At 67.4% G+C, this 56073-nt stretch carries 49 protein-coding genes, 1 tRNA gene, 1 other RNA gene and 2 pseudogenes (1 of these 53 only partly in view); 22 read left to right on the plus strand and 31 right to left on the minus strand.

What is annotated here, in order from left to right:
• Nucleotides 1–219 precede the first annotated feature (219 nt).
• A complete protein-coding gene (locus HNO81_RS15245; protein WP_175318959.1) occupies nucleotides 220–696 on the minus strand; it encodes a MarR family winged helix-turn-helix transcriptional regulator in 477 nt (158 codons plus the stop codon).
• Nucleotides 697–771: 75 nt separating this feature from the next.
• On the opposite strand from HNO81_RS15245, the gene HNO81_RS15250 reads away from it, so the two are divergent.
• Nucleotides 772–1014: a hypothetical protein gene (locus tag HNO81_RS15250; protein WP_175318960.1), complete on the plus strand. Its 243-nt coding sequence runs from the start codon at nucleotides 772–774 to the stop codon at nucleotides 1012–1014.
• A gap of 117 nt (nucleotides 1015–1131) precedes the next feature.
• Nucleotides 1132–1347, plus strand: a complete 216-nt coding sequence (locus tag HNO81_RS15255; RefSeq protein ID WP_175319011.1) for a hypothetical protein — start codon at nucleotides 1132–1134, stop codon at nucleotides 1345–1347.
• A 131-nt stretch (nucleotides 1348–1478) separates the two neighbouring features.
• Here HNO81_RS15255 and HNO81_RS15260 read toward each other — a convergent pair whose 3' ends face one another.
• The 4 genes from HNO81_RS15260 to ffs all read right to left on the minus strand — a co-directional run bounded on the left by HNO81_RS15260 (nucleotide 1479) and on the right by ffs (nucleotide 7489).
• Nucleotides 1479–2837 (minus strand): aspartate kinase, encoded by a 1359-nt coding sequence (locus HNO81_RS15260; RefSeq protein WP_175318961.1) that lies wholly within the window; start codon nucleotides 2835–2837, stop codon nucleotides 1479–1481.
• Between the two features lie 238 nt (nucleotides 2838–3075).
• Nucleotides 3076–3675, minus strand: a complete 600-nt coding sequence (gene recR, locus HNO81_RS15265) for a recombination mediator RecR (protein WP_175318962.1) — start codon at nucleotides 3673–3675, stop codon at nucleotides 3076–3078.
• A 75-nt stretch (nucleotides 3676–3750) separates the two neighbouring features.
• Nucleotides 3751–7341 carry a DNA polymerase III subunit gamma and tau gene (locus HNO81_RS15270; protein WP_175318963.1) on the minus strand — a complete coding sequence of 1197 codons (3591 nt, stop codon included), beginning with the start codon at nucleotides 7339–7341 and terminating at the stop codon, nucleotides 3751–3753.
• Nucleotides 7342–7392: 51 nt separating this feature from the next.
• An RNA gene (gene ffs, locus HNO81_RS15275) (signal recognition particle sRNA small type) lies at nucleotides 7393–7489 on the minus strand.
• Nucleotides 7490–7877: 388 nt separating this feature from the next.
• Here ffs and HNO81_RS15280 point away from each other — a divergent pair.
• Nucleotides 7878–7962, plus strand: a tRNA-Ser gene (locus tag HNO81_RS15280).
• Between the two features lie 79 nt (nucleotides 7963–8041).
• Here the strand turns inward: HNO81_RS15280 and HNO81_RS15285 are convergent.
• Entirely contained in the window at nucleotides 8042–8977 is a 936-nt protein-coding gene (locus HNO81_RS15285) for an oxygenase MpaB family protein (protein ID WP_175318964.1), read from the minus strand.
• A gap of 596 nt (nucleotides 8978–9573) precedes the next feature.
• On the opposite strand from HNO81_RS15285, the pseudogene HNO81_RS20480 reads away from it, so the two are divergent.
• A pseudogene (locus HNO81_RS20480) lies at nucleotides 9574–9927 on the plus strand (M23 family metallopeptidase); the annotation flags it as partial.
• Between the two features lie 74 nt (nucleotides 9928–10001).
• Here the strand turns inward: HNO81_RS20480 and HNO81_RS20485 are convergent.
• Nucleotides 10002–10667, minus strand: a complete 666-nt coding sequence (locus HNO81_RS20485; protein ID WP_371818287.1) for a hypothetical protein — start codon at nucleotides 10665–10667, stop codon at nucleotides 10002–10004.
• Nucleotides 10668–10825: 158 nt separating this feature from the next.
• Between HNO81_RS20485 and HNO81_RS15295 the strand changes: the two genes are divergently transcribed.
• Both HNO81_RS15295 and HNO81_RS15300 read left to right on the plus strand, forming a co-directional pair.
• Entirely contained in the window at nucleotides 10826–11338 is a 513-nt protein-coding gene (locus HNO81_RS15295) for a glutathione peroxidase (RefSeq protein WP_175318965.1), read from the plus strand.
• 159 nt (nucleotides 11339–11497) lie between these two features.
• Nucleotides 11498–12427, plus strand: coding sequence for a phosphodiesterase (locus HNO81_RS15300; RefSeq protein WP_175318966.1), 930 nt, complete (start codon nucleotides 11498–11500; stop codon nucleotides 12425–12427).
• Nucleotides 12428–12492: 65 nt separating this feature from the next.
• On the opposite strand, the gene HNO81_RS15305 is transcribed toward HNO81_RS15300, so the two are convergent.
• Nucleotides 12493–14130, minus strand: coding sequence for a stealth family protein (locus HNO81_RS15305; protein WP_175318967.1), 1638 nt, complete (start codon nucleotides 14128–14130; stop codon nucleotides 12493–12495).
• Between the two features lie 68 nt (nucleotides 14131–14198).
• The gene (locus HNO81_RS15310) at nucleotides 14199–15128 is read right to left on the minus strand and encodes a hypothetical protein (protein WP_175318968.1); all 930 of its coding nucleotides are present in this window, start codon (nucleotides 15126–15128) and stop codon (nucleotides 14199–14201) included.
• A gap of 146 nt (nucleotides 15129–15274) precedes the next feature.
• On the opposite strand from HNO81_RS15310, the gene HNO81_RS15315 reads away from it, so the two are divergent.
• Both HNO81_RS15315 and HNO81_RS15320 read left to right on the plus strand, forming a co-directional pair.
• Nucleotides 15275–15574: a type II toxin-antitoxin system VapB family antitoxin gene (locus HNO81_RS15315; RefSeq protein WP_026264985.1), complete on the plus strand. Its 300-nt coding sequence runs from the start codon at nucleotides 15275–15277 to the stop codon at nucleotides 15572–15574.
• A complete protein-coding gene (locus HNO81_RS15320) occupies nucleotides 15567–16241 on the plus strand; it encodes a LytR C-terminal domain-containing protein (RefSeq protein ID WP_175318969.1) in 675 nt (224 codons plus the stop codon). Before HNO81_RS15315 ends, HNO81_RS15320 begins: the two co-directional genes overlap by 8 nt.
• A gap of 9 nt (nucleotides 16242–16250) precedes the next feature.
• Here the strand turns inward: HNO81_RS15320 and HNO81_RS15325 are convergent, their stop codons facing one another.
• Nucleotides 16251–16901, minus strand: a complete 651-nt coding sequence (locus HNO81_RS15325) for a TetR/AcrR family transcriptional regulator (RefSeq protein ID WP_175318970.1) — start codon at nucleotides 16899–16901, stop codon at nucleotides 16251–16253.
• A gap of 34 nt (nucleotides 16902–16935) precedes the next feature.
• Nucleotides 16936–17634, minus strand: coding sequence for a DsbA family oxidoreductase (locus HNO81_RS15330; protein ID WP_175318971.1), 699 nt, complete (start codon nucleotides 17632–17634; stop codon nucleotides 16936–16938).
• A 214-nt stretch (nucleotides 17635–17848) separates the two neighbouring features.
• On the opposite strand from HNO81_RS15330, the gene HNO81_RS15335 reads away from it, so the two are divergent.
• Nucleotides 17849–18910 (plus strand): glycosyltransferase family 4 protein, encoded by a 1062-nt coding sequence (locus tag HNO81_RS15335; protein WP_175318972.1) that lies wholly within the window; start codon nucleotides 17849–17851, stop codon nucleotides 18908–18910.
• A gap of 59 nt (nucleotides 18911–18969) precedes the next feature.
• Nucleotides 18970–21117, plus strand: a complete 2148-nt coding sequence (locus tag HNO81_RS15340; protein WP_175318973.1) for an amylo-alpha-1,6-glucosidase — start codon at nucleotides 18970–18972, stop codon at nucleotides 21115–21117.
• Nucleotides 21118–21160: 43 nt separating this feature from the next.
• Here HNO81_RS15340 and HNO81_RS15345 read toward each other — a convergent pair whose 3' ends face one another.
• Together HNO81_RS15345 and HNO81_RS15350 are read right to left on the minus strand one after the other, a co-directional pair.
• The gene (locus HNO81_RS15345; protein WP_175318974.1) at nucleotides 21161–21694 is read right to left on the minus strand and encodes a GNAT family N-acetyltransferase; all 534 of its coding nucleotides are present in this window, start codon (nucleotides 21692–21694) and stop codon (nucleotides 21161–21163) included.
• A 16-nt stretch (nucleotides 21695–21710) separates the two neighbouring features.
• Nucleotides 21711–22670: a D-2-hydroxyacid dehydrogenase family protein gene (locus HNO81_RS15350; RefSeq protein ID WP_175318975.1), complete on the minus strand. Its 960-nt coding sequence runs from the start codon at nucleotides 22668–22670 to the stop codon at nucleotides 21711–21713.
• A 142-nt stretch (nucleotides 22671–22812) separates the two neighbouring features.
• Between HNO81_RS15350 and HNO81_RS15355 the strand changes: the two genes are divergently transcribed.
• Nucleotides 22813–24006: an MFS transporter gene (locus HNO81_RS15355; protein WP_175318976.1), complete on the plus strand. Its 1194-nt coding sequence runs from the start codon at nucleotides 22813–22815 to the stop codon at nucleotides 24004–24006.
• 220 nt (nucleotides 24007–24226) lie between these two features.
• Here the strand turns inward: HNO81_RS15355 and aceB are convergent, their stop codons facing one another.
• Both aceB and aceA read right to left on the minus strand, forming a co-directional pair.
• Nucleotides 24227–25879, minus strand: a complete 1653-nt coding sequence (gene aceB, locus HNO81_RS15360) for a malate synthase A (protein WP_175318977.1) — start codon at nucleotides 25877–25879, stop codon at nucleotides 24227–24229.
• Nucleotides 25880–26134: 255 nt separating this feature from the next.
• Entirely contained in the window at nucleotides 26135–27451 is a 1317-nt protein-coding gene (gene aceA, locus HNO81_RS15365) for an isocitrate lyase (RefSeq protein ID WP_175318978.1), read from the minus strand.
• Nucleotides 27452–27600: 149 nt separating this feature from the next.
• On the opposite strand from aceA, the gene HNO81_RS15370 reads away from it, so the two are divergent.
• Complete coding sequence (locus HNO81_RS15370; RefSeq protein ID WP_175318979.1) at nucleotides 27601–29112, plus strand: helix-turn-helix transcriptional regulator; 1512 nt, start codon at nucleotides 27601–27603, stop codon at nucleotides 29110–29112.
• A 137-nt stretch (nucleotides 29113–29249) separates the two neighbouring features.
• Here HNO81_RS15370 and HNO81_RS15375 read toward each other — a convergent pair whose 3' ends face one another.
• From HNO81_RS15375 to HNO81_RS15385, 3 genes and pseudogenes are all read right to left on the minus strand, one after another.
• Nucleotides 29250–30260 carry a TAXI family TRAP transporter solute-binding subunit gene (locus tag HNO81_RS15375; RefSeq protein ID WP_175319013.1) on the minus strand — a complete coding sequence of 337 codons (1011 nt, stop codon included), beginning with the start codon at nucleotides 30258–30260 and terminating at the stop codon, nucleotides 29250–29252.
• Nucleotides 30261–30305: 45 nt separating this feature from the next.
• Nucleotides 30306–31703 (minus strand): annotated as a pseudogene (locus tag HNO81_RS15380) (sensor histidine kinase); the annotation flags it as partial.
• Entirely contained in the window at nucleotides 31700–32371 is a 672-nt protein-coding gene (locus HNO81_RS15385; protein WP_175318980.1) for a response regulator transcription factor, read from the minus strand. The gene HNO81_RS15385 and the pseudogene HNO81_RS15380, both read right to left, overlap by 4 nt.
• Before the next feature lie 233 nt (nucleotides 32372–32604).
• On the opposite strand from HNO81_RS15385, the gene HNO81_RS15390 reads away from it, so the two are divergent.
• A complete protein-coding gene (locus tag HNO81_RS15390; RefSeq protein ID WP_175318981.1) occupies nucleotides 32605–33999 on the plus strand; it encodes an MFS transporter in 1395 nt (464 codons plus the stop codon).
• A gap of 120 nt (nucleotides 34000–34119) precedes the next feature.
• Here HNO81_RS15390 and HNO81_RS15395 read toward each other — a convergent pair whose 3' ends face one another.
• Entirely contained in the window at nucleotides 34120–34437 is a 318-nt protein-coding gene (locus HNO81_RS15395) for a hypothetical protein (protein ID WP_371818286.1), read from the minus strand.
• 99 nt (nucleotides 34438–34536) lie between these two features.
• On the opposite strand from HNO81_RS15395, the gene HNO81_RS15400 reads away from it, so the two are divergent.
• Together HNO81_RS15400 and HNO81_RS15405 are read left to right on the plus strand one after the other, a co-directional pair.
• A complete protein-coding gene (locus tag HNO81_RS15400) occupies nucleotides 34537–35151 on the plus strand; it encodes a TetR/AcrR family transcriptional regulator (protein ID WP_175318982.1) in 615 nt (204 codons plus the stop codon).
• A gap of 99 nt (nucleotides 35152–35250) precedes the next feature.
• Complete coding sequence (locus tag HNO81_RS15405) at nucleotides 35251–36999, plus strand: pyruvate dehydrogenase (protein ID WP_175318983.1); 1749 nt, start codon at nucleotides 35251–35253, stop codon at nucleotides 36997–36999.
• A gap of 27 nt (nucleotides 37000–37026) precedes the next feature.
• On the opposite strand, the gene HNO81_RS15410 is transcribed toward HNO81_RS15405, so the two are convergent.
• The 4 genes from HNO81_RS15410 to HNO81_RS15425 all read right to left on the minus strand — a co-directional run bounded on the left by HNO81_RS15410 (nucleotide 37027) and on the right by HNO81_RS15425 (nucleotide 39958).
• Nucleotides 37027–37884, minus strand: a complete 858-nt coding sequence (locus tag HNO81_RS15410) for a hydroxymethylpyrimidine/phosphomethylpyrimidine kinase (RefSeq protein ID WP_175318984.1) — start codon at nucleotides 37882–37884, stop codon at nucleotides 37027–37029.
• 71 nt (nucleotides 37885–37955) lie between these two features.
• Nucleotides 37956–38366, minus strand: a complete 411-nt coding sequence (locus HNO81_RS15415; RefSeq protein WP_175318985.1) for a hypothetical protein — start codon at nucleotides 38364–38366, stop codon at nucleotides 37956–37958.
• Nucleotides 38363–39274 (minus strand): TIGR01777 family oxidoreductase, encoded by a 912-nt coding sequence (locus tag HNO81_RS15420; RefSeq protein ID WP_175319015.1) that lies wholly within the window; start codon nucleotides 39272–39274, stop codon nucleotides 38363–38365. Before HNO81_RS15420 ends, HNO81_RS15415 begins: the two co-directional genes overlap by 4 nt.
• 27 nt (nucleotides 39275–39301) lie before the next feature.
• Nucleotides 39302–39958 carry a TetR family transcriptional regulator gene (locus HNO81_RS15425; protein WP_175318986.1) on the minus strand — a complete coding sequence of 219 codons (657 nt, stop codon included), beginning with the start codon at nucleotides 39956–39958 and terminating at the stop codon, nucleotides 39302–39304.
• A gap of 194 nt (nucleotides 39959–40152) precedes the next feature.
• On the opposite strand from HNO81_RS15425, the gene HNO81_RS15430 reads away from it, so the two are divergent.
• A complete protein-coding gene (locus HNO81_RS15430; protein WP_175318987.1) occupies nucleotides 40153–40914 on the plus strand; it encodes a queuosine precursor transporter in 762 nt (253 codons plus the stop codon).
• Between the two features lie 118 nt (nucleotides 40915–41032).
• On the opposite strand, the gene HNO81_RS15435 is transcribed toward HNO81_RS15430, so the two are convergent.
• The 6 genes from HNO81_RS15435 to HNO81_RS15460 form a co-directional block, all read right to left on the minus strand.
• Nucleotides 41033–41782 carry a dienelactone hydrolase family protein gene (locus HNO81_RS15435; protein ID WP_175318988.1) on the minus strand — a complete coding sequence of 250 codons (750 nt, stop codon included), beginning with the start codon at nucleotides 41780–41782 and terminating at the stop codon, nucleotides 41033–41035.
• A gap of 35 nt (nucleotides 41783–41817) precedes the next feature.
• Nucleotides 41818–43104: a tRNA guanosine(34) transglycosylase Tgt gene (gene tgt, locus HNO81_RS15440; RefSeq protein ID WP_175318989.1), complete on the minus strand. Its 1287-nt coding sequence runs from the start codon at nucleotides 43102–43104 to the stop codon at nucleotides 41818–41820.
• A 54-nt stretch (nucleotides 43105–43158) separates the two neighbouring features.
• A complete protein-coding gene (locus tag HNO81_RS15445; RefSeq protein WP_175318990.1) occupies nucleotides 43159–43887 on the minus strand; it encodes an SRPBCC domain-containing protein in 729 nt (242 codons plus the stop codon).
• Between the two features lie 82 nt (nucleotides 43888–43969).
• A complete protein-coding gene (locus tag HNO81_RS15450) occupies nucleotides 43970–45001 on the minus strand; it encodes a DUF6707 family protein (protein WP_175318991.1) in 1032 nt (343 codons plus the stop codon).
• Between the two features lie 88 nt (nucleotides 45002–45089).
• Nucleotides 45090–45629: an NUDIX hydrolase family protein gene (locus HNO81_RS15455; RefSeq protein WP_141158190.1), complete on the minus strand. Its 540-nt coding sequence runs from the start codon at nucleotides 45627–45629 to the stop codon at nucleotides 45090–45092.
• A gap of 9 nt (nucleotides 45630–45638) precedes the next feature.
• Entirely contained in the window at nucleotides 45639–46394 is a 756-nt protein-coding gene (locus HNO81_RS15460) for a VOC family protein (RefSeq protein ID WP_175319016.1), read from the minus strand.
• 105 nt (nucleotides 46395–46499) lie between these two features.
• On the opposite strand from HNO81_RS15460, the gene HNO81_RS15465 reads away from it, so the two are divergent.
• Together HNO81_RS15465 and HNO81_RS15470 are read left to right on the plus strand one after the other, a co-directional pair.
• Entirely contained in the window at nucleotides 46500–47102 is a 603-nt protein-coding gene (locus tag HNO81_RS15465; protein WP_175318992.1) for a YdeI family protein, read from the plus strand.
• Nucleotides 47103–47233: 131 nt separating this feature from the next.
• Nucleotides 47234–48907 (plus strand): glycoside hydrolase family 32 protein, encoded by a 1674-nt coding sequence (locus HNO81_RS15470; RefSeq protein ID WP_175318993.1) that lies wholly within the window; start codon nucleotides 47234–47236, stop codon nucleotides 48905–48907.
• Here HNO81_RS15470 and HNO81_RS15475 read toward each other — a convergent pair.
• Nucleotides 48904–50199, minus strand: coding sequence for a glycoside hydrolase family 76 protein (locus tag HNO81_RS15475; RefSeq protein WP_175318994.1), 1296 nt, complete (start codon nucleotides 50197–50199; stop codon nucleotides 48904–48906). The genes HNO81_RS15470 and HNO81_RS15475 overlap by 4 nt on opposite strands.
• A gap of 140 nt (nucleotides 50200–50339) precedes the next feature.
• Here HNO81_RS15475 and HNO81_RS15480 point away from each other — a divergent pair, with 140 nt between their 5' ends.
• Nucleotides 50340–51134: a 3-hydroxyacyl-CoA dehydrogenase gene (locus HNO81_RS15480; protein ID WP_175318995.1), complete on the plus strand. Its 795-nt coding sequence runs from the start codon at nucleotides 50340–50342 to the stop codon at nucleotides 51132–51134.
• Nucleotides 51131–52336: an acyl-CoA dehydrogenase family protein gene (locus HNO81_RS15485; RefSeq protein ID WP_175318996.1), complete on the plus strand. Its 1206-nt coding sequence runs from the start codon at nucleotides 51131–51133 to the stop codon at nucleotides 52334–52336. The genes HNO81_RS15480 and HNO81_RS15485 overlap by 4 nt, the downstream gene beginning before the upstream one ends.
• A gap of 12 nt (nucleotides 52337–52348) precedes the next feature.
• Here the strand turns inward: HNO81_RS15485 and HNO81_RS15490 are convergent, their stop codons facing one another.
• The gene (locus HNO81_RS15490) at nucleotides 52349–53188 is read right to left on the minus strand and encodes a DUF1684 domain-containing protein (RefSeq protein ID WP_175318997.1); all 840 of its coding nucleotides are present in this window, start codon (nucleotides 53186–53188) and stop codon (nucleotides 52349–52351) included.
• 102 nt (nucleotides 53189–53290) lie between these two features.
• Between HNO81_RS15490 and HNO81_RS15495 the strand changes: the two genes are divergently transcribed.
• On the plus strand, nucleotides 53291–53989 hold the full coding sequence (locus HNO81_RS15495) for an NADPH-dependent F420 reductase (RefSeq protein ID WP_175318998.1): 699 nt from the start codon (nucleotides 53291–53293) through the stop codon (nucleotides 53987–53989).
• Nucleotides 53990–54112: 123 nt separating this feature from the next.
• Nucleotides 54113–56073, plus strand: partial view of a phosphoenolpyruvate carboxylase gene (gene ppc / locus HNO81_RS15500; protein ID WP_175318999.1) — the 5' portion only. It continues 847 nt past the right edge of the window; the window shows 1961 of its 2808 coding nt (coding positions 1–1961); its start codon is at nucleotides 54113–54115; its stop codon lies beyond the right edge, outside the window.

Genomic DNA, 56073 nt, shown 5'->3' on the forward strand with positions numbered 1-56073 from the left:
GTGGGGGAACTTCCCGGTGCGGTTGATGCGGGGGCGGAGGAAGATGCTGTTGGCGCGGAGGTGCCGTCAGGGGTGCTGCTGCAGCCGGAGATCAGCCCGGTGCCAACTGCCATGACCACCGCGAGCATCCCAAATTTCCGCATCAGGCCACCTCTCTTCCGTCCAGTAAATTCTAGTCGCTCGGCTAACGCCGGCAGGTTGCTGTTTGGCCGCAATCGCTCACGGGGCGGTAGCAGCGATCAACCCCATCATGGAGGCGTGCAGCTCGGTGACCTGGTCCCGCGTCAACCCGAGCCGCTGCATCATGGTCCCCGGCACTTGGAGCGCCTGCTCCCGGAGGGCGGCACCCCGGGGTGTCAGCTCGACGGCGAGTGCGCGTTCGTTTCCGTCCGCCCGGCGGCGCGTGATGAGGTCCGCCGCTTCCAACCGGCGCAAAAGCGGGGAAATGGTGGCCGGCTCCTGGGCCAGGGCTTCGCTGATGTTCCGCACGGTGCGGGGACTCTCCTCCCAGAGGCAAAGCATCACCAGGTACTGCGGATGGGTGAGGTTGAGCTTCTCAAGGACGGGCTTGTAGGCGCCCACAACACTGCGCGCAGCCACCGTCAGCGCAAAGCAGAGCTGATGTTCCAGCAGCAGGTCTTCGTCAACTGCTGCTGCAGCCGTGTCCTGCGGGTTTGTCGCCGCTGTGGCGGTCATTGGTCCTCCAATTGTTAGTGCACTAATCATTAGTGTACATTTATGGCAGGTTGAACAGTGAGTGGAAGGAACCCCATGGGCAGGGACAAGTCCGCGGACAAGGGCAACGCCTCCCAGCGCTTCATGCGCGCCACCGGAAAGTTGCGGGCCGTTTTCGGTCCCGCCAACCGCTCCGCGCTGGCCCACGACATGACGGAGGAGAACCGCCGCCTGCTGGCCCAGCGCCAGGCCGAAACCCAGCAGTGGGAAACCATCACCAGGCCGGACGGCAGCACGTACGTGGTGCCGCGGAACCCGGAAGACCGCTCCCTGCGTTAGCGATTCTCCCGCCTTTGGCCCGGAGCCTTTTTCGCGTCACAGGCATAAAATTGGGGCACTGGCCCCCGCCGGGGCCGGCATCACTTTCGCCCTAGGGACAGGAAGGGGGTGGAAACAGTGGCACATGTCCTCAACAGCTTCATGGGCCTGACTGAGAGGCTCCGCTTCTTGTTTGGTCCTGCCACCCGGCTGGACGCCGACGCGCCCGTGGTGCACAAACACGACGAATTCGAGCAGGCCTCCGAAGAGGACCTGTCGCACTTCGTAGTGGAGACCGACTCGACCGGCCACCACTACGCGGTACGCCGCGAAGACCTGGAACGCGAAGCCTGACTTTCCCTGGGTGCTTCCAGAGACGGAAAAGCCGGGCCGCCTTCTCCTTTTGAGGAGAGGGCAGCCCGGCTTTTCGTTTGCGCCTAGCGGCCTCCTTTTGAGGAGAGGGCAGCCCGGCTTTTCGTTTGCGCCTAGCGGCCGGTGCCGCCGTAAACCGTGGCTTCGCTTTCGGTGTCGAGCCCGAACGCGTTGTGGATGACGCGCACAGCCTCGTCCAACAGGTCAGCGTGCGTGACCACCGAGATACGGATTTCCGAGGTGGAGATCATGTTGATGTTGATCCCGGCGTCGGACAGGGCCTTGAAGAACGTGGCCGAAACTCCGGGGTGCGACCGCATACCGGCGCCGATCAGCGACAACTTGCCGATCTGCTCGTTGTATTCGATGGCCTCGAAGCCGATCTGGTCCTGCGCGGCGTGGAGGGCGGCCAGGGCATCGGCACCCTCGACGATGGGCAGGGTGAAGGAGATGTCGGTCTTGCCCGTGCCGTGGGTGGAGACGTTCTGGACGATCATGTCGATGTTCGAGTGCGCGTCGGCGATCACCTGGAAGATCGCGGCGGCCTTGCCGGGGATGTCGGGGACGCCGACCACGGTGACTTTCGCTTCGGAACGGTCATGCGCAACGCCGGAGATGATTGGCTGCTCCAAGGCAACTCCCTCTTGTGTGGTGATCTTGTCGTCGGCGCTGGGGATGACCCAGGTACCTTCGTGCTGGCTGAATGAGGACCGGACGTGGAGCGGGACGCCGAACCGGCGGGCGTATTCCACGCAGCGCAAGTGGAGGATTTTGGCGCCGGAAGCCGCGAGTTCCAGCATCTCCTCGCTGGAGATCGTGTCGATCTTCTGAGCTGACGGGACAACGCGCGGATCCGCGGTGAAAATGCCGTCCACGTCGGTGTAGATCTCGCAGACGTCCGCTTCGAGCGCTGCCGCCAGTGCCACGGCCGTGGTGTCGGACCCGCCGCGGCCCAGCGTGGTGATTTCATTGGTGGCCCGGCTCATGCCCTGGAAGCCTGCCACGATGGCGATGTTGCCCTTGTCCAGGGCAGTGCGGATGCGGTGCGGGTCGACGTCGATGATCCGGGCCTTGCCGTGGATGCCGTCGGTAATCATGCCGGCCTGGGAACCGGTGAAGGACTGGGCGGAGGCGCCGAGCTTGTTGATGGCCATGGCCAGCAACGCCATGGAAATACGCTCACCGGCGGACAGGAGCATGTCCATTTCACGGGCGGGGGCCGAATCGGTCACCTGCGCCGCCAGGTCCAGGAGTTCGTCCGTGGTGTCGCCCATGGCAGAGACCACCACCACTACCTCGTTGCCGGCCTGCTGTGCATCCACGACGCGCTTTGCAACGCGCTTGATGCCGTCAGCGTCCGCAACGGAGGAGCCGCCGAACTTCTGCACGATGAGCTGTTTGGTCACCGCGCCGGAGGCGGGTGCCGCCAGCGGCTGTGTTGCGTTGTGCACTTCGGTGGTGGGCGTACTCATGCGCGTACCTTCATCGGATCAATTGGAGTTCTGGAGGCCAGGCAGCCTGACGCTGGACGGCGCGGCAATCCTTGGGACAGTTTATCGCCGCGCCCGGAGGGACGTTGAATTGTGACCACATACCGGCCATGAAACGCGGTGCCGCCTGCAGCGGCACTGCCCGCGGACCCAACGCCGGGCGAGGCGGCCGCGGTTTGAGCCGGGAGTGGCGCACGACGGCGGGAGGCCACCGGGTGCCTTAGCTCAGGGCGTTCCGGCGGCCCTCGAAAGCACGGCCCAATGTGACTTCATCGGCATACTCCAGGTCGCCGCCCACCGGGAGGCCCGAGGCCAGCCGGGTGACGGCGATGCCGATCGTCTTCAGCATCCGGGCCAGGTAGGTGGCCGTTGCCTCACCCTCCAGGTTGGGGTCGGTGGCGATGATGACTTCCTGGATCTCGCCGTCGTTGAGCCGGGTAAGCAGCTCGCGGATCCTCAGCTGTTCCGGTCCCACGCCGGCGATGGGGTTGATGGCCCCTCCCAGCACGTGGTACCGGCCGCGGAACGAACGGGTGCGCTCCACAGCCAACACGTCCTTTGACTCCTCGACAACGCAGATGACGGCGGGGTCGCGGCGCGGGTCGCGGCAGATGTTGCACAGCTCCTGCTCCGTGACGTTGCCGCAGACAGTACAGAACTTCACCCGTTCCTTGACGGTGGTGATGGCTTCAACCAGCCGCTTCATGTCCTGGGGATCGGCCTCAAGGATGTGGAACGCCAACCGCTGTGCGGACTTTGGCCCCACGCCCGGAAGGCGTCCAAGCTCATCGATCAGCTCCTGGACAGCACCTTCGTACACGTTTCCCTCTTTAGCTTGGTGTGGATAGCGGATGGATCAGTCAGTGTGCACTGCCCCGGCGGCAGTTCCCGGCCCTCAGTAGCGTGGCGGAACGGGGCTGCCGTCCAGGGACCGCTCCTCGATCAGTTTCCCGCCCAAGATGCGTTCAACGGCTGCCCGGCCGAACACGCCGGATTCCTCGATGGTTTCGTCATCGGCGCTTGGTATGTCCTGCACATAGGCGCTCGGGGCGGCGGCAGCCCTGGCCGGCGCCTTGGCGCGTCCAGCCTCGGCCTCGGGGCTGTTGGACAACCGCTGGTAAAGGCTTTGCCGCGTTTCCGTCCGTCCGGGAGCCTGCGCAGCGGCCGGCGCAGCACTTCCGGGCTGGGGCCGGGCAGGTGCAGCCGGCGCCTGCGTAACGGACGCATGCATACCGGCGGTCTGCGTCGGGGCCTGGGCCGTGGGGGCCGGTGCAGAAGCGTGTGCCCCCGGAGCGGGCGACACCGACGCCTGTGCCGCCGCCGCTTGGGCGACAGCACCGTGTGCGGAGGCGCCGGGGGCGGTGGCAGCCATGGCAAATTCCCGTACCAGGGCGTGCCCGGGGGATGCCTGGTCAGTTCCCGAATCGGAGGCCACCTGCCCGGGGCTGGAAGCCGCGGCGGGGCCCCAGTCCGGGCCTGCGGCACCGCCACCGGGCGACGGTGGAGTTGCCGGGATGGACGGCGGTACCTGCGCTGTCGCGGGGGCGTAATGGGGGACGTCGGCAGACGCGCCGATGTTCTCCTTGCCGGAATCCGGCGCTGGCCGGGCGCCCACGTTGCTCTTGTCCCCCAGGACCCAGATGCCTGGTGCCTGTTCCACTGCCCGGGTCCACGGATCGTGCGCGGCATCAGCCGGTTGGGCCGTGGACGCGGCAGGGACAGCGGAGTCCGGGCCGCCGGGGGCAGTCCTTTCCGGGCGTGCAGTGTCACCAGGGTTGCTGCTGCCACCTGGTTGGCGGCTGCCCGCGGAAGGGGATGCTGGTGCTGTCCGGCTGCCGGAACGAGCCGAGGGCTCCCAGTCCATGGGGGGCTCTTCGTCCAGCGGGGGAGCGTCCTCATCGCGCGGCGGACCCCAGTCGTCATCCGAGTAGGAGTAGTCACCTCCCGCGGAAGGGTACGCGGGCTGGGCGTCGACTGTGCGTGCGGTGCCGGCTGCGGGGCGTTCGGCGGCCGATGAAGGTGCCGGAGACGGTGCACGCCGATTCACGACAGCGGCAGGAACCGCGGCAGGAGCCGGTTTCTCGGGTGCTTGCGAGCCAGCGGATACCACCGAGCCTGTGGAGCCCGCATCCTTCGGCGTCCCTGGGGCTGCCGCGGCTGCGGGGATCTGCACCTGTGGGTCCGCTTGGGCGAGGGTAGGGGTGGGGGCAGGGGCAAGCCCCCACGCAACGTCAGCTGAGGTGGCCGGAACCACCGGGCTGGCGGGAACTTTTGGGTTTGGCTCAGAGCTCGTTTGGCTGGCTCCGCCGGCACCTGCCTGGGTGCCGCTGCCGGCAACCGCCTGGATCTGGCAGTCAATGCCCACGGTTTTGTTGATTGCCTGGCGCAGGTTGTCCGAATGGTCTGCCCTGCCGAAGGCGCCGGCCAGCCCGGAGGTGCTAAAGGACAGGGTGAGGACAGAGCCGTCGAATGCCTGAACCTGCGCATTGGGTTCCACAAGGGCCCAGGTGCTGCGCTTGATCTTGGAAAGTGCCTGCAGGACATCTGGCCAGGCCCTGCGGAGGACCTCCACGTCGCCCATGGCCGGGGGAGTGGCTGGGGCAGAAGCGCCAGGTGCGCCGTGGTGTGCCGCAGGGCCCTGGGCCGCGGGGCCCCGCGGTCCTGGTACCGGCTGGTGCGGCGCCTGGGGGCCGGGACCGTTGCCTTCGGGGGCCTGGTTTCCCGGCGCGTGGATTCGCTGCTCCGGTTGGCCCGGCGCTTGGCCTGCCTGCCCTGGGTTTCCGGCCGCTGCGCCCTGGCCCTGTGGCCTGTCCTGGTGGCGAGCTGCCGCATCCTGGCCGCTAACCTGCCGATCTGGGTGCGCGTGCGGGGCTGCGGCACCGTGCTCCTGTGGCCTGGGAGTGGCTTCTGCCGTCTGCGTTGGGGGCATCTGCGTTGGGGACGTCTGAGCTGGGGGCATCTGCGCTGCGGGGGTCTGCGGCGCGGAAGGGCCCCGCTGGGCGGTGACGGTTTCCGCGCCGGCGGAGCCTTGCGGGCCCTCCGGTGTCCGAGGCCGGCCCGGTTCGTCGACAGGCCAGTCGCTGGTGCTGACACGCGGTGGCGTGAGGGGGCTGCGGGTGCCGTCGGAGGGGGCAGAAACCCGCCCGTCCCCGGGTCCGGAAACAGCGGGGCCGGAACCACCGGGTGCCGAACCAGCGGGAACAGCCGATCCGGCCTGCGAGGGTGCTGCCGGGATCGACGGTGCCTCTGTTGAGGCGCCCTGGGCCGGAGCGTTCTGTGCAGGACCGGGCAGTGCCGGAGCGCCGACGTCGTTCCCTGCATAATTCAGGCGCCGTTCCACCCGGTCGATCCGGGCTGCCATGCCGCGCTCGTTCTGTTCGGAGCTTGGCAGCAGGATGCGCGCGCAGAGCAGTTCAAGGTGCAGCCGCGGGGATGTGGCGCCGGTCATTTCGGTGAGGGCCGTGTTGGTGACATCGGCAGCGCGGGAAAGCTCTGCTGCACCGAGGTTGTGTGCCTGGTTCTGCAGGCGGGCGATCTGGTCTGCCGGCATTCCGCGCAGGATGATGTGGGCGCTCTCCGGCATCGCCTGCACGATGATGAGGTCGCGGAAACGCTCCAGCAGGTCCTCCACGAACCTGCGGGGATCATGGCCGGTTTGGATGACACGGTCCACGGCGCGGAAGACGGTGGCGGCGTCGGAGGCAGCCACGGCCTCCACGACGTCGTCCAGCAGCGAGGCATGCGTGTAGCCGAGCAGGGCCACGGCGAGCTCGTAGTCCAGTCCGTTGGGCCCGGCGCCTGCCATGAGCTGGTCCAGGACGGAGAGGGAGTCGCGGACGGAGCCGCCGCCGGCACGGATGACCAGCGACAGGACTCCGGGGGCCACCGGGACGTTCTCCTGACGGCAGAGGAGCTCCAGGTAAGCCATAAGGGGCTCCGGGGGCACCAGCCGGAACGGGTAGTGGTGGGTCCGGGAACGGATGGTTCCAATGACCTTGTCCGGCTCCGTGGTGGCGAAGATGAACTTGATGTGTTCCGGCGGCTCTTCCACGATCTTGAGCAGGGCATTGAACCCTGCGGACGTAACCATGTGGGCTTCGTCGATGATGAAAATCTTGTAGCGGTCCCGCACCGGGGCGTAGGTGGCGCGCTCGCGGAGGTCCCGGGCATCGTCGACGCCGCCATGGCTGGCGGCGTCGATTTCGATCACATCGAGGGAACCTGAGCCGCCGCGGGCCAGTTCGACACAGCTTGGGCACACGCCGCAAGGGGTGTCCGTGGGGCCTTCAGCACAGTTCAGGCAACGGGCCAGGATGCGGGCTGATGTGGTTTTGCCACAGCCCCTGGGGCCGGAGAAAAGGTAGGCGTGGTTGACGCGGTTTTTACGCAAAGCCGTCATCAGCGGCTCGGTGACATGCTCCTGCCCGATAACGTCCGCGAACGAGTCTGGACGGTATCTGCGGTACAGGGCGGTAGTAACTGTCACAGAGAAAACCCTACCAATCCGGGCTGACATCATGCCGCCCTGTGGGGGAATAGTAAAGACCCCCCATGCACCCGCCAGAGCCCGTCTACCCTTGCTACCTTCCGGTCCTGGGGGAGTTCAACAGGATGACGCCACATGAGGGGCCGTCAGATACTTTACCCGATCATCCGGCCCGACTCGAATCGGTCAGCGGCGGCGCGACCGGACGGGCATTCGTGTCCCAGCCGCCTTGGCTGGGGCGGGTATGCGGTTTTCCATTGCTTATCTCTGCCACACCCGGGATCATGGTTATGTACACCGATTGGGGCAATCTCAAGGTTGTGAGCTGCGTGGCCTGGCTTCACGGGTGGACCCGGCAGCTCAACGGTGAACAGGGAATGGGCGCATTGGGGGCGTCCATTTTCAAGTTAAAAGGGTCCCGGACGCCTGCGTCCCCTCACCGATCCACCAGGCGAAATACGGTCACCGGATGGCCCAATTGGGCGATGCGGAAAACTTCAGGTAATCTAGTACCTGCTTTTGATTCAGAAGCAGATGGAGAATTCGCCTAGCGGCCTATGGCGCACGCCTGGAACGCGTGTTGGGTTAACGCCCTCGGGGGTTCAAATCCCCCATTCTCCGCCGGTCAAGAACCCGGCCCCGCATACCGCGGGGCCGGGTTTTTGCTTTTTCGCCGCCGTCACGTTCCCTTCACTGCTGGTCAGGCGACGTCCGCGACGGGTTCACCAAGCCGCTTCAACCGCTGCCTTGCCGCCGTTTCGCTCGGACCCATCTGCCTCCGTGGACCGCCCAGGGCTAAATGCACGACGCCGAGCACCACCTTTGTGGTGAGCCGCACCGGCAGGGGAAACCGGCCCAGCCGTGGCACGGAGAGCCCCAGCATCTCCCGGTACCGGGGTTCCAGGCTGTAAACCGCGGCGGCAAACAGGATCCGGTAACCAGGCCTCAGCAGCGGGTGCAGCGGCGCATCGCGAATGAACTCCACGGTTTCCCTGACCCGGGCGTCCGCCCGCAGCCCGCCCTGCGTGTACCAGCGGTCCAGCTGGCTGCGCAGCTGCGCCTCCGTCAGCGGCGGGTCTTCCACCCCCATCAGCCGACCGGCCTGAGCCCACTCCCGGACGTAGGCATCCGCGCCGCCGGGGACGTCGCCGCCCCACAACTTATGGGCTGCGAGGAAACCGTCCGTGAACGCGAGATGGATCCAGTTGGCCAGCGCCGGGTCGTTGGCACTGTAGGTGCGCACTTCGCCGTCGTTGTTCAGGTAATTGCCCTGGACCGGCTCATGCAGGCGGCGGACGCGCCGTGTTGCCTCCTCCGCTGCTGCGGTGGAGCCGTAGGTCACGGTGAAGATCCAGCGGATGGTGTTGGCCAGCCGGCGCAAGGGATCGTCCCGGAAGTTGGAGTGCTCGTGCACCCCTGCCAGTGCGCCGGGGTGAAGGGACTGCATGAGCAGCGTCCGGATGCCACCCACAATGGGCGTCATGGACCCATGCACGGCCCACACCGCGGAACCGGGCAGGTGGTAGCCGGCGTCGTCGCCGTCGGCGAGCCTGACGGTCCAGTCCGGTGGGGCGTCGGCCCTGCCCGAGAAGGTCTTTTTGATCTCGTCCCGCCAGGTACGAAGGACATTGCGCATGAGCCATTGTTGCCCATTTCCGCAAGGCAGGTGGATCCAGCCGCGAAACGCGGATCCCCACCCCCTAACGACCCACAAAAAACCCGCATAGTCCGGCGATGGGGTTTCAACGCCTGCGGTCCTGTGGTCCCATGGGACATACCGTCGAGACACCGTGCGGCAGGCCACGTCGTGGAGTAAGTCAATTGGGCCAGAATCTTGTGCCCGGCAACCGTAAGCCGGACCACCGTACCTTTCCGCCCGTTGCCCGCGCAGTCGCCGCGGCTGGGGTGCTGGCGGCCTCAGTTTGCGCCGTCAACCTCTCAGCCGGTCCCGGAGCGGCACCGCAGCTGGCACGATTGTCCGCCGGCACCGGGACCACTTCCGGCAGCGTTTCCCCTGCCGGAACGTCCGCGTCTCCCGACGGCGGGCAGGCGGTTGGCGGGCCGGCCGCGACCGGTACGGACCAATTGGGCGCCGCAGCCTTGCCGACGGCCATTTTCTCCAGTCCGCAGGCCGCGCTGGCCTTTCCGCGCACGTCCTTTGGGGGAGCCGACCAGGCGGCGGCCATGACGGTGGGCCCCGCGGGTGCGGGCAGGCCCGTGGCCGGTTTCCTGATGGCGCCCCTGCAGCTCCTGGACCCCAGTTCGCCGTTTGGTTTCCGGGTCAGCCCGATCAGCGGGTCCGCGGGAGACTTCCACCTTGGCCAGGACTACGCTGCGCCCTGCGGAACCCCTGTCTATGCGGCGGATTCCGGTGTTGTGCGGGCAGCTGGCTGGCACCCCTGGGGCGGCGGAAACCGGATTGAAATCGACCATGGTGACGGGCTCATCACCACGTACAACCACCTGGAATCCATTGGCGTCAACACCGGCGACCAGGTGCGGGTGGGCCAGGTCATCGCGCGCGTGGGCACCACCGGGTGGTCCACGGGCTGCCACCTGCATTTCGAGTCGATCCTGGATGGCCGCTACACCAACCCGCTGAGATGGAGATTCCTGCAGCTGCGCGCCCTGGATCAAACCCTTCCGGCCGGCATGGTTTCCTACGCTCCGGGCTCGGGTGTGTCCGGCGGCAGGGTCAGCTGGACCATCCCGCTCCAGATCGACTCCGGAGGCGGATTCCCTGCTGCCGGACTCCAGGTTTCGCCGTTCCCGCCGATTTTCTTGCCTGGCCCAGCGCCGTCGCCGTCGCAGGCAACGGGCATTGTGCTTCCTCCTCCCAACGTGCAACTGACGACGACGGCGCCGCCAACTGCTGAGCCTTCAGCAAGTGCCGTGCCAACTTCGCCCGGGCCGGTCGCCAGCGATCCATCGACTGCCACGGCAAGTCCATCGCCTACCTCCCCAACTACCGCCAGCCCGTCGCCGTCGGCTACTGAACCTGGGAGTCCTTCGCCTTCTCCCACCCCGACGTCTACGCCGTCGCCAAGTCCTTTGCCGACCATAACTGAGCCGACCCCCAGCGAACCGGCACCCAGCGAACCGGCTCCGGCACCCACGACGGTCGAGCCGGCGCCCAGCGAACCGGCTCCGGCACCTACGACGGTCGAGCCGGCACCCAGCGAACCGGCTCCGGCACCCACGACGATCGAACCGGCACCCAGCGAACCGGCTCCGGCACCCACGACAGTCGAGCCGGCCCCCAGCGAACCGGCTCCGGCGCCCGCTCCGGAACCTGTTCCCGTGGAGCCGGCACCAGCACCGACCACCCTTGCCCCTGAGCCTGTACCGACCGTGCCGCCGTCGGAGCCAGACCCAACGCTGACACCCACCCCTACTCCGACCGAAACAGCATCCACGCTGCCCCCGGCCTAAGGGAATTTTCTTCCAGACCCGTACATCGGGCCGCCGGCACCGAATAACCGGCATGAGCAACTCTTCCCTGACACGCAGCCAGCGGTCCCTCTACCCGATCCCGCTGATCCTGAACGATGGCACGAGGACGAACTTCGGCCAGTTCAAAGGAAAGGTGGTGTTGGTGGTCAACGTGGCCTCCAACTGTGGCTTCACCCGGCAGTACGCGGGGCTGGAGGCCCTCTACGGCCAGTTCCGCGAGCGGGGCTTCGAGATCCTGGGCGTGCCGTGCAACCAGTTCGCAGGGCAGGAGCCGGGAACCGACAGTGACATTGCCGAGTTCTGTGAACGGAATTTCGGTGTCTCGTTCACCCTCACTGCCAAGGCAGACGTCCGTGGCAGGAACCAGCACCTGCTCTATTCCGAGCTCACCAAGTTCAAAACCGGCCTGCTGCCGGGCCTGGTGAAGTGGAATTTCGAGAAGTTCCTGGTCAACCGCGAAGGGGATGTGGTGGCCCGGTTTGCCCCTACGGTTGAGCCGGACTCACCGGACGTCATCGCTGCGATCGAGCAAGCGCTCGGATAAGTGGCGACCGGCCGAATTTGCCCTGCAAAAGCGCAGTTCTTACAACTTTTTCCACATCAGCAACGGAGATTCACCCCAAGTTTGCCAAATGTCTGATTGGATAAATATTACTGAAGGGTACAAGGGAAGAACGGCTTCCCACCGACCATAGAGGTAGCAATGGAGAACATCGAGGCCGAACACCCCCGGCCACGCCACTTCCTACTCCACCTGAGTGACCCCCACCTGTTGGGAGGTCCAGAACCCCTCTACGGAACCGTTGACAGCGAAGCCAGGCTCATCCAGCTTTTCGACGAAGTCAAAGCGTCAGGGGCCAGGCCGGAAGCCGTCATCTTCACGGGCGATCTCGCGGACAAAGGCGATGCAGACGCGTATGTGAAGCTCCGGGCCATCGTGGAGCCGGCCTGCAAGGAAATGGGAGCCCAGGTCATTTGGGCCATGGGAAACCACGACGACCGGGCCAACTTCCGCAAAGGCCTCCTCGACCAGCCCGGCAGCACCGAGCCCGTGGATCACAGCTACTTCATCAACGGGCTGCGGGTCATCACCCTGGACACGACGGTCCCGGGGTTCCACCACGGCGAGCTCAGCCCGGCGCAGCTGGAGTGGCTGGCCCGGCAGCTGGAAACGCCTGCGCCGGACGGCACCATCCTTGCCCTGCACCACCCGCCCGTCCCCTCGGTGCTGGACCTTTCGGTGCTGGTGGAACTGCGAGACCAGGCGTCACTGGCAGCAGTGGTGCGCAATTCGGATGTCCGCACCATCCTGGGCGGCCACCTGCACTACTCCACCACAGCGAGTTTCGCCGGTGTTCCCGTCTCGGTGGCATCCGCCTCCTGCTACACCCAGGACCTGAACGTGCCCGTGGGCGGAACCCGCGGGCAGGACGGCGGCCAGGCCTTCAACCTGGTGCACGTGTATGAACACACCATCGTGCACTCCGTGGTGCCCATGGGCAGCGCGCCCACGGTGGGCGAGTACGTCTCGCCCGAGGAGACGGCCCGGCGGCTGAAGGCTGCCGGGGTAAGGATCCCGGAAACCACCAAACAACGCGCCAGCACCAAGCGCGGCGTGCCCACCCGGCAGTAGGGGCCGCCCCCGCGAAAGGGGACCCCCGTGTGCCCGAGCCGTCCGGCCCAAGCACAGTGGGTGGCTTACTTCTCCCAGGGTGCCTTGATGGGAAAGTACTGCTCCAGGAAATTCGTCACTACCTCGGCGCGTTCGTCGGCGCTGACCTCGGGGAAGCTGCCGTCGTTCAGGCAGAAGAAATCCATATTCCGCTTGGACAGCAGCTTGGGCAGGTACTTGAGGCCTGAGCGCATGGTGGTGTCCACATAGCGCACCTTGGCCGCAGTCTGCGTGACGGCGCGGCCCGTCAGCAGGGCGTAGTAGTGGTAAAAGGAATTGGTCACGGAGATGTTGTCCGCGGCCCGGAACCTGCTGGCCGCCGTCTTGCGGAACTCCTCGGGGAACTCCTCCTCCATCTGGCCCACCACGCTCCGCCGCAGGGGCGCGGCCGTGTGTTCCAGGTGCCGGGTGGTGATTCGGCCGAACCGGTTCCACAGAAGCTTTCGGTTTACCCGGGCCGCATTTTCGAACCCGCTGCGCTCGGCGTCATTTTCGCCCAGCCCAATCCGGGTTTCCGCCTCGATGAACTTGGTGATGCCACCCGGGGTAAAGAACATGTCGGGTCCCACCGGACGGCCGAAGAACATGTCGTCGTTGGAATAGAGGAAGTGCTCGGACAATCCCTCGATGTGCTGGAGCTGGCACTCCACGGCCTGTGAATTATGCGTGGGAAGCACCGAGGGATCGGAGAAGAACTCCTCGCTCCGGACGATGGTGACCGAAGGGTGCTCGGCCAGCCAGGCCGGGGCGGGCGAGTCCGTGGCGATGAAGATCCGGCGGATCCAGGGCGCAAACATGTACACGGACCGCAGGGCGTACTTCAGCTCGTTGATCTGCCGGAACCGGGCTTCATGGTCGTCGCCCTCGCCCAGGACATGGCCCTGTTGCTGGGCACGGCGGGCCGCGATGTATTCGGGCGAACTGCCGTCCACCCAGGAGAACACGATGTCGATGTCGAAGCTGATGTCGCTGGCGTGGTCGGCGAACATGTTCTCGATCGTGGGCCAGGTGTGCCCGTAGCGTTCCACCGTTCCCCGGACCGCATCCTGGCGCAGCAGGGTCCTGCGGGTCAGGGAGTTTTCGATGGGGAGGATGAGCTGTTCGCCCTCAAAGGACCACAACTCGATCTGGACGCCGGCGGAGGCGCCGAACTCAAAACCGCCCACCGGCTCCACCCGCGGACGGTACAGCCGGAAGATCCGTGCCTGCCGGTTGGGCGACAGTTCGCCGTCCGCCACCAGCACGGACGTCTTCTTCTTGGCGTCCACGGTCATGGAGTAGAAGGGCTCGTCCCGGCAGGCTTCCACCAGGGCTGCCCTGAGTTTCTTCCGGTCCTTCCAGTCCAGGGCCAGTACGGGCCGGTGGTTGTTGCCGCGCACCAGAAGGTACGACAGGCCGGCATTGGCCAGGACATTGCGCAGGAAGAGAAGGTCCTCCACCATGGCCTGGTAGGGAGTCCTGGTGTCATTGATCAGGGCATAGCGGCCCTTGTGCCGGACGACGTCCGCCCGGTGGCTCAGCCGCCGCTCTGCTGCCGCCGACGTGATCTCGGCGTGAAATTGTTCCTCCACGGACGGTTGGGCGCCGTAGTAGACCTCGTCCTGGACCGGTGCTTCTGTAATGGTTGTCTCCGTGCTGGTGGAAGTGGGCACTCTTACCTGCATGATAGTCCTGCCTGGGTAACGGAATGTTTCGGGGCCTTATTGCGGCTCCCCGGCGGGCCGGAAGGGGCTCAGCCGTCCAGTGCCGCGCGCCACGCGCGCAGGAAGGCTCCGCCGGCGTCGTCGTGGATCACTGTTGACTCCAGACCCAGGTCCGCCGCCGTCAGCACGGGGTAGGGCTTGTGGGGAACGCCGTCGGCGGGCCGCACGTCCACGTGCTTCACCGGATGGTCATTGTGGTGCAGCCAGTCCGCCATGGCGTAGTCGGTGCGCGAATCTCCCACCGTCCGCCACGCCTGCGGCGTGATGCCCTGTGCCGCGAGCAGCTCCACGGCGCGGCTCGCGCCCAGGTCCTTGCCCAGCCGCACCGACTCGATGTCCGTGGAGATGATGGTGGGATCCACGCGGTAGTCCACGTCGTCGTCGGAATTTGGCACATGGTGGTCAAGCCGGACCACGCCCAGCCCATGCCGGGCCATGAGTTCCATCGCCCGGGCGTCGAACAACTTCTGCTCTGCGAGGTAGTCGGCGCTGGGCACGTCGATGTGCTGCTCTACGGAGACCATGGCGCGCTTGGTTTCGTCAAAAAACATATGGGCGGCAAAGTCCGCAGCCACCAGCCGGCGGATGTCGTCCCCGTACGCTGACGGTACGGCAAGCTCCCGGTCCACATGGACGGGGCCCGGGCCGGCGGATGTGTAGCTGAACCAGACGGCGCCCTTTTCGCAGACGGCGTGGATGACGGTCCCTGCCGGGATGCCGGCAGCGATCATTGGTTCCATGACCTGCTCGCGGATGAAGGCGTCTGAGCGGCCGGTGTTGAAGATGACGGGGATTCCGGCTGCCGCGAGGGCCACCAGGTCCTCGATGATGCCGGGCTTGACGTCCCGTGTCACGGGGCTGGCCACCGGCCCGTCCACATCCAGCAGCAGCGCCAGCGGCGGGGCGGAGGGCAGGCGGGTTCCGGGCGCGGGCACGGCTGGGGACTCGGAGGCTGTCATGGGTCCATTCTGTCAGCAGGACCGGTGCTGCCCCGTAAATGCGCCCCCGGAGCGGCCACAGAGCGGATGGTTACTGTTTGGCCACAACCTGGTGCGGGCCCGCCCTGCCACTTTCGCTGGGGCACCGCGGTGCCTACTGTGGCATGGTGATATTCAAAGCTGTGGGCGAGGGCCGCCCTTACCCCGACCATGGTTACAGCACTCCCAAGCAGTGGGCCTCGCTGCCGCCGCGGCCGGTCCGTCTGGACGAACTCGTGACCACCAAACGCACCCTGGACCTGGAAGCGCTGCTGGCGGAAGACTCCACATTTTTCGGTGACCTGTTCCCGCATGTAGTGCAGTACCAAGGGACCCTCTACCTGGAGGACGGCCTCCACCGTGCGGTGCGGACCGCGCTGCACCAGCGCACCGCGATCCACGCCCGCGTCCTGGTGCTTGATGGCTAGCAAGCGGCTAAAGGACCCCGGCATCCTTCATGGCCACCATGTTGTTTCCGGACCTGAGCTGCGCGCCGCCATCGAAGTGGCGGGGGAGGGCGACGGGACCGCCAGGATCCGCCGCCGCACACTGCACGGCGTAGTGCTGGTGCTCCTGATCGGCCTGATCGCCGCAGGCATTATTCTGGCCCTGGCCATCATCAACGGCCGGCTGAAGCTGCCGTCGGCACAACCGGCCCCAACCCCTGTGGCCTCCTGCCCGGCGTCGATGTTCGACTACACGCCCACGGGCACGGTCAACGTCAACGTCTACAACTCCACCAGCCGGCCGGGCCTTGCCCGCTCCGCGGCGGATGAACTCCTGGCGCGGAGGTTCGTGGTGGGGAACGTGGCGAACATCAGCGCCGGTTACCGGGGCGTGGCCGCTGTCGTATCAGGCTCCGCAGGGCAGGCGTCGGCCTTCACGGTGCAGCGCCACGTGCCGGGATCCGACTACTTCCAGGACGGCAGGACCGACGCCAGCGTGGACGTCATCCTGGCGCAGGACTTCAAGGCGCTGGTCCCGCCGGAGCTGGTGGACCAGACCCCCGGCAGGCTCAGCTGCCCCCGGGAAAACCGGCGCACGGCGGATACGGACAAGCTGCCGGTCCTTCCCGCAGCAGCTCCCACTCCCTGACCGCCCGGCTCAGCCGGCCACAGCCGGAAGCTGGCCCACGCGGACGGGCCGCCCGCCGTCGTCGAACCTTGCTCCCGCGCCCAGCTGGATGAAGCGCACGGTCCGTGCCACGCGTGCCTCCAGTTCAGCCGTCTCGTCGCTGCCCCTCGCGGCGCTGGAGGACAGGGTGCCGAGGATCAGCTGGGACTGTTGGCCCACGTCCGCGGCCGGCAGGTAACCCTGCTCCATTCCGTCACGCAGGATGCCCTGCAGCAGGACGCTCAACTCGCCCACATGGTCGGAGAGTTTGGCGAACGACGACGGCGACAGCACCGCCCCCATGGCCGGCCCCGGCGGGAGGTGGCGCCGGCTGAGGTCAACCACCTGGGCGCGCACGTACAGGGCCAGCCGCTCCACCGGATTCTCCAGGCGGTTCAGCGATTCGCGCAGGTCGGACAGGAATTTTTCCGTCTCATCCAGGGCGTAGGAGATCAGGAGTTCCTCTATGTCCGCGTAGTAGTTGTACACGGCCGTGCGCCCCACGCCCGCATGCCGGGCCACGTCTGTCATGGTCAGCCCGGGGAGGCCGTGGGTGAACAGGAGCTCGCCAAAAGCGGTGAGGATACGGCGCTGGGTGTCTGCACGTTGTTCGGCATTCGTGGCCGCTGAAATCCTGGGCATACAGACACTTTACCGTGATGTGTCAGTAAAAGAGCTACATCGTGCAGCCGTCGGGACCGCAGGCTTGTGCGTCGGACGAATTGACCAGGACCAGGGGATGCGCGTCTTCCCATGCCTGGTTGAGGGCACTCGTGAACGTTTCGGTGGGCTGGGCGCCGGACAGCCCGAACTTCCGGTCGATCACAAAGAATGGAACGCCGCTGATTCCCAGCCCCCGGGCCTCCTGGAAATCGAGCCGGACCTCGTCCGAGTATTTGTCGGTGGTGAAGAGCTCCGCCACTTCTCCGGCGGGCAGGCCCAGGTCCCGGCCCAGGGAGGTCAGGTAATCCCGGCTGCCGATGTCCTTGCCGTGCTCGAAGTGGTCGCTGAGCAGGCGTTCCTTCGCCGCATCCTGCGTGCCATGGGCTGCCGCGAGGTGGATCAGGCGGTGGGCGGTGAAGCTGTTGGCCACCACCACCTGGTGGAACCGGTAATCCAGGCCTTCCCCCTTGGCCTGCTGGGCCACGTGGTCAAACATCTGCCTCACCTGGTTCTCCGGCATGCCCTTGCGGCTGCTCAGGTAGTCCAGTTCGGTCCCGTCATAGTGCTCGGGCAGTGAGGGGTCCAGCTGGTAGCTGCGCCACACCACCTCCACGGCTTCACGGTGGGGGAACGCAGCCAGGGCAGCCTCGAACCGGCGCTTGCCGATGAAGCACCACGGGCACGCAACGTCCGACCAGATCTCAATCTTCATGCCTTGCATAACCGGGGCGCCGGAGCGGCCATTCCGGCGCCTGCCGTGAGATGGGGCACATTCGGCCCTTGTGGCCGGGGACGTCCTGGGCAATAGTTCTGAGGTAGGTGAAGCAGACGCCATGGAAGTGCCGAATACCGCAGGACAGGTGTGCCCTGCAGATCTGTGTGCCTGGCGGCTGGGAGTCCGGGCCTCGTTTTTCTGGAGGCCGGAGATGCGTATCGGAGTTGTCGCAGGGCCGTGGATCCCCATTCCGCCGGTCACCTACGGCGGCATTGAAAGAGTGGTGGACACCCTGGCGCGCGGTTTCAGTGCGGCCGGACACGAAGTGCTGCTGGCGGCCCCGTCCGAAAGCACCTGCCCCGTTCCGCACGTGCCGGGAATGCGGCCGGCATCCCGGGACGAGCTGGGCCTGACGATGTCTGAGCTCAGCCACGTCATCCGGGCCTACCAGGGACTCCAGGATGTTGACATCATCCACGACCACACACTGGCCGGGCCGCTTCACGCACAACGGCCAGCGGCCATTCCCGTGGTCAGCACCATCCACGGGCCGCTCCACCAAGACGCCAGGGACGTGTACCGTGCCATGTCCCGCAACACCGCCATCGTGGCAATATCGCAGGACCAGGCCTCGCATGCCCAGGATGTCCCCGTTACACAGGTGATCCATCACGGGATGGATGTTGCCGATGTTCCGGTGGGAAGCGGACGCGGCGGTTACCTGTGCTTCGTTGGCCGTGCCTCCAGGGACAAAGGCCTGCTGGAGGCAATCACCATTGCGCGGCAGGCCGGCGTGCATCTCAAAATCGCGGTGAAAATGCGGGAACCTGATGAGATCCGCTACTTCCGAGAGGTCATCGAACCCATCCTTGGCCCCAACGAGGATTTCGTGGGGGAAGTGGACGATCACGCCAAGTACCGGCTGATGGGGGAGGCCATGGCATTCCTGACCCCTATCCAGTGGGCCGAACCATTTGGCCTGATGATGATCGAGGCGCTGGCCACCGGCACCCCTGTCCTCAGCACACGCATCGGCTCTGCCCCGGAAATCGTGGAGCATGGCCGCACTGGATTCCTGGGGGACACCCAGGAATTGACGGGCCTGGTGGGGGAAGCAGCAGGCCTGAGCAGGGAACGGTGCCGTGCCTCGGTGGAGGAGAGGTTCAGCGCCGGGCGGATGGTTGCCCAGTACCTGGGGCTTTTCCAACAACTGCTCGCCGGCAGATCGCCGGGAGGGGTTCCGGATGCCGCCCCCGTGCACCAGAATCGATAGGGCCATCACCGCATGTCCCGGTTCCCGGGATAGTTTCCCCTTGAGAAGGGAGTCCTCCCATGACCGCCTGGAACGAAGACATTGAGGCAGCCCGGACAGAATCGGGCTCTGTCACCGTGCTGGAGGGTTCCTCCTTCTGCATCTCGTCGGGCAGCGGTGACATCAGCCCCGACGCAGGCACGAACGGCGTCTTCTACCAGGACACCCGGATCATTTCCCGCTGGATGTTGAGGATCAACGGATCGCTGCGCGAACCCCTTTCCGCACAACGCCCGCAGCCGTTCGAGGCCACCTTTGTAGGCCGGGCGAAGTGGCCCGGCGGCAGGTTCGACAGCCCGCTGGTGGTACGCCAGGTCCGGCACATCGGGCCGGGCCTGCAGGACGACATCTCGCTGGAGAACTACGCATCCGAACCGGTGGAATGTGACATCGAGCTGCTGGTTGACGCGGACCAGGCAGACCTCTTCGACGTCAAGGGCGGACGCGCAACTGGGCCGGATGACACCACCCGGACCGTGTCGGAAGGCCGCCTGATCATCGAGGCCGCCAGGCATGGCCAGCAGCGGGGTTCCGCGATCGGGGCGCGGGGCGCGGACGTCAGCACCGATGGGTTGCGCTTCCGTGTCACCGTCCCGGCCCGGGGCAAGTGGGCCACCAGCGTCATCGTGGTGCCGCTGGTGAACGGGGAAGCACCCGAAAAGCCGTTCAAGGAAGGCCAGCTGCCCCACCACCGGGAGGGCGTGCAACGGCACCTGGCCTGGGAAGAGGGCGTGCCGCGGATCAGCATCCAGGACGCCCACCTCCAGGAAGCGCTGAACCGCAGCCAGAGCGATCTGGGCGCCCTGCGGATTTTCGATGCGCACCACCCGGAACGCGCCGCCGTCGCCGCCGGTGCGCCGTGGTTTATGGCGCTGTTCGGCAGGGACTCGCTGTTGACCTCCTACATGAGCCTGATGGTCAACCCCAACCTGGCGCTGGGGACCCTGCAGACCCTCGCCGGGATCCAGGGGAAGAAAGTGGACCCGGATTCGGAGGAGGAACCCGGCCGCATCCCGCATGAGGTCCGGCTGGGCGTCACCGCGGGCCTCTCCCTGGGCGGCAGTGCGTACTACGGTACCGCGGACGCCACCCCGCTGTTCGTGGCGGTCCTCGGTGAACTGAGCCGCTGGGGACTGTCCAGGGAAAAGATCCAGCCGCTCCTGGCCCACGCCGACCGTGCGCTGGAATGGATCGAAAAGTATGGCGACCGGGACGGTGACGGATTCGTCGAATACGCCCGCGCCAACGAGCACGGCCTGGTCAACCAGGGTTGGAAAGACTCCTGGGACGGGATCAATTTCGCGGACGGCACCATCGCCGAAGCACCGATTGCCCTGTGTGAGGTCCAGGCCTACGTCTACTCGGCCTACCTGGGCAGGTCGCTGCTGGCCCACTGGAGCGGCGACACCGCGTTGGAGATGCGGTGGGCGGACAAGGCAGCGGCGTTCAAAGAGGAATTCAACAAGAAGTTCTGGCTGCCGGACAAGGGATATTATGCCGTGGCGCTGGACAAGGACAAGCGGCCCGTCGACGCACTGACGTCCAACATCGGCCACTGCCTCTGGGCCGGCATCGCGGACGAAGACAAGGCGGTGTCCGTGATGGAGCACCTGATGTCGCCACAGATGTTCACCGGCTGGGGGATCCGCACGCTGGCCTCCGACATGGGCGCCTACAACCCCGTCAGCTACCACAACGGCTCCGTCTGGCCGCACGATACGGCGCTGGTTGCCACCGGCCTGATGCGCTACGGGTTCGTGGACGAAGCCAAACGGGTCGCCTTGGGAATCTTCGATGCGGCCGCGCATTTCAACGGCCGGCTCCCTGAACTGTTCTGCGGCTTTGACCGGGGCGAGTTCGCCGGCCCCGTGCCGTACCCCACTGCCTGTTCCCCCCAGGCGTGGGCTGCTGCCGCTCCTGTGCAGCTGGCGCGGATCCTGCTGAGGCTCGATCCCGTCTTTACCCGCGGGGTGGTGCACCTGGCGCCGATCCTGCCGGAGATCGTGGGCGCCTTCCGGGCGGAGAACGTCCTGCTGGACACCAGCCGGGTCACCATCACTGCGGAGGGAACGAAGGGAAACATCGAAGGGCTTCCGCCCGGGCTTAAGCTCCTGACGGAACCCCGCCCGCCCCTGGCCTACCCGCCCAACGGTGTGGCTGGCAGGTAGGCGCAGGGGCCGGGGCTTGGGTTGAACGGCGCCCTGGGCAGGGTCAGGGCAGGGCGCGTTCCAGGACGAAGTCGTGCTCAATGGTGCTGCCCAGCCCGAACGACTTGGTGCCCACTTTGTGGAATCCCGACTTCCCGTAGAAGCGGATGGCCCGGGCGTTCTGGCTGTTGACGCCCAGCCAGGCCCCGGCGGCACCGGATTCCGCGGCCGCCTCGAGGCTGGCGTGCATGAGTTCGGCAGCCGCGCCCAGTCCGTGATAGTCGGGGTGGACATAGCATTTGCTGATTTCCACTGACGGCAGCAGGGCCAGGACGGAGGCCACGTCCGGATCCGCTGCCGGCCTGTCCACCAGCAGGCTGTAGCCGAACAGCTCCCCGTCGCGGTCGATGACCAGGATGGTGACGTCCGGGTCTGCGAGATAGCCGCGGAAGTGCTCCTCGCTGAGCGTGTTGGCCAGGTGGGCGGCAATGTCGGCAGGCGACGACGACGGCGGGCAGGCCAGCGGAAAGGTGACAGCCGCCAGCGCGGCGAGCGGGCCGGCGTCGTCCGCTGTTGCCCGGCGGATGGTGTGGGTCATGCGGTGCCTCTCCAGGTCAGGCGGTGATGGTTCGGATGGGCGAGCCGGCAAGCCAGGCGGTGACGTCCTCCAGGGCGCCGCCATAGAACTGCCGGTAGCTTTCCTGCGTGACGTAGCCCAGGTGCGGGGAAAGCACCGTGTTCGGCGCGGCCAGGAGCGGGTGGCCGGCCTGGAGGGGTTCCTGGTCGAAGACGTCCAGGGCGGCGCCGCGGATCCACCCTTCGTTCAGGGCCTTGATCAGGGCCTCCTGGTCCACCAGCGGTCCACGGGCGGTGTTGACCAGGATTCCTTCGGGGCCCAGCAGCCGCAGCTCGGCCTCGCCCACGGTGTTCTCCGACCTGGGGGAGAGGCGCAGGTGGAGGGTGGCGACGTCGGACGCTGCGAAAAGCTCTTCCTTGGACACCATGCGTGCACCGGCCTCCGCGGCTGCCCCGGCTGTGAGGTTCTGGCTCCAGGCCACCACGTCCATGCCGAACGCCTGCCCATACGCGGCGATCCGCCGGCCAATCTTGCCCAGCCCCACGATCCCCAACGTTTTGCCGGCCAGCTCAAAGCCCACCGTCGACTGCCAGGTGCCCGCCCTGAGCGAGTTCTCCTCGGCGGGGAGGTGCCGGGCGATGGCCAGCAGGAGGGCCCAGGTCAGTTCGGGCGCGGCAGTGGGGGAGCCGGGCGTGCCGCACACCGTCACTCCATGCTCAGCCGCGGCGGCAACGTCGATGGCGGCGTTGGCCATGCCGGTGGTGACCAGCAGCTCAAGCGCCGGCAGTTGCTCGAAGACCTCACGGGGGAACGCTGTCCGCTCGCGCATGGCGATCACCATGGTGGCGTCACCCAGTGCCGAGACCAGGGCCTCCCGGGAGGCAAAGGGCTTCCGGTATGACGTCACTGTGACCCCTTGCGCTTCCAGCGCTGCGAAGTCGGCGAAGCCGCTGGCCACGTCCTGGTAGTCGTCGAGGATGGCTAGGCGGTGGGTCATCAGTGTCCTTCGCGGGGTCCTGCGTCCTGGGGTCAGGTTCATCGTATGGCAGGCCCGGTCCGGAGGGAGCCTGAAACCCCAGCAACGCGGAGCGTGATAGCAATGGAGTGATGAAGCCACGCCCATTCCCGATTATGGCCCTGTGAGCGGCCGCGTCCTGTCCCGCATCCCGAAAAGCTGGGTCCTGCTGGCCTGCATCGGCCTGCTGGCGCTGAACCTCCGGGGTCCCTTCGTTGCCGTTGCACCGCTGGTGGACCTCATGCAGGCCGAGCTGCACTTTTCACCGGTCATGCTGGGGCTGCTGACCAGCATCCCCGTACTGTGTTTTTCGCTGGCGGCTCCGCTGGCGTCCCTGGCGGCCCGGAAATTCGGTGCCGAGTTCGCCGTGACGTTAACCATCCTGGGGGTGCTGGCGGGCGTCCTGCTCCGCTCCGCGGGAGGACCGGCCCTGGTGGTGGCCGGAACGGTGGTCATTGGAGTGGCCATCACCGTGGGCAACATTGCGGTGCCGCTGATCATCCGCCGCGATTTTGCGCCGCGGCGGCAGGGGACCGCGATGGGGATCTATACGGCAGCGCTGAACATCGGGTCATTCCTGACCTCGGTGATCATGGCCCCGCTGGCGGCAGTGACGGGATGGCGGCTGGCCCTGGCCGCTGTGGCCGTCCTGGCCGTTGCGGCGGTGGCGGTGTGGGTGCTGGCCGTGGGGCCGCGGACGGCTTTCCTGGCCAAGGCCGAGGACGGCGGGGACACGCCCCGGGTGCCGGCAAACCGGTCCGGATGGACTACCTTCGGACTCACTGCCGGCTTCGGCGGCCAGGCTTTCTCCTACTACGGCGTCACGGCGTGGCTGCCCAGCTACCTGCACGACGAACTGGGAATGAACGCGGCCCAGGCCGGCGCCGCGTCCTCCATTTTCCAGATCCTGGCCATCGTGGGCGGGCTCGGCGTGCCCTTCGCGGCCAAATACCTGAGTACGACGGCGGTGGCGGTCACCCTGGGTTCGCTGTGGCTTGCCGTCCCGGTGGGACTGCTTTTCCTGCCGCAACTGTGGTGGCTGTGGTCCACGTCCGGCGGCATCGCGCAGGGCGGCGGCATCACGCTGATCTTCATTGCCATCATCAAGCTGGCCCGCGACCAGGCCTCGGCAGGCCGGATGTCCGCAACTGTCCAGGGCCTGGGTTACTGCCTCGCCGCCGTGGCGCCCCCGCTGGTGGGCTTTGTGCACGACAACTCCGGATCGTGGACGCCGGCCCTGCTGGTCATCCTGGCGTCGGTGCTCACCTTCTTCGTCAGCACCACCCTGTCCGTGCGGCAGGTGCCCAAGGGGCGCTGAGGCGAGGCCCGCCGTCGTACGTTCCCCTGCACGCCCGCTCACTTAACGCAACACAAACGACGACGCCCGCTCACCTATTGCAGCCAATACGACGACGCCCGCTCACTTTCCTGGCGAAAGTGAGCGGGCGTTGTGGGTGGTGCTCCGCCGCCGGGCCGGCGCCCCGGATTTCGGGGAGCCTGTTGCGGAGGGCGTGCCGGCCCGGCAGACGGAATTCCGGTTACGCCGCGGCGAGCTCCTCGACGGTGGCCTTTTCACGGGCCTCCGTCAGGTAGCGGGCGTAAGCGGGGAGGGTGAGGAAAGAGGGGAATTCGCGGCTGAGCGTGACCTCTTCGAAGATGTCGCGGGCGTCCTCGAAGCGGTCGCCGTCAAAGCGCTCCAGCCGGGCGAATTCCTCGTCCAGCAGTTCCTCCACCCACTCATGGCTGACGATCTCGCCCTGGTCCGTGATGGCCCGGGCGTAGATCCATTGCCACAGCTGCGAGCGCGAGATCTCGGCCGTGGCGGCGTCCTCCATGAGGTTATGGATGGCCACCGCACCGTTCCCGCGGAGCCAGGATTCGATGTAGCGGATGCCCACTTCGATGTTGTTCCGGATGCCCTGTTCGGTGATCGTGCCGGTGGTGGCGGCAACGTCGATCAGGGCGCGGTCGTCCGGGATGACATCCTCGCGGAGCCGGTCCAGCTGGTTCGGCTTGCTGCCCAGGACGCCGTCGAACACTTCGCGGCACACGGGCACCAGGTCCGGATGCGCCACCCAGGAGCCGTCGAAGCCGTCATTGGCCTCGCGGGTCTTGTCTGCGCGGACCTTCTCCAGGGCGTTGGCGTTGGCCTCCGGGTCCTTGCGGTTGGGGACGGCTGCTGCCATGCCGCCGATGGCCATGGCGCCGCGCTTGTGGCAGGCGCGGACCAGCTGTTCGGTGTAGGCGCGCATGAAGGGCTGGGTCATGGTCACCTGGCCGCGGTCCGGCAGGACGAAGCGGGGGCCGCGGGTACGGAAGTTCTTGATCAGGGAGAAGATGTAGTCCCAGCGGCCGGCGTTCAGGCCGGCGGCGTGGTCGCGCAGTTCGTAGAGGATTTCCTCCATTTCGAACGCTGCGGTGATGGTCTCGATCAGCACCGTGGCGCGGATGGTGCCCTGCGGGATGCCGAGCAGGTCCTGGGCCAGGATGAAGATGTCGTTCCACAGCCGGGCTTCGAGGTGGTTCTCGATCTTGGGCAGGTAGAAGTAGGGGCCCTTGCCCTGGGCGAGCAGGCGGCGGGCGTTGTGGAAGAAGAACAGGCCGAAGTCCACGATGCCGCCGGCGATGGGCTGGCCGTCCACGAGCATGTGCTTCTCCGGCAGGTGCCAGCCGCGCGGGCGGACCACAATGGTGGGCAGGTCCCCGGCGGGCTTCAGCTTGTACTCCTTGCCCTCTTCGCTGGTGAAGTCGATCCGGCGCTCCAGGGCGTCCGTCAGGTTCAGCTGGCCCTTGAGGACGTTCCGCCACGTGGGGGTGGAGGAATCCTCCATGTCCGCCAGCCACACCTTGGCGCCCGAGTTCAGCGCGTTGATGGTCATCTTTTTGTCCACCGGGCCCGTGATTTCGACGCGGCGGTCCTCCAGGCCCGGTGCCGGGGGAGCGACCCGCCACGAGGAGTCATTGCGGATGTGCTCGGTCTCCCGCAGGAACCGCGGGTCCGCTCCAGCGGCGATGTCAGCCCGCCGGGTGCGCCGCGCCTGCAGCAGTTCCTGCCGCCGTTCGGCGGTAGCCCGGTGCAGCTTTGCAATGAAGGACAGTGCATCCGGGGTCAGAACCTCGTCCTGCCGGCAAATGGGCTGGGCAGTCATGGTGATGCCGTTGATCGTGAAGCTGTCGGTGAAGCTGTTCATCTCAGTCTCCTTAAAGACGGAAGGGAAGTTCGACGGCGGGACTTGCCTGGGTGGGGCCGGGAAGGGAAATCCTCCGCGTGCCATCCCCATCCCCGGCGTAAGACCTCGCAAAGCTCGGTCGACGCCGGGGACAGGGCCCCTTTACGCACGCTTCCGGATTCCCCCTCCCGGCCCTCGACGGCCACGCTTGGGCGAGTGCCGCCGTCGTGCCTCTTCGGTGAGCGAAGCGAACGGCTCACCTTGGGCGGCTGGGGATTAGTGGAACTGTCCCTCTTCGGTCGATCCGACCAATGCGAGGGTGGACGCGTTCGGGTTTAGCGCCGTGGAGATGGTGTCGAAGTAGCCGGTGCCGACTTCGCGCTGGTGCTTGGTTGCGGTGTAGCCGCGGGACTCGGAGGCGAATTCCTTTTCCTGGAGTTCGACGTAGGCGCTCATGCCTTCACGGGCGTAACCGTGGGCGAGGTCGAACATCGAGTAGTTCAGGGCGTGGAACCCGGCTAGGGTGATGAACTGGAACGTGAAGCCCATGGCGCCGAGTTCGCGCTGGAACTTGGCGATGGTGGCGTCGTCCAGGTGCTTGCGCCAGTTGAACGACGGGGAGCAGTTGTAGGAGAGCATCTGGTCCGGGAACTCGGCCTTGACGGATTCGGCGAACTTGCGGGCCAGTTCCAGGTCCGGGGTGCCGGTTTCCATCCAGATGAGGTCGGAGTACGGGGCGTAGGCCTTGGCGCGGGCGATGCAGGGTTCGATGCCGTTGCGGACCTTGTAGAAGCCTTCCGCCGTGCGCTCGCCGGTGATGAATTCCTGGTCGCGCTCGTCCACGTCGGAGGTGATCAGGGTGGCGGCTTCGGCGTCGGTGCGGGCGATGACGACGGTGGGAGTGCCGGCGACGTCGGCGGCGAGGCGGGCGGCGTTCAGGGTGCGGACGTGCTGCTGGGTGGGGATCAGTACCTTGCCGCCGAGGTGGCCGCACTTCTTCTCCGAGGCGAGCTGGTCCTCCCAGTGAACACCGGAGGCGCCGGCCTGGATCATGGATTTCATGAGTTCGTAGGCGTTCAGCGGGCCGCCGAAGCCGGCTTCGGCGTCGGCAACGATCGGGACCAGCCAGTCCTCGACGGTCTGGATGCCTTCGGAGAATTCGATCTGGTCCGCACGGAGCAGGGCGTTGTTGATGCGGCGGACCACGGTGGGGACGGAGTTGGCCGGGTAGAGCGACTGGTCCGGGTAGGTGTGGCCGGAGTTGTTGGCGTCCGCGGCGACCTGCCAGCCGGAGAGGTAGATGGCGCGCAGCCCGGCTTTGACCTGCTGCACGGCCTGGTTGCCGGTAAGGGCGCCCAGGGCATTGGTGTAGCCGCCGGTCTTGTGTTCTTCGGTGAGCTGCTTCCACAGCTTTTCCGAGCCGCGGCGAGCCAGCGTGTGCTCTTCGGAGACGCGGCCGCGGAGACGGACGACGTCGGAGGCTGAGTAGTCCCGGGTCACACCTTCCCAGCGGGGGTTGGCGGCCCACTCGAGCTCCAGGGCGGCGGCCTGCTCTTCGGGCGTCTGCTGGGTGGGCTCAAATGCTGCAGTCATCGTTGATCTCCTTGATTGAGCTCCGGACGGGGTAGGTGGGAACCGCCTCGTTGAGGTTCCCACCGGCTCTTCCGGTGCGGTGTTTCTTTCCGTGACAACTACTTTTCAGCACTTTCAACCCCCTTTCTAGAGAAAAACTATGGAAAGAAATGCACTTCTTCACGTATTCTTCAGAAATGTCGCCTTCAAGCTGGAGCAGGGACGTTTCCCGGCCACCGTCAGCCGCCGCAGCGGAACTGGACGTCATCGCGCTGGGCCGCCGCGTCCGCCATCTCCGCAAACAAGCCGGGCTCACCCTGGATGACCTGAGCGCCGCCGTCGGCACTGCTCCCAGCCAGCTGAGCCTGATTGAAAACGGCAAGCGCGAGCCCAAACTGACGCTGCTGCAGCACCTGGCAGCGGCGCTGAACGTCAGCATCGACCAGCTGCTCGGGGCTGAGCCGCCCAGCCGCCGCGCCGCCCTCGAAATCGAGCTGGAACGGTACCAGCGCGGGCCGCTGTATGAGTCGCTGAACCTGCCAAAAATCCGCATCAGTTCGCGGCTTCCGCTGGATGTGCTGGAGGCCCAGGTGGGGCTGCTGCACGAGCTGGAACGGAAGATGAACGAGCAGGTGGCCACCCCGGAGGAAGCCCGCCGCGCCAACGGTGAACTCCGGGCCATGATGCGGGAACGCGGCAACTATTTCCCGGAGTACGAGGCAGAGGCGCAGAAGGTCCTCAAGGAGGTGGGCTACACCACCGGCCCGCTCAGCCAGCACGTCATCGCGGACATCGCCGAGCACCTTGGGTTTACCCTCCACCATGTGGGGGATTTGCCGCATTCCACCCGGTCCGTGACGGATTTGAAGAACCGCAAAATTTACCTGACGCAGAGCCAGCGGCAGGACCACGACCCCCGTTCGGTGCTGCTGCAGGCCCTGGGCCACTACGTCCTGGGCCATGAGACGCCTAAAAACTACGGTGACTTCCTGGCCCAGCGGGTAGCCACCAACTATTTCGCCGCAGCACTGCTCCTGCCCGAGCAGGCCACGGTTGAATTTCTGCAAAAAGCCAAAGCGGCCAAGGAAATCGCCGTGGAGGACATCCGGGACGCGTTCGCGGTGTCCTACGAGACCGCAGCACACCGCTTCACCAACCTGGCCACCAAGCACCTGGGCCTCACCACACATTTCCAGAAGACGCACCAGAGCGGCATCATCTACAAGGCCTACGAGAACGACGGCGTGAACTTCCCCCAGGACCACACCGGAGCCATCGAGGGCCAGCCGTCGTGCAAGGCCTGGACCTCCCGTGCCGTGTTCGACGTGCCGGACAAGTTCAGCGCCTACAGCCAGTACACCGACACACCCTCCGGAACCTACTGGTGCACCGCCCGTACCGAACGGTCCACCAGCGGCGAATTCTCGCTCAGCATCGGCGTGCCGTACCAGCATGTGAAGTGGTTCCGGGGCCGCGAAACCACCGCCCGGGCCACGTCCAACTGCCCGGATCCGACCTGTTGCAAGCGGCCTCCCGCCGAGCTGACAAGCCAGTGGGCCGGCAACGCCTGGCCGTCCGCCCGGGCGCACTCGCACCTGCTCGCCGCGATGCCTCCCGGAGCTTTCCCCGGCGTGGACGAGACCGAGGTGTACAGCTTCCTGCAGACCCACTCCGGGTCATAGGACACCCTTCAGCTTCCGCCCGTTTCCTCCCGGCGCCGCATAACTTTCCTGCAAAAGGTGAGTGGGCGTTGGGGTTTTAGCCACCAAAAGTGAGCAGGCGTTGGAGGATCTCCTGCGAAAGGTGAGCGGGCGTGGGGTCAGCCGTGGAGTGCCCGGTACGCGGCCGCGGCGGCGGGGTGCAGGGGGACGCCGGCGGTGTTGATGAGGCTCTCCGCGCTGAGGAACTGCACGCCCAGGCTGGACTGCGGAATGAGTTCGGCGGCGGAGTGCACCAGGAGCTGGACGGTCCGCTCCACCGTGGCGTCGTCCAGATCCCGCCGGCAGAGCAGCAGGTTGGGTGCGCCCACCGTCCACACCGCTGGGATGCCCGGATAGCTGCCCTCCGGAACCAGGACACGGTCGTACAGCCCGCCGTACCGCCGTCGAAGTTCCGGCAGCAGCCCGGACAGGTCCAGGAGCCCCAGCGCAACGTCCTGCTGTGCGGCGGCGACGGCGGCAGTGGGCACGCCGCCGGACCAGAACAGGGCATCCACCGTCCCCGCCTTCAGTGCGGCGATGCCGTCATTCAGGCCGAGATGTTCCACGGCGGCTGTTCCGGCGGAGGGGGCGGAGGACTCCGGCGCGGTCCCCAAGCCGGCCGCTTCCAGCAGCCGGGGAGTGGTGAGCGAGGTGCCGGACCCGGGCTGCCCCACAGCAACCCGCCGCCCCGCCAGCCCGGCGATGTCCCGGATTCCGCTGTCCTTCCGCACGACGCAGTGGACGTAGTTCTCGTAGACCTTTCCGACGGCGGTGATCTCCGATTCGTCTCCACCTGCCTGGCCGGCCGCATCGGCGAGGGCCACGGCAAAGGCGGCGCGTCCCGCCTTCAGCTCGGCGATGTTGTCCAGGCTTCCGCCGGTGGCCTCCGCGCGGGCATGGCCGGCCACGCCGTGGCGTTCAAGCGCCGCGGCCAGGAGGGTTGAAAACTCAAGGTAGAAGCCACCCGGTTCACCGCCGGCCACCACAAGGTCCGCCGGCCGCTCCCCGCCGGTACACGCCGCGAGGGCGGGCGGAAGGCCGGCCGCGAGTCCGACGGCGAAAACCGACTTGAGTACGGACCGCCGCGGCGGCTGCGGGGCGGCTCCGTCCGGGGCAGGTGGCCTACGCATGGGCACCGCCGCTGCCGGCGTCCGGAAGCGCACGGTGGCCCGGGTCGAGGGGAATTCGAGCCTGGCGGCGAGCCCATGCGGAGCCGCTTCGGCCAGCACCAGGCGGCCGCCGTTGGCCGCGGCGAGCTCACCCACGATGGTCATTCCAAGCCCGGTTCCGGGGACTGATGAATGCCGGGGGGAGCGCCAGAACCTGGTGGCGGCCGAGGCCCGCTCCGGGGCGGGAAGCCCTGGACCGTCGTCGGATATCTCCACCACCACCCTGTCCCCGCCAGGCTTGACCGCGGCGGTCACGGTAGCGCCGGGGGCGTACTTGAGGGCGTTGTTGATGAGTTCAGCCGCCATCTGGGCCAGCTCCGCCGGGTGGCAGGAAACCAGTGCCGGCGGCTGCGGCGGCGGGGAGAGGGCCAACCGGCACCCTGCCTGTTCCGCCAGCGGCGCGGCCCGTTCGATCTCCCCTTGGAGGACAGGATAGGGGTCCACCGGATCCGGCGCCGGAAGGTCCTCCAGGTTGCCGGCGGCCCGCAGGTACCCCTCGGAGGCCCGGTGCTCTGCGGCCGCCAGCTTCAGTACCCCGTCCAGGATCTCCTCCACCCGGTCCAGCTCCGCCACGGCGCGTTCGGCCGCGTCATGTTCGCGGGCCGTCTTCAGTTCAAGCTGAAGCAGGTCCAGCCGGAGCCGGAGCGCCCCTACCGGGTTGCGCAGCTGGTGTGACGCGTCCGCAATCAACTGCCGTTGCGCTGCCATGCTGGCGCTCACGGTGCGGGCCATCACGGTGAAGGAACGGCTCAGTTCCCGCAGCTCCGGTGGCCCGTCCTCCGGAAGGCGGCCCGCCCGGCCGGTCCGCTCCAGTTCATGCACCGCCGAGTTCAGCCGCTGGACGGGCCGGAGGACCCAGCCAGTCACCCGGGCCGCGCCCAGCAGGAGGACGGCGGCAAGGGCCAGCGCTGCCAGGCCCACGGCAAACCACCGTTCCCGGAGTTTCTGCCGGGCGGCGCCGGCGTCCACGTCCAGCACCACGGCTCCGAGCACCTGGCTGGCGCTGCCGAACGGACGGAAGATGACCCGCGGGCCGGAGCTGAAGGGTTCCAGCGGTTCCAGGGCCGTGTTGCTGACGTTCAACCGGGCAAGGGAGAGTGCATCCTGCACGTCGGGCCGGTCCGCAGCCAGGCTGCCGGATTGAAGGACGGCCTGCTGGACGCGCACCACGATGCCCTCCCCGTACAACCCGGAGTACGTGTCCATTTCCCGCTGGAGCCGAGCGGTGTCGCCGTCGGCGGAGGCATCGAAGGCCACCTGCGCCAGCCGGTTCAGGGAGGCTGCGCGATTGATCTGCAGCTCCTGGGTCAGCTCGCGGGACGCGGACGTGAGGATGGTGCCAGAGATCAGGAACACCACCGCCAAACAGAGCACGCTGAGCACGCCCAGCACCCGCAGCCTCATGATCCGGCCGCCTCCACGCGGTAACCCACCCCGCGGACGTTGATGATGAAGCCGGGCTTTTGCAGTTTTGCCCGCAGCCCCGTGAGGTGGACGTCCAGCGAGCGGGAGGAGGCAAGGAAAGCGTCGCCCCAGAGGGTGTCCAGGATCTGTTCGCGGGTGACGACCGAGCCGGCATGGCGTGCCAGCAGGGCGAGGAGTTCGAACTCCGTGGCGGTCAGGGCCAGCGGCAGGCCGGCTTTGGAAGCGGAGTGCCGGTTCAGGTCCACCGCCACGTCGCCGAGCACGATGACGTGCTCCTGCGACATGCCGCCACCGCGTCCGGCCCGCCGCGTCACCGCTTCGATCCGCGCCAGCAGTTCCACCAGCTTGACCGGCTTGACCAGGTAGTCGTCCGCGCCGGAGCGGAGGCCCAGCACCACGCTGCGCTCGTCATCGCGCGCGGTCAGGATCAGGATGGGAACGTCGGTGACCTGGCGGAGTTTGCGGAGGACCTCCAGCCCGTCCATGTCCGGCAGCCCCAGATCCAGGAGGATCACCTGGAAATTGCGGTGGGCCAGCAGGGCGTCCGCGCCCCGCGCCAGCCGCTGCGGATGGTGCCCGGCGCTTTCGACGGCGGCGGTGAGGGCACCGGCCATGGCGTCGTCATCCTCGACGATGAGCACGTCCATGGCCATTCCTTGCTCTTGCAGCGGTCTCCGGATCATCCCCCGCCTCAGGAGACTACCGCCTGCGGAAAGGTTTTGCCCGACGGCGGCGGGCCGGCCGGGGAGGGACACGCGGGTTAAACCTAAGGAAGTGTTAGGAAATGCCCCGCGGCGTTGGCTGTGCAGTGGATCACCCATACCGTGGATGGGGCCCTCCGGCGTTGGAGGACGCACGTCACATTAGGAGGAACTCACTGATGAGCACCCAACAAACCGCGCCCCTGTCGGAGGCGGCCCAGACCCGGCGGGCCGTGGGCAACATCCTGAAGGGTTCCGCAGGCAACCTTGTGGAGTGGTACGACCTCTACGTCTACACCGTCTTCGCCGCCTACTTCCAGTCCCACTTCTTCAACTCCAAGGATGACCTGCAGGCCGGGCTCGAGGCCATGGCCGTCTTCTCGACGTCGTTCCTGATGCGCCCCATCGGCGCCTGGTTCTTCGGCCGCTACGCCGACCGGAAAGGCCGCAAGGCGGCGCTGACCCTGAGCGTGACCATGATGTCCGCAGGTTCCTTCGCCATCGCGGTGCTGCCCACCCAGGACGTCATCGGGCTGTGGGCCATGATCCTGCTGGTGCTCATCCGCGTGATCCAGGGCTTCTCCGTGGGCGGCGAGTACGGAACCAGCGCCACCTACATGTCCGAGGCAGCCACCACCAAGCGCCGCGGGTTCTTCTCCAGCTTCCAGTACGTCACGCTGATCGGCGGCCAGATGCTGGCCCTGCTGGTCCTGGTAGTCCTGCAGAACGTCATGCCCAAGGGCGACCTCGGCGAGTGGGGCTGGCGCATCCCGTTTGCGATCGGCGGTGTGGCCGCCCTGGTGGTGCTGTGGCTCCGCCGGTCCATGGAGGAAACCGTCTCCGAGGAGCAGATCGAGGCAGCCAAGGTCCCCGCCGTTGCCGGCCAGGCCCAGCCGGGCACCATGAAGCTGCTGTTCACCAGCTACTGGAAGCCGCTGCTGATCTGCATCGGCATCACCCTTGGCGGCACCGTGGCGTTCTACACCTACACAAACTTCATCCTGAAGTTCATGAATGACACCTCCGGCATCGCCAAGACCGACACCTCCGTGATCAACTTCTGGGCGCTGTTCATCTTCATGCTGCTCCAGCCGGTCTACGGCATCATCTCGGACAAGGTGGGCCGCAAGCCGCTCCTGCTCTGGTTCGGCATCACCGGCGTGCTCTTCACCTGGCCGCTGCTCTCCACCCTGGCCGGCACCAAGGATCCCTTCATGGCGTTCCTGCTGATGATGGGCGGCCTGCTGATCGTGGGCGGCTACACCTCCATCAACGCCCTGGTGAAGGCCGAACTCTTCCCCGCCTCCATCCGCGCGCTTGGCGTCGGCCTGGGCTACGCCATCGCCAACTCACTTTTCGGCGGCACCGTCCCGCTGATCGGTGCGGCACTGCAGAAGGCCGGCCAGGAAGAACTGTTCTTCACCTACGTCACCGTGGCCATCGCCATCTCGCTGCTGGTCTACATCTTCGCGCTGAAGAACAAGAAGTCCACACACCTGGACCACGAACAGGGCCACGCCTGGGAGCAGTCTCCGCAGGACGGCGGCAAGGATAAGGACCCGCTGGGCGTTTAGTCCGGATGGCACCAGGGGTGCCTGTTTCCAAAGGAGGCGTACGACGCCGGCTGCCGGGCCGCCGTCGTACGCCTCCTTTGTGATGCAACGGGACGTGGGCGCGGAACGCCGGGGGCACCCTTAGCGGCGGTCGCCGCGCCTGGCTGCCAGGAACCCGTGCGCGGCGAACAGCCGGGGCAGGACCACGTACACCGCGGTGGGGACCACCACCATGGTCAATCCCATGGCGCGGAAGATCGGGTGCCAGCCTTCCATCAAGGGCGCGGTGGCCATCATGCCGATGGCTACCAGCGGGAAGATGGCCAGCCACGTGATCGCCGCGCGGACGTGGATGGACGGCGCCGCGGGTGCCGGCAAGGACGCGGGAAGCGGCTGGGAACTGCACAAGGAGGCGGGCTGGCCTGCGGAGGGGGCGGCGGGCGTCGAAACGGTGTCCACGGAAACTCCAACTGATTAGTTGCTAATTGCTTGGAACGACAATAAGCCGCCAGCGTTTGCAATTGCAACTACTTGGTTGGAATTGCGTAGACTTATGTCATGGCATGGAACACGGAGCGGACCAAAGAGTTGTTGCTGGCTGCTGCCACCGAGGAATTCAGTGCCAAGGGGCTCGCCGGAGCGCGGGTGGACCGCATCGCTGCTGCCGCAGGCGTCAACAAGGAACGCATCTACCAGTACTTCGGCAAAAAGGACGAGCTGTTCGACGCCGTCCTGGCCGCCGAAATGATCCGCGTGATGACCGAGGTGCCCATCACGGGGAGCGGTCCGGAGGCATTCGGGGAATACGCCGGCCGCCTCTTTGACCGGCATACCAGCGACGGGGTCCTGCCCCGGCTCCTGTTCTGGGAGGGCCTGGAGCGGGGCGGCGAAACCGTGAGCCGGGCCACCCGGTCCGACCACTGCGCCATCAAGGTAGGCCAGGTCCTGGACGTCCTGCCGGGAATCGATCGCACGGACGCCGCGGACCTGCTGATAACCGTCGTCACCCTCTGCGACGGCTGGCCTGTCCTGCCCCAGATCGACACCCTCCTGGCGGGCGGCAGCCCGGACCGGACCACCCGGCGTCGTGCGTTCATTGTCCGGACCGCCACCCTGCTCGCGGAAGCGCTCGCGGCCGAAGCGAAAGCGGCGCCCGAAGCTGCCCTGAACTAGGCCGTCGGGGACCCGGCGGAGTGCGCCGGGAGGGCGGCGCAGGTGGGCGGACTATATTGGCCAGTGTCAACACCACCACAACAGGGGGAGTCTGCACCCATGGCCAAGGAAATTGCCACCCAGCTCATCGAACAACTCCAGGCTGCCGGCGTGCAGCGGATTTACGGGATTGTGGGGGACAGCCTCAACCCGATCGTGGACGCCGTCCGCCAGACCGGAGGCTCCGCGAAGGGCGGCATTGACTGGATCCACGTCCGCCATGAGGAAGCTGCCGCGTTTGCCGCCGCAGCCGAAGCGCAGCTCACGGGCAGGCTTGCGGTGTGCGCCGGATCCTGCGGCCCCGGTAACCTGCACCTGATCAACGGGCTCTACGACGCCAACCGCTCCGGCGCGCCCGTGCTGGCCATCGCCTCGCACATCCCCAGCAAACAGATCGGCAGCAGCTTCTTCCAGGAGACCCACCCGGACCGGCTGTTCAACGAGTGCTCGGTGTACTCGGAACTGGTCAGCACCGCGGAGCAGGCGCCGCGGGTCATGCACAGCGCCATCCAGCACGCGCTGGGTCTTGGCGGCGTGGCCGTCGTGACACTGCCGGGCGACATCGCCGGGCTGGAGGCCGCCGGTCCCACCCCGCTGCCTGCCACCTTCCGCCCCGCCAGCCTGGTCCCGGACCCGGCCAGCGTCCAGGCCCTCGCGGATGCCATCAACGAGGCCGGCAAGGTGGCCATCTTCGCCGGCGCCGGCGTGGAGGGTGCGCACAGTGAGCTGATGGCGCTCGCCGACCTCGCCAAGGCACCGGTGGGCCACTCGCTGCGCGGCAAGGACTTTGTCCAGTACGACAACCCGTTCGACATCGGCATGACCGGACTCCTGGGGTACGGTGCGGCGGCGGAGGGCATTGAGGACGCCGACCTGCTGATCCTTCTGGGCACCGACTTCCCGTACGACCAGTTCCTGCCAGACACCCGCACCGCGCAGGTGGACCGGGTGGCCCACCGGCTGGGCCGCCGGACCGACGTCGACATCGCCGTCCACGGCGACGTGCTGCCCACCCTGCGCGCACTGCTCCCGCTGGTGAAGGCGAAGAAGAGCCGCCGGTTCCTGGACCAGATGCTGAAAAAGCACGACCGGCTGATGAACAAGGCCGTGGGCGCTTACACGCGCAAGGTGGAGAAGAAGCAGCCCATCCATCCGGAATACGCGGCGTCCCTGCTGGACCAGGTGGCGGCGGAGGACGCCATCTTTACCGCGGACACGGGCATGTGCAATGTGTGGACCGCGCGGTATATCAATCCGCTGGGCACCCGCCGGCTGATCGGGTCCTTCCTGCACGGCTCCATGGCCAACGCGCTGCCGCATGCCATCGGCGCCCAGCTGGCGTACCCTGGCCGGCAGGTTATCTCGGTCTCCGGCGACGGCGGCCTGTCCATGCTGCTGGGCGAGCTCATCACTGCCGCCGCCTACAAGCTGCCGGTCAACGTGGTGGTGTTCAACAACTCCACGCTGGGCATGGTCAAGCTGGAGATGCTGGTGGACGGGCTGCCCGACTTCGGCGTGGACGTCCCGGACGCCAACTACGCGGCCGTGGCACAGGCGCTGGGCTTCCACGCGGTGCGGGTCACCGATCCTTCGCAGATCGAGGCGGCGTACCGGGAAGCGTTCGCGCACCCCGGCCCGTCCCTGGTGGAGCTCATCACCGACCCCAATGCGCTGTCCATCCCGCCGAAAATCTCAGGCTCCCAGGTGCTCGGTTTCGCCACCGCCATGTCCAAGGTGGTGCTGAACCGCGGCGCGGGCGAGGCCGTGAGCATGGCACGCAGCAACCTGCGCAACATCCCCCGGCGCTAGGACGACGGCGGCAGGGCGGCTTCGGCGCTAGCGGGCGCCGCCCTGCCACAGGGCATCGAACGGAGCGCCGGAGGCAACGCGGTTGCGGATGCCGGCGGTGACGAACTCCTTGGCGGTCCGGGCCGCGTCCAGCGGCGTGGCCCCCTTGGCCAGTTCCGCCGTCACGGCGGCGGCGAGGGAGCAGCCGGCGCCGGACACGGCCACCTCGCCCACCTTCGGGGCGCTTAGGACTTCGAGGGTCTCACCGTCGTAGAAGACGTCGACGGCGTCCGGGCCTTCCAGCCGCACCCCGCCCTTGGCCAGGACGGCCGCGCCGCTGAGTTCGTGGATGCGGACGGCAGCGGCCTTCAGCGACTCCACATCCTTGATCTCCAGCCCGGACAACGACTCAGCCTCGAAGTGGTTGGGCGTGACGAACGTGGCCAGCGGCAGGATCTGGGCCTTCAGGGCCTGGTCCGTGTCCAGTGCGTGCCCCGGCTCCTGGCCCTTGCAGATCAGTACCGGGTCCAGCACCACGTTGGTGAAGCTGTTCTCCTGCAGGGCCCCGGCCACGGTGCTAATGGTGGCCGGGCTGCCCAGCATGCCGATCTTCACCGTGTCCAACGCCGAAGGCGCGCCCGACGCCGGGCCGTAGGCCGCCGTCGTGGCCTCCAACTGGTCCGCAATCACCTGCTGGTCCAGCGGCACGAACCGGTGGTTCCAGCTGTCCTTGGGGTCGAAGGACACGATGCAGGTGAGGTTGGCGATGCCGAAAACGCCGAGTTCCTGAAAAGTCTTCAGGTCGGCCTGCGCACCGGCGCCGCCGGTGGCTTCGGAGCCGGCAATGGTGAGGACGACGGCGGGACTTGCGGCGGGCAGCGTTGCGTCAGGGGTTGCGGAAGTCATGCACCCATCCTGCCACCCGGGGTCGGACGCTTTCCATGTGACTCCGTACAGCGGCCGCGGGTGCCCGCTGGTCAGGGTTCCAGCGGTGGGCCGGGCTCCTGCGCAGCAACGTGTTCCGGCGCAGGTGCGTCATGGATGGTGACGAGGCCGGACACGGCTGCCCGCCCCAGCGCCGCGGAGAATCCTGTCCATAGGACCGTGCCCCACATGGCAGCCCAGTGGCTCCCCGTGATGAACATGAGCGTCAGCATGCCGGTGGCCAGCCCGGCCACGCCGATGGCCAGGACGTGCAGCAGTTGGTTGCGGACGGGACGCATGCAGATCCCGGCAGCCAGTGCCAGGGGCATTCCAAGAAGCATCGCTGAGAGCGTTCCGTAGATGTAGCCGGGAACGCCCAGGGGGAACCCGAAGACCAGGACGGTGAGGAACGCACCGGGAAGGAACGCTCCGGGGCCGAAGGTGACGCGGAGCGGGCGGGTCATCTCCGGCCCTTGGCGATCTGCAGCAGCGCCCGCCCCAGCTCCGGCTCGCTGTAGACGAAGCCCGCGTCAAGAAGTTTCCGCGGCTGGACCCACCGGCTCTTGAGTACCAGCTCGGTCTCCGTGCGGATCAGGACGGCACCTGCCCGGAGGAGCCATGCGGGGGTGGGGAGTCCGAAGCGTGCCCCGTAGGCCCGGCGCACCAGGCGCATCATTTCCCTGTTGCTGACCACGTCCGGCGATGCCACGTTGACCGGTCCGGTGATATCGGTCCGCGCGTGCAGGAAGCGGATGCTGCGGTAGAGGTCCTCAACGTGGATCCAGCTGAACTTCTGTCCGCCGTCGCCCATGTGGCCGCCCAGCCCCAGCCGCGCCAGGTTGGCAAACGGCGCCAGCGCACCGCCGCCGCGGCCCAGCACGATGGCGATCCGCAGCGGGATCTTCCGGGTGGCCGGCGTCGTGGCTGCCTCGAGGGCCGCCTCCCAGGCCTTGGCCACGTCCACGGAGAACCCGGAGCCTAGCCCGCCGTCAGCTTCGGACTGGGGGCGGTCCCTGGCATCGCGGTAGATGGTGCCCGTGCTGGCATTCAGCCAGGTCGACGGCGGTGCGGTGCACTGCCCGATGGCCCGCCCCAGCGCCTGGGTAGTGGCCACGCGGGAGTCCATGATCACGGCCTTGTTCCGCTGGTTGTAGCGGCAGGACACGGAGCGTCCGGCGAGGTTCGCCACGAGGGAGGCTCCGTTGAGCACCCGGACCATGCCGTCGCCGTCGTCCCATGCCGCCGCGGAACTGCCGGTTGCCGTGCGTCCAATGGTGCGCACGGTCCATCCGTCTTCCTGGAACCGCCGGCGAAGATACGTGCCGATGAAGCCGGAAGCCCCTGCCAGCACAACGGTTTTCACGGTGTCCATCTTTTCCCCCAATTGTTCGTTCATTGCCTAGCTGCGAATGCTGCGGCTCAGGTCCAGGACGTCGTCAAGCACCTTGCTGACGCCCGGGATGCGTGCCAGAGAGAGCCCCCGGGCCACCAGGGGAGCCGCGCCGTCCACCAGTTTCCTGGTCCGCCGCTGGCCTTCAGAGGTGTCATAAACCCAGAACAGGGTGACGCCCATGTAGCAGAGCCACAACAGTTCCGGCAGGTCGGCCCGTAGCTTCCTGGGTGCGGCGGGTTTGGCCCCCTCCACGGTGCGCCGAAAGATGTCCAGGGACGCCTCCCGCGCGGGCGTGGACCCTGCCGAAAAAGGGTTCACCGGTGACGTGGGCCGGATCGCGGTAGCCACGAAGTCCGCGCCGAACCGGTGGTAGGGGGCCATGACGTCCAGGCCGGCGTGCAGTGTGGCCTTCAGGCGTTCAGCCAGGGCGGCCGTCCCTTCCAGCGCTTCCGAGGTCAGCGCCGCGTGCTCCGCCTGGACCTGGATGTACAGCTCATGAACCAGGTCATCCTTGGACGCGAAGTAGTAGTAGGCGTTGCCCACGGAGACCCCTGCCTCCGCGGCGATGGCGCGCATGGTGGTCTTCTCGAAGCCCACCTCGCGGAACATGCGCAGCGCGACGTCAGCCACCCGCTGCCTGGTCTGTTCGCTCTTGGCCGCCACGGCGCCTCCCCTTTATTGAACGTGTTCAAAAAAAGCATGCCACAAAGTTGAACGTGTTCAAACTCCTCGGCGAAGGGCCGGTCTGCCGCCCGGCGAAGAGTGGAGGACGCCGCCAAATGCGACAATGACCCGAGTGCTAATACAACCGGCAGCCCACTCCGGGCCCCGGCCAACCACTTCTGAACGGATCCCCCATGCCCCCTGCAACAGGACACAGCGCAGCGCCCGAAACCGCCCGGCCGGCTTCCACCGCCTCCCCAGCCCGATACGCAGCCATCGGCTCGCCCTACTTCGGGATCATGCTGGCGGGCATGGCGGTGGTGCTGATCCTGTCCAACATTGGAGCGTCCAAAGGGGTGGCATTCGGTCCCATCGTCACCGACGGCGGCTTCTTCCTCTTCCCGCTCGCGTACATCCTGGGCGACGTGATCAGTGAGGTGTACGGCTTCAAGGTGGCCCGCAAGGCCATTATCACCACTTTCGCGCTGTCCGTCTTCGCGTCCCTCTGTTACTGGGTGGTCATTGCGCTGCCCGGGTTTGATGACGAGTACAGTGCCGCCAAGCAGTCCGCCCTGGAAGGCGCCCTTGGCCCCGTGCCGCAGATCGTGCTGGCCTCCCTGCTGGCATTCCTGGCCGGGCAAACCATCAACTCCTGGATCCTGGTCCGGATGAAGGCACGCACCGGCGAAAAATCCCTGTGGGCACGGCTCATGGGCTCCTCGGGTGCCGGTGAGTTTGTGGACACCCTGATCTTCTGCAGCATCGCCGCGCCCGTCGTCGGGATCGCGGACCCGGGCAGCTTCGTGAACTACGTGCTGGTGGGCTTCGTCTACAAGACCCTGGTGGAGTTCCTTTTCGTTCCCGTGACCTCGCTGGCCATCAACTGGATCAAGCGGCGCGAGCCCAGTTACGGCGCCCCAGCCCGGCCCGCGGAAGAGGTGACCAGTGCCGCGTAGCTGCCGCCCTGCGTCGTACGTTCCCACTCCGTCCCGAACTCGCCGGAACCCGTCACGTTCGCCGGGACGTTCCGGCGATCCGGCACCTTTCCGGCGGGTTCGACGGCGGTCCGCCGGGTCAGCCCTTCAGGGTCCCGTCCAGCAGGGCGCGCAGTTCCTCGAAGTGCCGCTCCGTGGCTTCCGGGTGGAACGCCGAGGTGTCCGCCATGGAATAGCCGTGCGGAGCACCGGCATAGATCGCGTTCGTTGCCTCAAGTCCCGCAGCCGTGAGCGCATCGCCCAGCCGGGCTACGGCGTCGGGGCCCATGCTGGGATCGTGATCGGCGTGCCCGAAGACGAACCGTGCCCGCGCGTTGCCAAGCGCCAGGTGCGGGCTGTCCGGATCCTCCGTTGCCAGCCCGCCGCCGTGGAAACCGCCGCACGCTGCAACCACCTCCGGGTGCGAGGTGGCGGTGCGGACGGCGAGCCGGGCGCCCATGCAGTAGCCGGTGGTCCCGATGGGGCCGGGCGCCACGTCGTCGAGCGCGGCCAGGGCGGAAACCCAGGCATCAATGTCCGGCAGCGCCTTGTCCGGTGTCAGCCGCCCAACGCGAGGGAAGGCAGCCTTGCCCGCGGCTTCCCGGCCATCCGGGGACGTCATGTCGCCCGCAGGGGCCAGCTCGGCGACTGTTCCTTCCCGGTAAAACACATTGGGGGCCAGCACCACGTAGCCCCAGTCGGCAATGCGCTGGGCCATCTCCTGGATGCGGGGGCGCAGGCCGAATGCATCCATGTAGAGGATGACGCCGGGGAACGGGCCGGTTCCGGTGGACGGGCGGGCCACCAGGGCCTCTGCGGTGCCTGCTGCGGCAGCGATTTCGATGGCCATGGGGACACCCTACCGGAGCCGCCTTGGAGCGATGCTCAGGAGTAGTACCGGCCCAGGGTCGCTGCCTTGAAGTCGAAGAAGGTGCCGGACTCGATGGCCAGCCGGGCATCGTCCACCATCTTCACCACGAACCGCTCGTTGTGGATGGAGATCAGGGTGGCGGACACCATTTCCTTGGCCTTGAACAGGTGGTGGATGTACGCCCGCGAGTAGTTGGTGCAGGTGTAGCAGTCGCAGCCGTCCTGCAGCGGCCCGAAGTCGCGCTTGTACTTGGCGCCGGAGAGGTTGAACCGGCCTTCCGGGGTGTAGAAGGCGGAGTTCCGGGCCACCCGGGTGGGGGAGACGCAGTCGAAGGTGTCGGCGCCGTTTTCGATGGCCGTGAAGATGTCGTCCGGTTCGGAAATGCCCAGCAGGTGCCGTGGCTTGTCCTCCGGAAGTTCCTCGTTGCACCAGCGCACGATGGTGCCCAGGTTTTCCTTCTCCAGCGCCCCGCCAATGCCGAACCCGTCGAACGGCATGGCGCCAAGGTCGCGGCAGGCCTTCCGGCGCAGGTCCTCATACTGGGCGCCCTGGATCACGCCGAACAGGGCCTGGTACGGCTTGGCCGCCCGCTTCTCCGTCAGGCGGAAGTGTTCCTCGATGCAGCGTTCCGCCCACAGACGGGTGCGCTCCAGCGATTCCTCCTGGTACCGCCGGGAGTTCTGCAGGGTGGTGAGCTCGTCGAACGCGAACATGATGTCTGCACCGATCTGGTGCTGGACCTGCATGGAGATCTCGGGGGAGAAACGGTGCCGGTCACCGTTCAGGTGGGACTTGAACCAGACGCCGTCGTCGTCGATGTGTGCCAGGCGTTCCTTGCCGGGAGCCACGGCGTCATCGGGCCCGGAGGCATCCACGGATTTCATGTCGATGACCTTCTTGAACCCGGAGCCCAGGCTCATCACCTGGAATCCGCCGGAATCGGTGAAGGTGGGGCCGGGCCAGTTCATGAAGGCACCCAGGCCGCCGGCTTCGTCCAGGATGTCCGGGCCCGGCTGCAGGTAAAGGTGGTAGGCGTTGGCCAGCAGTGCCTGCGCGCCCAGGTCCGCCATGGACTCCGGGAGGACGGCCTTGACCGTGGCTTTGGTTCCGACGGCGATGAAGGCCGGCGTCTGGATCTCACCGTGCGGGGTGGTGATGGTGCCGGTGCGGCCCAGGAATTCCCCGCCGTTCCCGGTTACCTGCGCTGCCGACGGCGGGCAGGACTCCGAAAGGCGGGTGCCTACAGTGAAGGAGAACTGGGACCGGGTTTCAGGCAGGGCGAAGGCGGGGTTGGCAGGCACCGTACCAGTGTGCCAGCAAACCGCCCAGGGCCTGTAAAGCCGGGCCCGGATGCCTCAGCTGGCCGGTTCCGATGACGGGTAGTTCGAAGCCTGCCAGGAATCCCAGGATTGCCGGATGGCATCGACGGCGCCGGCGCCGAGATCGTAGGTGGAGGCGATTACGAACGAGCCATCACCTTCCGCGCGGACGTCCTTGATGGCGGGGTGGTCGGCCACCACCAGCAGCCCCTCGCCGTGTTCGGCGTAGTTGTGCACTGTAAGCCCCACCTGGTGGCTGGTCCGGTACCAGACCTTGCCGCTGATTTCCTCGCCGGTGCCGAGCGTCAGCTGGTAGGGCTCGCCCGGCGCGGGAAGGTCGGAGAGGCCCAGCTTCTCAATGGCGGAGCCGTTGCCCCCGGTCAGGTGGAGGAACAGGGTGTGACGTTTGCCGTGCGGGTGGCGTTCCAGGGCGAACCGCAGCTGCTGCAGGAAGGTCAGCCAGCCCTGGGTGATGTCCTCGTCCCAGGCAGCCCACTCGGAGTCGTGGTCCACGGCGCCGCGGGTGACGCTGACCCGTGTCCCGCCGGCTTCCGGGTGAAGCTCGAACGTGTCCCCGCCGTGCACGGTAAGGCTGGTATGGTCCGGGGCTTCCTGAACATCGCCGGAGAAGTAGATCTCCTTGATTTCTGACTCCAGGTCCTCGGCCTGCCAGCCATGCCACTGGGCCACCCTGGACGGTTCGCGCAGCATGGTCCAGACCTGCGGCGCGTCGGCGTTGATCACTACGCTGAGATTGTTGGTCATAGCCCCGAATGTACGCCCCGGACAGGGCCCCGGGTAGGGGTAATTTCCCGCGGCCGGGAGCCGCGGGAACGCGGCACGGCGGTCAGGAGCGGACAGCCTCCAGCTCGTTGCTGATGCGCCGTTCGAGCTCGGACATCCCAATGGTTTCCGAGCCGCCGTGCGCCCGCAGGAACAGCAGCGACTCCAGCCGCAGCAGCCGCCATTCACGCTCAGCGTCGTGGTTGGAGTTGTCGATGGAGCGGAAGATTTCCTTGTCGTACAGGTTGGGCTCGTTCAGCGAGCGCTGCCGAACCTTGGCCGCCATGCGTGCCTTGAACGGGTCCGTCTCCTGGTTTTCCGGGGTGCGGATCAGCTTCTCGTACACTTCCGCGCGCTCGTTCTGGCCGTCCTGCCGGCAGATGTAACTGGCCAGTGCCAGGGAGGCTTCCACCGAGGTCCACCGGCCCGGGTTTCCGTCATAGGGCAGCACGGTGATGAGGTCCGCCACGGACAGTGCGCCGTCGGCGTCCTTGAGGGTGACGAACAGTTCGTGCGCCAGGTCGCTGAGGTCCTTCAGGCAGCTTCCCGACTTGAAGTTGACGCCCTTGGAGAGCCTGTCGGCCAGGAGCAGGACGCCCTCCGCATCAGCGTGCGCTTCCGCTGCGGCCTCCACCACGGATTCGGGGGTGCCGGCCGGCGCGGGGATCAGCGCCAGTTCTTCCTCGCTGGGCCCGGTCACCGCTGGCGGTGCCGGGGGGAGGGGAGGGACGACGACGGCGGGCGCCACGTTGAGGGGACCGGTCCCGGCGCCGGGCTGCTCCTGCCGCGCGTCCCTGGGTGCGCCGGTTTCAACCGGTGCCGTGGGCTCCGGGAGGTTGGCAGGCAACGGAAGCTGGGTGACGTCGTCGTGCGCGCCGTGCACCACCGTGACCATGGTGCCGATGGCCACCCGCAGCGTTCCGCCGCCTGAGAGGCTGGCCAGCACAAGTGCCGGTGAGCCGAAGTCGTCGTGCTCAAGCTCCACCTGGTCGATTTCGGCAGTGCGCCGGCCGTCGGGGAGGAGGATGTGGCTGCCGGTGGTCAGAGATCCAGCCTGCTGTTCACTGTGGTGCCTGGCGGCTGGTGATTCGGTCATGGGAGTCCTTAAGTTCTCTTGCGGTCCGCCCTACAGTCTACAAAGGCGGGCACTCAAAACCGGGGACCCCCACGTCCCGGCGGGGTGGCTAGAAACCCACGCCCGCAAACGCCAGTGCCTGCCGGATGAGTCCGCCGCGGCCGCCGGAGAATTCCATCTGGACGCCGGGGCTGAGGACTTCCTCAGGGGTCATCCAGGTCAGTTCCAGGGCGTCCTGGCGCGGCTCGCATTCACCGGTCACCGGGATGACGTAGGCCAGGGATACGGCGTGTTGCCGCTCGTCGGTGAAACCTGTCTGGGACGGTGCGGGGAAGTATTCGGCCACCGTGAACGGCACGGGGCTCAGCGGCAGCTGCGGGAACGCCAGGGGGCCCAGGTCCTTTTCCATGTGCCGCAGGAGCGCGGCGCGGATGGTTTCGCGGTAGATGACACGGCCGGACACCAGCGAGCGCACCATGGTCCCGTCCGCGTCCGCCTGCAGCAGCGTGCCCACCTCATTGACGTATCCCAGCGGGTCCAGCCGGACCGGGACCGCCTCGACGTACACCATGGGCAGCCGCCCCCGTGCCTCAAAGAGGTCTTCTTCGGAGAGCCAGCCGGGATTCGGGTCAGGTGTGCGCACGTTCATGCTTAAGTTCTACCCCATGGGGCGCCGCTGGGAGATCCATACCGTGGCGGGCGCGTTGGGGCTGCCGGCATCGGGATTGGCAACGTGGAGGGTACTTCCGAACGCCTCTTCGGTGACGCTGGCGGTGATGCCGGCGGCGGCGAGGCGCTCCTGCAGCGGCTCCAGGCCGCCGTCGTATTCGAATCCCAGCCCTGACCTGGACGCTCCGGTGGCCGGCCGCACCAGGAGGACGCCGCCGTTCTTGGCCGTGAAGTCCGCGGTCTCGTCGTTGTCCGGGACGGGGCGTGGGCGGGCACCAATATGCAGCAGCGTGCGCACGGCCCCTTCCGGATCGGCGGTGTACCAGACGGCGACGACCGCCAGGCCGGGATCGGCGTCGGAGCGCTGGTCAACCTGGGCGGCCTTGTCCGCCAGGAAGCTGAAGCCGTCCGGCGCGCTGATCCGGCAGGCGTCACCGTGGTCTGCCGTGACCAGTTCGGCCGGACCGCCGCCGCCCGTGCCCGCTTCCTGTGGTGCGCCCTCCTCCCGGGCGGACAGGTTGGTGCGGCGCGCGAACTCGGCCACGTCGCCCACCTCCACCGCAAACTCTGTCCTGCCGTCCTGGCCTGACCCGGCCTCTGCAGGGTGAAGCGCCACCCGGCCCGCCGCCGCGTCGAAAACCTGCCACCCGCCGTCGTCCTCGGTTTGCACCATCCCCAAGGCGGTGAGGAGCTTCTTCCAGGACTCGGTGCGCGAGGTGAAATGGACAGGGCGGACTCGGAGCATGGCGTTGTCCTCAGGTGGCGGATGGGTCTGTAGGGCCATGATGCCACGTGGAATTGTTCTGCACAGGGGGCTTGTGGCCCGGGATTCCCCGGGCAGAATTAGGCCATGGCCAATGAGCTTGAGGAACTGTTGCTGCCCGACGCCGCCGCCTGGCGTGCCTGGCTGGAAGAGAACCACGGCACCAGTCCGGGCGTGTGGCTGGTGCTGCACAAGAAGGGCGGCACGGTGACGGCCCTTGATTATGCTGCGGCCCTGGACGAGGCCCTGTGCTTTGGCTGGATCGACGGGCAGGGCAGGCGCCGGGACAGCGGGAGCGTGTTCCAGCGGATGACGCCGCGGCGCCCGCGGAGCATCTGGTCCGCCCGGAACGTGGGGCACATTGCGCGGCTGGAGGAAGCCGGAAAGATGACCGGGGCCGGACGGGCCGCTGTGGCGGCGGCCAAAGCGGACGGCCGCTGGGAAGCGGCCTACGGCGGGCAGGCCGACCTCGTGGTGCCCGACGACCTGGCTGCTGCCATCGCGGCCAACCCGGCGGCCCAGGCCACCTTCGAGGTCCTGACGAAAACCAACCTGTTCGCCCTGGTGTTCAGGACCAATTCGGCGAAGCAGGCGGCCACCCGGGAACGCAGGATCGCCGGGTTCGTGGACATGCTGGCGCGGGGCGAGACTCCCTACCCGCAGAAACGGCGCCCCGCGGGCGAGGGCTAGTCCCAACTGTGTGACGCGCGGGATTCGGCTCCCGGCCGGCCGGCCGGTAAAATTGACGTTCACTTGCGCTGGTGCCGTTCCCCGAACCCGGGGAACGGCACTTGTGCGTTCAGCGAGGGATTGACGCCACCATGCCCCCCAAATTTCCCGTAGTCGTTATGGCCGCTTTCCGGCGCCGCCCCATGGTCTGGGCCCTGGCCGCCGCCACAGTACTGGTTCTGGCAGGGGTGCTGGTGCTGTGCGGCACCAGCCAGCAGGGTGACGGGCAGCGCGGAGCCCCGGACGCCGGAACCGGGCAGGGCGGAACGGGCCAACCCGCTGAGCCGCCTGCCGCCGGCCCCGGCTCCGCTGACGAGGCCGGCTACCGGCCCGCGTACCACCTCACCCCGGACCAGCACTGGATGAACGATCCGCAGCGGCCTTTCTTCCTCGATGGCCTGTGGCATTACTACTACCTCTACAACGCCGACTACCCGGACGGGAACGGCACCGAGTGGTTCCTCGCCACCAGCACGGACCTGGTGCACTGGAAGAACGAAGGGGTGGCCATTCCCAAGTTCCGCACCGGCCTGGGCGACATTGAAACCGGCTCCGCCGTGGTGGACGCCGAGGGGACCGCCGGATTTGGCAAGGGGACCGTGATCGCCGTCCTCACCCAGCAGCACGACGGTGTCCAGCGCCAGTCCCTGTTCTACTCCACCGACAAGGGTTACAGCTTCCAGGCCTACGGGCAGAACCCCGTGATGGAGAACCCCGGCGCCGAGCACTGGCGGGACCCGCGGATCGTGCGGGATGAGGCCAACAACCAGTGGCTGATGCTCCTCGCGGAGGGGCACAAGATCGGCTTCTACACCTCGCCTGACCTGAAAAAGTGGACGTACGTCTCCGCTTTCGAGCAGGAGGGGCTGGGGATCCTGGAGTGCCCGGACTTCTTCCAGTTGGACCTCGACGGCGACCCCGCCAGGCGCACCTGGGTCCTGGCAGCGAGCGCCAACGGATCCGCGGAGGGCCGCACCACCGGGCTGGCCTACTGGACCGGCAGCTTCGACGGCAAGGCCTTCGCCCCGGAGGGCGGCCACCAGTGGCTCGACGGCGGGCCGGACTTTTACGCGGCCGTCACCTGGGATGACCCGCGGCTGGACGATGCGCAGCGGACGGCGTCCCGGCACGCCATCGGCTGGATGAACAACTGGGCCTACGCCCGGAACCTCCCCACCGACGGCTGGTACGGGGCCGCCTCCGTGGTGCGGGATATCCGGCTGGCGTCCGACGGCGGCCGGCCGGCCCTGGTGTCCTCGCCCACGGCCGCGCTCCAGTCCCTGGAAGGGGCGCCAGTGCAGGTGCCCGGCGGGAGCATTGGTGACGGCCTGGCCCTCCCGGTTCCGGACAGCGGCGCCTTCAAGGCCGACGTCGAGCTGGCCAGGCCCGCGGACGGGACGGGGGAAGCGCGGCTGCTGCTGCAAAGCGGCGGCACCACCTACGCCACGGTGGGCTACGATTTCGCGGCCGGCCGGGCCTTCGTGGACCGCGGCGGCGATGCGGTGGCCGGCGGGAGCGGCCTGGCCGGCCGGGCGGACGCCGCCGGCGACTACCGGAAGGAGCGTTGGGTGGATGCCCCGCCGGCCGGGGACACCGTCCGGCTCACCGTCTACGTGGACCGGTCCTCCGTGGAGGTCTTCGTGGCCGGCCGGACCCTGACAGCCCTGGCGTTTCCACCGGCCGGTCCCAGGGAGGCACGGCTGGTGGCTGATGGCCCGGTATCGCTCAAGGGCGGCACCGTCACGCCGCTGGCCGGTATCCGCTAGGAACCGGCTGCGGCGGTGACGGCCGCGGCGGCCTCCAGCGCCATCCACGCCTGCAGCTGGGTGGAGAGTTCGACGGCGGCGCCCGGCGGATACGTCGCGGCCGCCGGCTGGGCGGCGTGCAGGGAGAAGATGCTGGTGCCTTCCCGGGCCTTTGCCTCGCCGGCATCGACGGCGCGCCTGCCGGACCAGAACGCTTCGGCGGTGCCGGTTACCAGCCGGGCAGCCGTGGCGCGGGTGGCTCCGGGAAGCCGCTGGTCTGCCGCGGCGAGGGCCAGGTAACGGCAGAGGATCCCGGTGAAGAGGCCGCCGTCGCCCGTTCCTTCACAGCGCAGCACCGCACCACCGGGGCCGGCGCCGGCGCCGGGGCCGGAACTGTCAGCCGGGACGGTCAGCAGCCGCTCCACGGCGTCCACCAGGACCGCGGCCCGGGCCAGGTTCGCCCCGCCGCCCAACTCCAGGAGCGCGCCCAGTACCGGGCCCTGGTTGTAGGTGTACACCGCCCGCTCCAACACCACCTCGCCGGCGGGATTCAGGCGGGCGCCGTCAAGGTAAAGGGCCTGGTCCGTGTCAAAGAGCGTGGCGTCCAGCCAGTCCAGCAGTGCCTGGGCCTTGGCGTGCTGGCCGGTGCGGGCATAGAACAAAGCCACCGGCGCCGTGGCAGGCGTGTTCTTGAAATCCCGTTTCTTGCTCCAGAACGTCCCGCCGCCCAGGTCATCGGTGCAGGCGGCGTCGAACTGCAGCGCCAGCGATGCACGGACCACGGCGTTGCGGCGGCGGCCTGGACGTCGTGTCTCCTCGGCCAGCCTGTCCAAGCGGAGCGTTGCCAGTGCCAGCCACGCCATGTCGTCGTAGTAGCTGTTGACGAACGTCAGGGCGTTGCGGAGCCTGACCCCGGTGACCAGGCGTGAGGCCAGGTGTCCTGCGCTGGGCCGGTCCGGGCCGTTAAACCGGGCTGCCGGGGTGGCTCCGCCGCCAAGTTCCCGCCGTCCGGCGTCCACCAGGCAGTCAACGTAGTGCGCCTGCCACCAGTAGTGCCAGGGGAGGGCCAGGGACGCGGCGGGCCGCAGCCGGCGGAGCGCGGCGCGCCATCGTGGCCCGGCGTGGTTGCCAGGCTCCTGCCCCGGCGTTGGGAGCGTGGGCTGTCCGGCCGGGCGCCTGCCCTGCCACAGCACTGCGCCGAGGTGGGTTCCAGGCAGGAACAGCAGTTTCCGGCCGAACAGGGAGGTTACGGACCGGGCCGCGTGGTTCGCCCTGTCCTGCCAGGCGGTCAAGGAGGTGCTGCTGGACGTCATGCCGTCCACCCTAACCGTGCCGCGGGTGCCAGGGACTGCAGCGTGCGGGGTGAGTGCGGCGGCGCCGAATTTCAGTTAACATTCATTAACTGTTGCTCGGGGCCGCGCCGCGGCATGGGGACGCACATCAAGGAGGATGGATGGACATCAAAGGCAGCGTTGCACTGGTGACAGGCGGGGCGTCCGGACTGGGGGCAGCCACAGCCCGGCGATTGTTCGACGACGGCGCATCCGTCGTGCTCGTTGACCTGCCGTCCTCAGGCGGCCAGGCAATGGCTGACGAACTCAACGCCCGCGCCGCAACCGGCCAGTCCGCCGTCTTTGCCCCCGCAGACGTGACCAGCGAGGCCGACGTCCGGGCCGCCGTCGGGACCGCCGCGGGGCTGGGACCGCTTCGGATCGTGGTGAACTGCGCAGGGATTGCCACCCCCGGAAAAGTCCTGGGACGGGAGGGCGTGCTGCCGCTGGAAACATTCAGCAAGGTCATCCAGGTCAACCTGATCGGGACCTTCAACGTCCTGCGCCTGGCGGCCGAAGCCATGGTGGCCACCGAGCCCGCCGCCACCGCGCTGGGCGGACCCGAACGCGGCGTCATCATCAACACCGCCTCCGTTGCGGCCTTCGACGGGCAGATCGGCCAGCCCGCGTATTCCGCCTCCAAGGGCGCGGTGGCTGCCATGACGCTGCCCATCGCCCGCGAGCTGGCGCGCTCGCTGGTCCGGGTGGTCACCATCGCCCCGGGCATCTTCGAGACCCCCATGATGGCCGGCCTGCCGCAGGAAGCGCAGGACTCCCTCGGGGCCCAGGTTCCGCACCCTTCCCGGCTGGGCCGCCCCGCTGAATACGCCAACCTGGTGGCGCACATCGTGGACAACGCCATGCTGAACGGCGAAACCATCCGCCTGGACGGCGCCATCCGGATGGGACCGAAATGAGTGCGCCGGATGCCGGGCAGCTGCCGGCTGCGGACTTCTTCGCCGTCGAAGCAATGCTGGACCAGGCTGAACGGGCCAAGCTCGCCGAGCTGCGGGAGTTCCTCGCCGCCGAGGTGGCCCCCTATGCCGGCGACTGGTGGAACAAGGCAGAGTTTCCGGCCCACATCCTGCCCAAGCTGGCCGCACTGGAGCTGAGCACGCCGGTCCACCGCGGCTACAGCCACCTCTTCGCCGGGCTGGTCATCGCCGAGATCACCCGCGTGGACACCTCCCTGGCCACGTTCTTCCTGGTCCACCACGACCTCTTCGTCGAATCGCTGCACACTTTCGGTACGGAGGACCAGAAGCAGCGGCTGCTGGCCGATGCTTCGGAGCTGCGCACCACGGGTGCCTTCGCGCTGACCGAGCCCCTGCACGGCTCCGACGTGGCCGGCGGCCTGGAGACCCGCGCCCGGCGGATCAACGCCACCACGGGAGAAGCGGACGACGCCGGCGACACCTGGGTGCTGAACGGCGCCAAGCGCTGGATCGGCAACGGGACGTTCTGCGACTACATGCTGGTGTGGGCCCGGGACGAGGCCGACGGGTCGGTGCGCGGCTTCATCGTGGACGCCACCCTGCCGGGTGTCAGCCGGAGCAGGATCGAGAACAAGATCGCCCTGCGCACCGTCCAGAACGCGGACATTGTCTTCGAGGATGTCCGGGTGGCCGAGGCGGACCGCTTCGCCGGAATCAGCAGCTTCGAGGACACCAAGGAACTGCTCCGCAGCTCGCGGATCATGGTGGCATGGCAGGCGGTGGGCCAGCAGCTGGCGGCCTTCGACGTTGCCCGGCAGTATGCCGTGGAGCGGCAGCAGTTCGGCAGGCCGCTGGCGCACTTCCAGTTGATCCAGCAGCAGCTGGTCACCATGCTGGGTAACGCCGTGGCCGGCCTGTCCATGATGGCCGGCATCGCCAGGCTGCAGGAGGAGGGCGCCGCCAACATGCCCCAGGTGGCCCTGGCGAAGTCCTACCTCAGCGCCCGCATGCGCGAAACCGTGGCGCTGGGCCGCTCCATCCTGGGCGGCAACGGGATTGTTACCGACTACCGGATGGCCAAGATCTTCGCGGACGCCGAGGCCATCTATACGTACGAGGGCTCGTTCGAGGTCAACACCCTGATCGTGGGGAGGGCCATCACCGGAATCTCCGCAATCTCCTAGGCTTTCCAGGCATTAGGCGGGGTACGGCTCCTTCTCGCCCGCCTCCACCCGGAGGTCCAGGCTGTTGTTCTTCACGGGCATGGGGCAGGTGCCGTAGGGGGTGAAGGCACTGGGGTAGTTGATGGCGCGGTTGAAGTCCAACACCACGGAGCCGTCCGGCCGCGGCCTGGGGATGGAGAGTTTCCGCCACTCATCGGTGGTATCGCCGTTGGTTTCGTCATGGAACGTGACGGTGAGGGCGCCGAGCCTTTCTTCCTCCGCCTGGAGCCGGAACTCGTGGCTGCTGCCCGGGAGGCGGAAAACCACCTCGCCCACGCTGCGGTGCACGCCGTCAACCAGGGGATTCGCCGTGACGATCGGCACCTCCACCGGCTCCGGATAGGGCTCGAACCGTCCGGTGACTTCCCAGTCCGGGTTGTACGGATAGGTGGGTACGCCGTCGAATTCGGTGAAAACCGGTGATGACGCATCCCGGGTGCGGATCGCGTACCGGCCGCCACGCATGGCCAGTTCCACCACCACCCGGTCCCCGCCGGGGCCGCCGAACTGCACCCACATCAGCGACTCCTCGTCCGCCAGGACAGCGGAGATGGTGCCATCCACCGGGGCGCCCGTCTCCACCAGCGTGAGCCCGTCCGACGGGACCGCGGTGAGGAACGCCGTCGTTCCCGCAGCATCCGTGGACCACAGGCCAGGGGCCAGGTCGACGGCGGCCGGCGCGTCCTCCAGCCACTGGAAGGAGGTGAGGGTGAGCCAGCCGTGCGGCGTCGCCAGGGCCTTGTTGCGGTTGGTGCGGAAGCGCTGCCAACGCTCCACCCTGGCGGCGGAAACTGGGGCTGGGGTGGTGGTCATGGGTCCTTCCGGTTGCGTCTGGCCCCCGCTATAACGGCCGGGCGGGCAGGTTCATTCCTCCGCGGTCCTTGTCCTGCACGGCACAGGGAGTAGCGTTCTGCCATGGAGATCGCAGTTCTTGGCACCGGCACTGTTGGGCGCACGCTGGCGGCAGCATTCAGCGCCTTGGGGCATGGGGTGGTCCTGGGCACCCGGGACCCCGGCGCAACCGCCGGCCGAGCCGGCCCCGGTCCGATGGGCGGCACGCCCTTCCGCGAATGGCAGGCGGGGCATGCCGGCATCGGCCTGGAAACGTTCGCGGAGGCAGCCGGCCGCAGCGCCCTGGTGGTCAATGCCACCAACGGCGCCGGGTCCCTGGCCGCCCTGGCGGCCGCCGGCGCGGCTGCGCTCGAGGGAAAGGTCCTGGTGGACGTCGCCAACCCCCTGGACTTCTCGCACGGCATGCCCCCGCTGCTGGACCCGGTCAACGCGGACAGCCTGGGGGAGCAGATCCAGCGGGCATTTCCCGGTGCCAAGGTGGTGAAGACACTCAACACCATGAACGCGGGCATCATGGTGGATCCGGGCAGGCTGGCGAACGCAGACCACTCTGTGTTCCTGTCCGGGGACGACGCCGCAGCCAAGGAAACCGTCAGCGGCCTCCTCAGGGAACTGGGGCACCGCGACATCATCGACCTCGGGGACATCACCACCGCCCGGGGCGCCGAAATGGTGCTGCCCTTGTGGCTGCGGCTGTTCGGCGCGCTGGGAACCCCGAACTTCAACTTCAAGATCGTCCGCGGCGGCCAGGGGGCTCCGTGACATCTTGTGAGACGGATTCCACTGAGCCGCGGGTCCGGGGGTAGCATCTCTAGCTAGTAACGTGGCTCACAGTATCCAGCGCAGTGTACGAGCCAAGTCCAAATCACTCGAAAGATTGTTTCAATGGCTCACACTGCAACACCTCCCGAAACCGATCTTGCCTCCGAACTGCGCGCGGACGTCAGGCGTGTGTCCACCCTGCTGGGCGAATCCCTGGTCCGCCAGCAGGGGCCGGAGCTCCTGGACCTTGTGGAGCAGGTCCGGCTCCTGACCAAGGAATCCAAGGAAGCCGCGCGTGGCGGTGCGGATGCCACAGGCCCCTGGAGCGCGCACGACGTCGTTGCCCAGGTCCGCGAACTCCTCGGCTCCCTGCCCATCGAGCAGGCCACGGACCTGGTGCGGGCCTTTGCCTTCTACTTCCACCTGGCCAACGCCGCCGAACAGGTCCACCGCGTCCGCGGCCTGCGGAGCCGCGCCGAGAAGGACGGCTGGCTGGCCAAGACCGTGGCGGACATTGCCGCGCAGGCCGGTCCGGACGTCCTGCAGGAAGTGGTCAACGGCCTGGACGTGCGGCCCATCTTTACCGCCCACCCCACCGAGGCGTCACGCCGGTCCGTCCTGGACAAGATCCGCAAGCTCTCCGACGTCCTGTCCCAGCCCACCGCCGAAGGGTCCACCGGCCGCCGCCGGCAGGACCGCCAGCTGGCAGAGATCATCGACCAGATGTGGCAGACCGACGAGCTGCGCCAGGTCCGGCCCACCCCCGTGGATGAGGCGCGGAACGCCATCTACTACCTGGGCGGCATCCTCACGGACGCCATGCCGGAAATGCTGTCCGAGCTCTCCGAGCTGCTGGGCGAACACGGCGTCACCCTTGCCTCCAAGGACGCCCCCATCCGGTTCGGCTCCTGGATCGGCGGCGACCGCGACGGCAACCCAAACGTCACCGCGGCGGTCACCCGCGAAATCCTGCAGATCCAGAACCAAAGCGCCATCCGGATCAGCATCGGGATGATCGACGAACTGATCTCCATCCTGTCCAACTCCACGGCCCTGGCAGGTGCGGACCAGCCGCTCCTGGAGTCCATCGACGAGGACCTGAAGAAGCTGCCGGGGCTGGACAAGCGGGTCCTGGAGCTGAATGCCCAGGAGCCGTACCGGCTAAAGCTCACCTGCATCAAGGCCAAGCTCATCAACACGGGCAAGCGAGTGTCCGCCAACTCCAACCACGAGCACGGACGGGACTACAGCGGCACCGAGGAACTCATGGCAGACCTCAACCTGCTGGAGCTCTCGCTCCGCAACCATTCCGCGGCCCTGGCTGCGGACGGTTCCCTGGCCCGCGTCCGCCGCGCCATTGCCTCCTTCGGCCTGCACCTGGCCACCCTGGACATCCGCGAACACGCCGACCACCACCACGACGCCGTGGGGCAGCTGATGGACCGGATCGGCGGCCCGGGCCTGCGCTACGCCGAGCTGAGCCGCGAGGAACGCTTTGAGGTGCTCGGCTCCGAGCTGGCTTCCCGCCGGCCCCTGTCCGGCCACCCGATCAAGCTCGACGGCGCCGCCGACGGCACCTACGACGTCTTCCGCGAGATCCGCAGGGCCCTGCGCATGTACGGCCCGGACGTCATCGAGACCTACATCATCTCCATGACCCGCGGCGCGGACGATGTCCTGGCTGCCGCCGTCCTGGCGCGCGAAGCCGGCCTGGTGAACCTGTTCGGCGACAAGCCCTACGCCAAGCTGGGCTTCGCGCCGCTGCTGGAAACGGTGGAGGAACTGCGGGCCTCGGCCGAGATCGTCGACCAGCTGCTCTCCGATCCGTCCTACCGAGAGCTGGTGCGCCTGCGCGGCGACATCCAGGAAGTGATGCTGGGCTACTCGGACTCCAACAAGGAATCCGGCGTGATGACCAGCCAGTGGGAGATCCACAAGACCCAGCGCAAGCTGCGCGACGTCGCCGCCAAGCACGGGGTCCGCGTCCGCCTGTTCCACGGCCGGGGCGGCTCCGTAGGCCGCGGCGGGGGGCCCACTTACGACGCCATCCTGGCCCAGCCCAACGGTGTCCTGGAAGGCGAAAT

It is taken from the genome of Pseudarthrobacter sp. C4D7 (assembly GCF_013359725.1).
GTDB lineage: Bacteria > Actinomycetota > Actinomycetes > Actinomycetales > Micrococcaceae > Arthrobacter.

What these genes read in the sequence shown, in the direction of transcription:
- HNO81_RS15245 (WP_175318959.1), bottom strand. Translation starts at nt 696, where the DNA reads ATGACCGCCACAGCGGCGACAAACCCGCAGGACACGGCTGCAGCAGCA.
- HNO81_RS15250 (WP_175318960.1), top strand. Translation starts at nt 772, where the DNA reads ATGGGCAGGGACAAGTCCGCGGACAAGGGCAACGCCTCCCAGCGCTTC.
- HNO81_RS15260 (WP_175318961.1), bottom strand. Translation starts at nt 2,837, where the DNA reads ATGAGTACGCCCACCACCGAAGTGCACAACGCAACACAGCCGCTGGCG.
- HNO81_RS15285 (WP_175318964.1), bottom strand. Translation starts at nt 8,977, where the DNA reads ATGCGCAATGTCCTTCGTACCTGGCGGGACGAGATCAAAAAGACCTTC.
- HNO81_RS15295 (WP_175318965.1), top strand. Translation starts at nt 10,826, where the DNA reads ATGAGCAACTCTTCCCTGACACGCAGCCAGCGGTCCCTCTACCCGATC.
- HNO81_RS15300 (WP_175318966.1), top strand. Translation starts at nt 11,498, where the DNA reads ATGGAGAACATCGAGGCCGAACACCCCCGGCCACGCCACTTCCTACTC.
- HNO81_RS15305 (WP_175318967.1), bottom strand. Translation starts at nt 14,130, where the DNA reads ATGCAGGTAAGAGTGCCCACTTCCACCAGCACGGAGACAACCATTACA.
- HNO81_RS15310 (WP_175318968.1), bottom strand. Translation starts at nt 15,128, where the DNA reads ATGACAGCCTCCGAGTCCCCAGCCGTGCCCGCGCCCGGAACCCGCCTG.
- HNO81_RS15320 (WP_175318969.1), top strand. Translation starts at nt 15,567, where the DNA reads ATGGCTAGCAAGCGGCTAAAGGACCCCGGCATCCTTCATGGCCACCAT.
- HNO81_RS15325 (WP_175318970.1), bottom strand. Translation starts at nt 16,901, where the DNA reads ATGCCCAGGATTTCAGCGGCCACGAATGCCGAACAACGTGCAGACACC.
- HNO81_RS15330 (WP_175318971.1), bottom strand. Translation starts at nt 17,634, where the DNA reads ATGAAGATTGAGATCTGGTCGGACGTTGCGTGCCCGTGGTGCTTCATC.
- HNO81_RS15335 (WP_175318972.1), top strand. Translation starts at nt 17,849, where the DNA reads ATGCGTATCGGAGTTGTCGCAGGGCCGTGGATCCCCATTCCGCCGGTC.
- HNO81_RS15340 (WP_175318973.1), top strand. Translation starts at nt 18,970, where the DNA reads ATGACCGCCTGGAACGAAGACATTGAGGCAGCCCGGACAGAATCGGGC.
- HNO81_RS15345 (WP_175318974.1), bottom strand. Translation starts at nt 21,694, where the DNA reads ATGACCCACACCATCCGCCGGGCAACAGCGGACGACGCCGGCCCGCTC.
- HNO81_RS15350 (WP_175318975.1), bottom strand. Translation starts at nt 22,670, where the DNA reads ATGACCCACCGCCTAGCCATCCTCGACGACTACCAGGACGTGGCCAGC.
- aceB (WP_175318977.1), bottom strand. Translation starts at nt 25,879, where the DNA reads ATGAACAGCTTCACCGACAGCTTCACGATCAACGGCATCACCATGACT.
- aceA (WP_175318978.1), bottom strand. Translation starts at nt 27,451, where the DNA reads ATGACTGCAGCATTTGAGCCCACCCAGCAGACGCCCGAAGAGCAGGCC.
- HNO81_RS15370 (WP_175318979.1), top strand. Translation starts at nt 27,601, where the DNA reads ATGCACTTCTTCACGTATTCTTCAGAAATGTCGCCTTCAAGCTGGAGC.
- HNO81_RS15375 (WP_175319013.1), bottom strand. Translation starts at nt 30,260, where the DNA reads ATGCGTAGGCCACCTGCCCCGGACGGAGCCGCCCCGCAGCCGCCGCGG.
- HNO81_RS15385 (WP_175318980.1), bottom strand. Translation starts at nt 32,371, where the DNA reads ATGGACGTGCTCATCGTCGAGGATGACGACGCCATGGCCGGTGCCCTC.
- HNO81_RS15390 (WP_175318981.1), top strand. Translation starts at nt 32,605, where the DNA reads ATGAGCACCCAACAAACCGCGCCCCTGTCGGAGGCGGCCCAGACCCGG.
- HNO81_RS15400 (WP_175318982.1), top strand. Translation starts at nt 34,537, where the DNA reads ATGGCATGGAACACGGAGCGGACCAAAGAGTTGTTGCTGGCTGCTGCC.
- HNO81_RS15405 (WP_175318983.1), top strand. Translation starts at nt 35,251, where the DNA reads ATGGCCAAGGAAATTGCCACCCAGCTCATCGAACAACTCCAGGCTGCC.
- HNO81_RS15410 (WP_175318984.1), bottom strand. Translation starts at nt 37,884, where the DNA reads ATGACTTCCGCAACCCCTGACGCAACGCTGCCCGCCGCAAGTCCCGCC.
- HNO81_RS15415 (WP_175318985.1), bottom strand. Translation starts at nt 38,366, where the DNA reads ATGACCCGCCCGCTCCGCGTCACCTTCGGCCCCGGAGCGTTCCTTCCC.
- HNO81_RS15420 (WP_175319015.1), bottom strand. Translation starts at nt 39,274, where the DNA reads ATGGACACCGTGAAAACCGTTGTGCTGGCAGGGGCTTCCGGCTTCATC.
- HNO81_RS15430 (WP_175318987.1), top strand. Translation starts at nt 40,153, where the DNA reads ATGCCCCCTGCAACAGGACACAGCGCAGCGCCCGAAACCGCCCGGCCG.
- HNO81_RS15435 (WP_175318988.1), bottom strand. Translation starts at nt 41,782, where the DNA reads ATGGCCATCGAAATCGCTGCCGCAGCAGGCACCGCAGAGGCCCTGGTG.
- HNO81_RS15445 (WP_175318990.1), bottom strand. Translation starts at nt 43,887, where the DNA reads ATGACCAACAATCTCAGCGTAGTGATCAACGCCGACGCGCCGCAGGTC.
- HNO81_RS15450 (WP_175318991.1), bottom strand. Translation starts at nt 45,001, where the DNA reads ATGACCGAATCACCAGCCGCCAGGCACCACAGTGAACAGCAGGCTGGA.
- HNO81_RS15455 (WP_141158190.1), bottom strand. Translation starts at nt 45,629, where the DNA reads ATGAACGTGCGCACACCTGACCCGAATCCCGGCTGGCTCTCCGAAGAA.
- HNO81_RS15460 (WP_175319016.1), bottom strand. Translation starts at nt 46,394, where the DNA reads ATGCTCCGAGTCCGCCCTGTCCATTTCACCTCGCGCACCGAGTCCTGG.
- HNO81_RS15465 (WP_175318992.1), top strand. Translation starts at nt 46,500, where the DNA reads ATGGCCAATGAGCTTGAGGAACTGTTGCTGCCCGACGCCGCCGCCTGG.
- HNO81_RS15470 (WP_175318993.1), top strand. Translation starts at nt 47,234, where the DNA reads ATGCCCCCCAAATTTCCCGTAGTCGTTATGGCCGCTTTCCGGCGCCGC.
- HNO81_RS15475 (WP_175318994.1), bottom strand. Translation starts at nt 50,199, where the DNA reads ATGACGTCCAGCAGCACCTCCTTGACCGCCTGGCAGGACAGGGCGAAC.
- HNO81_RS15480 (WP_175318995.1), top strand. Translation starts at nt 50,340, where the DNA reads ATGGACATCAAAGGCAGCGTTGCACTGGTGACAGGCGGGGCGTCCGGA.
- HNO81_RS15485 (WP_175318996.1), top strand. Translation starts at nt 51,131, where the DNA reads ATGAGTGCGCCGGATGCCGGGCAGCTGCCGGCTGCGGACTTCTTCGCC.
- HNO81_RS15490 (WP_175318997.1), bottom strand. Translation starts at nt 53,188, where the DNA reads ATGACCACCACCCCAGCCCCAGTTTCCGCCGCCAGGGTGGAGCGTTGG.
- HNO81_RS15495 (WP_175318998.1), top strand. Translation starts at nt 53,291, where the DNA reads ATGGAGATCGCAGTTCTTGGCACCGGCACTGTTGGGCGCACGCTGGCG.